This is a genomic window from Alsobacter sp. P4_H11 (genome assembly GCF_056400925.1).
In genome coordinates, this window is sequence record NZ_JBFUKI010000005.1 from 113,814 (window position 1) to 167,067 (window position 53,254).

The 53,254-nt window shown below is 67.4% G+C and carries 55 protein-coding genes and 2 tRNA genes (2 of these 57 only partly in view); 22 read left to right on the forward strand and 35 right to left on the reverse strand.

Translation table 11 applies throughout. The annotated features are described in order from the left end of the window. Together AC1DSZ_RS10205 and AC1DSZ_RS10210 are read left to right on the forward strand one after the other, a co-directional pair. A protein-coding gene (locus AC1DSZ_RS10205) for a bifunctional 2-C-methyl-D-erythritol 4-phosphate cytidylyltransferase/2-C-methyl-D-erythritol 2,4-cyclodiphosphate synthase (protein ID WP_476838259.1) crosses the window boundary here: on the forward strand, positions 1-970 show its 3' portion. The gene continues 233 nt to the left of window position 1, outside the view; only the last 970 of its 1,203 coding nucleotides appear in the window; the start codon falls outside the window, past its left edge; it ends in the stop codon at positions 968-970. Continuing rightward, a complete protein-coding gene (locus tag AC1DSZ_RS10210; protein ID WP_476838260.1) occupies positions 967-1,458 on the forward strand; it encodes a CinA family protein in 492 nt (163 codons plus the stop codon). The genes AC1DSZ_RS10205 and AC1DSZ_RS10210 overlap by 4 nt, the downstream gene beginning before the upstream one ends. On the opposite strand, the gene AC1DSZ_RS10215 is transcribed toward AC1DSZ_RS10210, so the two are convergent. The 10 genes from AC1DSZ_RS10215 to eno form a co-directional block, all read right to left on the reverse strand. Continuing rightward, positions 1,455-1,940, reverse strand: a complete 486-nt coding sequence (locus AC1DSZ_RS10215) for a type II toxin-antitoxin system RatA family toxin (protein ID WP_476838261.1) — start codon at positions 1,938-1,940, stop codon at positions 1,455-1,457. The two genes, AC1DSZ_RS10210 and AC1DSZ_RS10215, sit on opposite strands and share 4 nt — an antisense overlap. Positions 1,941-1,946: 6 nt before the next feature. After that, a complete protein-coding gene (gene lipA / locus AC1DSZ_RS10220; RefSeq protein ID WP_476838262.1) occupies positions 1,947-2,906 on the reverse strand; it encodes a lipoyl synthase in 960 nt (319 codons plus the stop codon). Between the two features lie 106 nt (positions 2,907-3,012). Continuing rightward, positions 3,013-3,300, reverse strand: a complete 288-nt coding sequence (locus tag AC1DSZ_RS10225; protein ID WP_188517470.1) for a GlsB/YeaQ/YmgE family stress response membrane protein — start codon at positions 3,298-3,300, stop codon at positions 3,013-3,015. Between the two features lie 19 nt (positions 3,301-3,319). After that, entirely contained in the window at positions 3,320-4,759 is a 1,440-nt protein-coding gene (lpdA, locus tag AC1DSZ_RS10230) for a dihydrolipoyl dehydrogenase (RefSeq protein ID WP_476838263.1), read from the reverse strand. A gap of 147 nt (positions 4,760-4,906) precedes the next feature. Next, on the reverse strand, positions 4,907-5,161 hold the full coding sequence (locus AC1DSZ_RS10235) for a hypothetical protein (protein ID WP_476838264.1): 255 nt from the start codon (positions 5,159-5,161) through the stop codon (positions 4,907-4,909). A gap of 79 nt (positions 5,162-5,240) precedes the next feature. Then, complete coding sequence (locus AC1DSZ_RS10240) at positions 5,241-6,686, reverse strand: pyruvate dehydrogenase complex dihydrolipoamide acetyltransferase (protein WP_476838265.1); 1,446 nt, start codon at positions 6,684-6,686, stop codon at positions 5,241-5,243. Between the two features lie 13 nt (positions 6,687-6,699). Next, positions 6,700-8,139, reverse strand: coding sequence for a pyruvate dehydrogenase complex E1 component subunit beta (locus AC1DSZ_RS10245; protein ID WP_188517467.1), 1,440 nt, complete (start codon positions 8,137-8,139; stop codon positions 6,700-6,702). A 78-nt stretch (positions 8,140-8,217) separates the two neighbouring features. After that, entirely contained in the window at positions 8,218-9,204 is a 987-nt protein-coding gene (pdhA, locus tag AC1DSZ_RS10250; protein WP_476838492.1) for a pyruvate dehydrogenase (acetyl-transferring) E1 component subunit alpha, read from the reverse strand. Positions 9,205-9,476: 272 nt separating this feature from the next. Beyond that, a complete protein-coding gene (locus AC1DSZ_RS10255; RefSeq protein ID WP_476838266.1) occupies positions 9,477-9,809 on the reverse strand; it encodes an FtsB family cell division protein in 333 nt (110 codons plus the stop codon). Between the two features lie 107 nt (positions 9,810-9,916). Then, positions 9,917-11,200: a phosphopyruvate hydratase gene (gene eno, locus AC1DSZ_RS10260; protein ID WP_476838267.1), complete on the reverse strand. Its 1,284-nt coding sequence runs from the start codon at positions 11,198-11,200 to the stop codon at positions 9,917-9,919. 182 nt (positions 11,201-11,382) lie between these two features. Between eno and queF the strand changes: the two genes are divergently transcribed. After that, a complete protein-coding gene (gene queF, locus AC1DSZ_RS10265; RefSeq protein WP_476838268.1) occupies positions 11,383-11,832 on the forward strand; it encodes a preQ(1) synthase in 450 nt (149 codons plus the stop codon). Between the two features lie 4 nt (positions 11,833-11,836). Here the strand turns inward: queF and kdsA are convergent, their stop codons facing one another. The 11 genes from kdsA to AC1DSZ_RS10320 all read right to left on the reverse strand — a co-directional run bounded on the left by kdsA (position 11,837) and on the right by AC1DSZ_RS10320 (position 22,733). After that, positions 11,837-12,676: a 3-deoxy-8-phosphooctulonate synthase gene (gene kdsA / locus AC1DSZ_RS10270; protein WP_476838269.1), complete on the reverse strand. Its 840-nt coding sequence runs from the start codon at positions 12,674-12,676 to the stop codon at positions 11,837-11,839. A gap of 55 nt (positions 12,677-12,731) precedes the next feature. Beyond that, on the reverse strand, positions 12,732-13,034 hold the full coding sequence (locus AC1DSZ_RS10275) for a c-type cytochrome (protein ID WP_476838270.1): 303 nt from the start codon (positions 13,032-13,034) through the stop codon (positions 12,732-12,734). A gap of 5 nt (positions 13,035-13,039) precedes the next feature. Next, positions 13,040-14,416, reverse strand: a complete 1,377-nt coding sequence (gene der, locus AC1DSZ_RS10280) for a ribosome biogenesis GTPase Der (RefSeq protein ID WP_476838271.1) — start codon at positions 14,414-14,416, stop codon at positions 13,040-13,042. Between the two features lie 61 nt (positions 14,417-14,477). Next, positions 14,478-15,140 (reverse strand): tetratricopeptide repeat protein, encoded by a 663-nt coding sequence (locus tag AC1DSZ_RS10285; RefSeq protein ID WP_476838272.1) that lies wholly within the window; start codon positions 15,138-15,140, stop codon positions 14,478-14,480. Positions 15,141-15,260: 120 nt separating this feature from the next. Then, positions 15,261-15,836 carry an NnrU family protein gene (locus AC1DSZ_RS10290; RefSeq protein WP_476838273.1) on the reverse strand — a complete coding sequence of 192 codons (576 nt, stop codon included), beginning with the start codon at positions 15,834-15,836 and terminating at the stop codon, positions 15,261-15,263. A 154-nt stretch (positions 15,837-15,990) separates the two neighbouring features. Next, positions 15,991-16,218 (reverse strand): hypothetical protein, encoded by a 228-nt coding sequence (locus AC1DSZ_RS10295; protein ID WP_476838274.1) that lies wholly within the window; start codon positions 16,216-16,218, stop codon positions 15,991-15,993. A 28-nt stretch (positions 16,219-16,246) separates the two neighbouring features. Then, positions 16,247-17,806 carry a glutamine-hydrolyzing GMP synthase gene (guaA, locus tag AC1DSZ_RS10300; protein ID WP_476838275.1) on the reverse strand — a complete coding sequence of 520 codons (1,560 nt, stop codon included), beginning with the start codon at positions 17,804-17,806 and terminating at the stop codon, positions 16,247-16,249. A gap of 50 nt (positions 17,807-17,856) precedes the next feature. Next, entirely contained in the window at positions 17,857-19,155 is a 1,299-nt protein-coding gene (locus AC1DSZ_RS10305; RefSeq protein ID WP_476838276.1) for an RsmB/NOP family class I SAM-dependent RNA methyltransferase, read from the reverse strand. Continuing rightward, positions 19,152-19,562 (reverse strand): MAPEG family protein, encoded by a 411-nt coding sequence (locus AC1DSZ_RS10310; RefSeq protein WP_476838277.1) that lies wholly within the window; start codon positions 19,560-19,562, stop codon positions 19,152-19,154. Before AC1DSZ_RS10310 ends, AC1DSZ_RS10305 begins: the two co-directional genes overlap by 4 nt. An 83-nt stretch (positions 19,563-19,645) precedes the next feature. Continuing rightward, on the reverse strand, positions 19,646-21,124 hold the full coding sequence (gene guaB, locus AC1DSZ_RS10315) for an IMP dehydrogenase (protein WP_476838278.1): 1,479 nt from the start codon (positions 21,122-21,124) through the stop codon (positions 19,646-19,648). A gap of 229 nt (positions 21,125-21,353) precedes the next feature. After that, positions 21,354-22,733 carry an OmpP1/FadL family transporter gene (locus AC1DSZ_RS10320; protein ID WP_476838279.1) on the reverse strand — a complete coding sequence of 460 codons (1,380 nt, stop codon included), beginning with the start codon at positions 22,731-22,733 and terminating at the stop codon, positions 21,354-21,356. A 442-nt stretch (positions 22,734-23,175) separates the two neighbouring features. Here AC1DSZ_RS10320 and AC1DSZ_RS10325 point away from each other — a divergent pair, with 442 nt between their 5' ends. Then, the gene (locus AC1DSZ_RS10325) at positions 23,176-24,024 is read left to right on the forward strand and encodes a fumarylacetoacetate hydrolase family protein (protein WP_476838280.1); all 849 of its coding nucleotides are present in this window, start codon (positions 23,176-23,178) and stop codon (positions 24,022-24,024) included. A gap of 68 nt (positions 24,025-24,092) precedes the next feature. On the opposite strand, the gene argC is transcribed toward AC1DSZ_RS10325, so the two are convergent. Then, positions 24,093-25,034: an N-acetyl-gamma-glutamyl-phosphate reductase gene (gene argC, locus AC1DSZ_RS10330; protein WP_476838281.1), complete on the reverse strand. Its 942-nt coding sequence runs from the start codon at positions 25,032-25,034 to the stop codon at positions 24,093-24,095. Positions 25,035-25,258: 224 nt separating this feature from the next. Next, complete coding sequence (locus AC1DSZ_RS10335) at positions 25,259-26,587, reverse strand: dihydroorotase (RefSeq protein WP_476838282.1); 1,329 nt, start codon at positions 26,585-26,587, stop codon at positions 25,259-25,261. Between the two features lie 116 nt (positions 26,588-26,703). Between AC1DSZ_RS10335 and ygfZ the strand changes: the two genes are divergently transcribed. Genes ygfZ through AC1DSZ_RS10360 form a run of 5 tightly spaced genes read left to right on the forward strand, consistent with a single transcriptional unit; the run spans position 26,704 to position 30,402 of the window. Next, entirely contained in the window at positions 26,704-27,576 is an 873-nt protein-coding gene (gene ygfZ, locus AC1DSZ_RS10340) for a CAF17-like 4Fe-4S cluster assembly/insertion protein YgfZ (protein ID WP_476838283.1), read from the forward strand. Positions 27,577-27,634: 58 nt separating this feature from the next. Continuing rightward, entirely contained in the window at positions 27,635-28,243 is a 609-nt protein-coding gene (locus AC1DSZ_RS10345) for a DNA-3-methyladenine glycosylase I (RefSeq protein WP_476838284.1), read from the forward strand. Positions 28,244-28,275: 32 nt separating this feature from the next. Next, positions 28,276-28,866: an HD domain-containing protein gene (locus AC1DSZ_RS10350; protein WP_476838493.1), complete on the forward strand. Its 591-nt coding sequence runs from the start codon at positions 28,276-28,278 to the stop codon at positions 28,864-28,866. A gap of 24 nt (positions 28,867-28,890) precedes the next feature. Beyond that, positions 28,891-29,403 (forward strand): tyrosine phosphatase family protein, encoded by a 513-nt coding sequence (locus AC1DSZ_RS10355; RefSeq protein WP_476838285.1) that lies wholly within the window; start codon positions 28,891-28,893, stop codon positions 29,401-29,403. Between the two features lie 3 nt (positions 29,404-29,406). Continuing rightward, entirely contained in the window at positions 29,407-30,402 is a 996-nt protein-coding gene (locus AC1DSZ_RS10360; RefSeq protein WP_476838286.1) for an NUDIX hydrolase, read from the forward strand. Positions 30,403-30,633: 231 nt separating this feature from the next. Here the strand turns inward: AC1DSZ_RS10360 and AC1DSZ_RS10365 are convergent, their stop codons facing one another. Next, a complete protein-coding gene (locus AC1DSZ_RS10365) occupies positions 30,634-31,059 on the reverse strand; it encodes a hypothetical protein (protein WP_476838287.1) in 426 nt (141 codons plus the stop codon). A 202-nt stretch (positions 31,060-31,261) separates the two neighbouring features. On the opposite strand from AC1DSZ_RS10365, the gene AC1DSZ_RS10370 reads away from it, so the two are divergent. The 4 genes from AC1DSZ_RS10370 to AC1DSZ_RS10385 all read left to right on the forward strand — a co-directional run bounded on the left by AC1DSZ_RS10370 (position 31,262) and on the right by AC1DSZ_RS10385 (position 35,683). Beyond that, positions 31,262-31,423, forward strand: a complete 162-nt coding sequence (locus tag AC1DSZ_RS10370; RefSeq protein ID WP_476838288.1) for a hypothetical protein — start codon at positions 31,262-31,264, stop codon at positions 31,421-31,423. 78 nt (positions 31,424-31,501) lie between these two features. Beyond that, positions 31,502-32,434: a pirin family protein gene (locus AC1DSZ_RS10375; RefSeq protein ID WP_476838289.1), complete on the forward strand. Its 933-nt coding sequence runs from the start codon at positions 31,502-31,504 to the stop codon at positions 32,432-32,434. A 53-nt stretch (positions 32,435-32,487) separates the two neighbouring features. Continuing rightward, positions 32,488-34,368, forward strand: coding sequence for an ABC-F family ATP-binding cassette domain-containing protein (locus AC1DSZ_RS10380; RefSeq protein WP_476838290.1), 1,881 nt, complete (start codon positions 32,488-32,490; stop codon positions 34,366-34,368). A 373-nt stretch (positions 34,369-34,741) separates the two neighbouring features. Further along, positions 34,742-35,683 carry a right-handed parallel beta-helix repeat-containing protein gene (locus AC1DSZ_RS10385; RefSeq protein WP_476838291.1) on the forward strand — a complete coding sequence of 314 codons (942 nt, stop codon included), beginning with the start codon at positions 34,742-34,744 and terminating at the stop codon, positions 35,681-35,683. 39 nt (positions 35,684-35,722) lie between these two features. Here the strand turns inward: AC1DSZ_RS10385 and AC1DSZ_RS10390 are convergent, their stop codons facing one another. Further along, entirely contained in the window at positions 35,723-36,121 is a 399-nt protein-coding gene (locus AC1DSZ_RS10390; RefSeq protein ID WP_476838292.1) for a flagellar biosynthesis repressor FlbT, read from the reverse strand. Between the two features lie 288 nt (positions 36,122-36,409). On the opposite strand from AC1DSZ_RS10390, the gene AC1DSZ_RS10395 reads away from it, so the two are divergent. Then, positions 36,410-37,405, forward strand: a complete 996-nt coding sequence (locus AC1DSZ_RS10395) for a polysaccharide deacetylase family protein (protein ID WP_476838293.1) — start codon at positions 36,410-36,412, stop codon at positions 37,403-37,405. Positions 37,406-37,450: 45 nt separating this feature from the next. On the opposite strand, the gene AC1DSZ_RS10400 is transcribed toward AC1DSZ_RS10395, so the two are convergent. From AC1DSZ_RS10400 to AC1DSZ_RS10420, 5 genes are all read right to left on the reverse strand, one after another. Beyond that, the gene (locus AC1DSZ_RS10400) at positions 37,451-38,566 is read right to left on the reverse strand and encodes an alpha/beta hydrolase (RefSeq protein WP_476838294.1); all 1,116 of its coding nucleotides are present in this window, start codon (positions 38,564-38,566) and stop codon (positions 37,451-37,453) included. 47 nt (positions 38,567-38,613) lie between these two features. Next, a complete protein-coding gene (locus tag AC1DSZ_RS10405) occupies positions 38,614-39,102 on the reverse strand; it encodes a DUF4142 domain-containing protein (RefSeq protein ID WP_476838295.1) in 489 nt (162 codons plus the stop codon). A 322-nt stretch (positions 39,103-39,424) separates the two neighbouring features. Then, positions 39,425-39,501, reverse strand: a tRNA-Arg gene (locus AC1DSZ_RS10410). Between the two features lie 23 nt (positions 39,502-39,524). Continuing rightward, positions 39,525-39,827, reverse strand: coding sequence for an ETC complex I subunit (locus AC1DSZ_RS10415; RefSeq protein WP_476838296.1), 303 nt, complete (start codon positions 39,825-39,827; stop codon positions 39,525-39,527). A 48-nt stretch (positions 39,828-39,875) separates the two neighbouring features. Continuing rightward, a tRNA-Pro gene (locus AC1DSZ_RS10420) sits at positions 39,876-39,952 on the reverse strand. 334 nt (positions 39,953-40,286) lie between these two features. Here AC1DSZ_RS10420 and AC1DSZ_RS10425 point away from each other — a divergent pair. The 3 genes from AC1DSZ_RS10425 to AC1DSZ_RS10435 all read left to right on the forward strand — a co-directional run bounded on the left by AC1DSZ_RS10425 (position 40,287) and on the right by AC1DSZ_RS10435 (position 42,587). After that, positions 40,287-40,448, forward strand: coding sequence for a hypothetical protein (locus tag AC1DSZ_RS10425; protein ID WP_476838297.1), 162 nt, complete (start codon positions 40,287-40,289; stop codon positions 40,446-40,448). A gap of 43 nt (positions 40,449-40,491) precedes the next feature. Then, on the forward strand, positions 40,492-42,189 hold the full coding sequence (locus AC1DSZ_RS10430; RefSeq protein ID WP_476838298.1) for a sialidase family protein: 1,698 nt from the start codon (positions 40,492-40,494) through the stop codon (positions 42,187-42,189). Positions 42,190-42,317: 128 nt separating this feature from the next. Next, positions 42,318-42,587: a hypothetical protein gene (locus tag AC1DSZ_RS10435; RefSeq protein WP_476838299.1), complete on the forward strand. Its 270-nt coding sequence runs from the start codon at positions 42,318-42,320 to the stop codon at positions 42,585-42,587. Between the two features lie 6 nt (positions 42,588-42,593). Here the strand turns inward: AC1DSZ_RS10435 and AC1DSZ_RS10440 are convergent, their stop codons facing one another. The 3 genes from AC1DSZ_RS10440 to AC1DSZ_RS10450 form a co-directional block, all read right to left on the reverse strand. Beyond that, on the reverse strand, positions 42,594-43,871 hold the full coding sequence (locus AC1DSZ_RS10440) for a pilus assembly protein TadG-related protein (protein WP_476838300.1): 1,278 nt from the start codon (positions 43,869-43,871) through the stop codon (positions 42,594-42,596). Positions 43,872-44,200: 329 nt separating this feature from the next. Continuing rightward, entirely contained in the window at positions 44,201-44,668 is a 468-nt protein-coding gene (locus AC1DSZ_RS10445; RefSeq protein WP_476838301.1) for a DUF192 domain-containing protein, read from the reverse strand. Between the two features lie 384 nt (positions 44,669-45,052). Continuing rightward, the gene (locus AC1DSZ_RS10450) at positions 45,053-45,616 is read right to left on the reverse strand and encodes a cold-shock protein (protein WP_476838494.1); all 564 of its coding nucleotides are present in this window, start codon (positions 45,614-45,616) and stop codon (positions 45,053-45,055) included. Positions 45,617-46,000: 384 nt separating this feature from the next. Here AC1DSZ_RS10450 and AC1DSZ_RS10455 point away from each other — a divergent pair, with 384 nt between their 5' ends. From AC1DSZ_RS10455 to AC1DSZ_RS10465, 3 genes are read left to right on the forward strand one after another with little or no spacing between them, the layout of a single operon-like run. Then, positions 46,001-46,492 (forward strand): MarR family winged helix-turn-helix transcriptional regulator, encoded by a 492-nt coding sequence (locus tag AC1DSZ_RS10455; RefSeq protein ID WP_476838302.1) that lies wholly within the window; start codon positions 46,001-46,003, stop codon positions 46,490-46,492. Beyond that, positions 46,489-47,688, forward strand: coding sequence for an HlyD family secretion protein (locus AC1DSZ_RS10460; RefSeq protein ID WP_476838303.1), 1,200 nt, complete (start codon positions 46,489-46,491; stop codon positions 47,686-47,688). The genes AC1DSZ_RS10455 and AC1DSZ_RS10460 overlap by 4 nt, the downstream gene beginning before the upstream one ends. Beyond that, complete coding sequence (locus AC1DSZ_RS10465; protein ID WP_476838304.1) at positions 47,688-49,250, forward strand: DHA2 family efflux MFS transporter permease subunit; 1,563 nt, start codon at positions 47,688-47,690, stop codon at positions 49,248-49,250. Before AC1DSZ_RS10460 ends, AC1DSZ_RS10465 begins: the two co-directional genes overlap by 1 nt. 15 nt (positions 49,251-49,265) lie before the next feature. Here AC1DSZ_RS10465 and AC1DSZ_RS10470 read toward each other — a convergent pair whose 3' ends face one another. Then, entirely contained in the window at positions 49,266-49,961 is a 696-nt protein-coding gene (locus AC1DSZ_RS10470; RefSeq protein ID WP_476838305.1) for a 4'-phosphopantetheinyl transferase family protein, read from the reverse strand. Positions 49,962-50,328: 367 nt separating this feature from the next. Further along, entirely contained in the window at positions 50,329-50,796 is a 468-nt protein-coding gene (gene greA, locus AC1DSZ_RS10475; RefSeq protein WP_476838306.1) for a transcription elongation factor GreA, read from the reverse strand. Positions 50,797-50,946: 150 nt separating this feature from the next. Here greA and AC1DSZ_RS10480 point away from each other — a divergent pair, with 150 nt between their 5' ends. Both AC1DSZ_RS10480 and ppdK read left to right on the forward strand, forming a co-directional pair. Beyond that, entirely contained in the window at positions 50,947-51,525 is a 579-nt protein-coding gene (locus AC1DSZ_RS10480; protein WP_476838307.1) for an HdeD family acid-resistance protein, read from the forward strand. A gap of 213 nt (positions 51,526-51,738) precedes the next feature. Continuing rightward, positions 51,739-53,254 carry the 5' portion of a pyruvate, phosphate dikinase gene (ppdK, locus tag AC1DSZ_RS10485; RefSeq protein ID WP_476838308.1) on the forward strand. The gene runs 1,163 nt beyond the window's last position, so 1,516 of the gene's 2,679 nt are visible here — the first part of the coding sequence; its start codon is at positions 51,739-51,741; its stop codon lies beyond the right edge, outside the window.

The window sequence follows — 53,254 nt, forward strand, 5'->3', positions numbered from 1 at the left end:
GCTACCGCCCGTCATTGGCGGCGCCACACGGCAATCCTCCGTGCTGCAAGGTCTTCGGACGCTTGCAGAAGGGCGCACCCGCCCGACCCATGTTCTCGTCCATGACGCCGCCCGGCCTTTCGCCTCGTCGGAGCTCATCGCCCGCGTGATGGAGGCGACGCTACGGACCGGCGCTGCAATCCCGGGGGCGCCCGTCACGGACACGGTGAAGCGGGTGGGTGCGGACGGTCTCGTTCGCGAAACGCCGCCCCGCTCCGAGCTGCGCGCCATCCAGACGCCGCAGGGATTTGCGTTCGAGGCCTTGCTGGCCGCGCACGAGAAGGCCTTCGCGGCGGGCCGCACGGACCTCACCGATGACGCCGCAGTCTTCGAAACCGCCGGACTGCCTGTCGAGATCGTGGATGGCGCGATGGAGAACGTAAAGTTGACCCGCCTCGAGGACTTCAGCGCCGCCGGAGCGCGGCTGTCGCACGCGCTCGAGACGCGCGTCGGCTTCGGCTACGACGTCCATGCGTTCGGCCCCGGCGACCACGTGATGCTGGGCGGCGTCGCGATCCCGCATGGGCGCGGCCTGGCGGCCCATTCGGATGGCGACGTGGCGCTGCACGCCATCACGGACGCGATCTTCGGCGCGCTGGGAGACGGCGACATCGGCTCGCATTTCTCGCCGACCGACATGCGCTGGAAAGGAGCCTCGTCGGACCTCTTCCTGCGCTACGCCGTTGAGCGCGCACGAAGCCGCGGCGGGCGGATCGACCATCTGGACGTCACGCTGATCTGCGAGGCTCCCAAGATCGGCCCGCACCGCGAGGCCATGCGCGCCCGCATCGCGGAAATCTGCTCCGTGCCGCTGGGCCGGGTCGGCGTGAAAGCGACGACGTCCGAGGAATTGGGCTTCACCGGTCGCCGCGAGGGGATCGTCGCCCACGCGGTCGCAACCATGCGCCTCCCGGCGGAGCCGGACGCATGATCCCGCACGACATCGAGAACCGCGCCGCCGCCGTGCTGGCGCATCTGCGCACCCGCGGGTTGAGGGCCGCGACCGTGGAATCCTGCACGGGCGGCCTCGTCGCTGGCGCGCTAACGGCCGTGCCCGGGTCGTCCGACGTGGTGGAGCGGGGCTTCGTCACCTACTCCAACGAGGCCAAGAACGAACTCGTCGGCGTGCCTGCGGCCTTGATCACCGCCCATGGCGCGGTCAGCGAGCCGGTGGCCCGCGCCATGGCGGAAGGTGGGCTGGAGCACTCGCGCGCGGATGTCACGGTGGCGATCACGGGCGTGGCGGGGCCGGGCGGCGGCTCGGACCTGAAGCCGGTCGGCCTCGTTCATTTCGCGGCCGCAAGGCGCGGCGGCGAAACGCTGCATCTGGAACGCCGCTATGGCGACCTGGGGCGCGCGGGGATCCGCGAAGCGGCGGTCAGGGATGCGCTGGATATGCTGGAGCGCGCAAGCGCCTAGGCGGGCCGCTCCGCCGTCGTTCCGAGCCGACGACCGACGCCATAGACCAGGTTGGCGCGTTCCTCGAAGGCCTCGGCGAATTTGCGGAAGGCGCGCTCGAACATGGCGCCCATCAACAGTCCCAGCGTGCGGCTGCGGAACTCGTAAGTGATGTAGAACTCCACCACGCAGCCGTCGGCGTTCGGCTGGAAGGACCAGCGGTTCTCCAATTGGCGAAATGGTCCATCGACATATTCGACGAGGATCTTCAGCCGCGGGCGATCGAGCGTGACGCGGCTCGTGAAGGTTTCGTGGATGGCCTTGTAGCCGACCGTCATGTCGGCCACGAGCACCTCGACGCCCTCCCCGCTCTGCGCCTTGCGGCGGACCTTCAGGCCCTCGCACAGCGGCAGGAACAGCGGGTATTTCTCAACGTCGGCGACGAGATCGAACATCTCGGCGGGGGTGTGCTTCACCCGCCGTGTGGTGCGGAACGACGGCATCGCCCCTCAGGCGCCCTGGCGGGCGACCCGCGCCGCCTTCAGCTTGGCGAAGTCGTCGCCGGCGTGGTGGGACGAGCGCGTGAGCGGCGACGACGACACCAGCAGGAAGCCCTTGGTCTGCGCGATGGTCTCGAAGCCCTTGAACTCGTCCGGGGTGACGAAGCGGATAACGGGGTGATGCTTCTTGGTCGGCTGCAGGTACTGGCCGATGGTGAGGAAGTCCACGTCGGCCGAGCGCAGGTCGTCCATGAGCTGCAGGATCTCGTTCCGCTCCTCGCCGAGGCCGACCATGATGCCGGACTTCGTGAAGATGGTGGGATCGAGCTCCTTCACGCGCTGCAGCAGCCGGATGGAGTGGAAGTAGCGCGCGCCGGGGCGCACCTTCAGGTACTTCGACGGAACGGTCTCGAGATTGTGGTTGAATACGTCCGGCCGCGCCGCGACCACGATCTCCAGCGCGCCCTCCTTGCGCAGGAAGTCGGGCGTCAGCACCTCGATGGTGGTGCGCGGGCTGCGGGCCCGGATGGCGCGGATGACCTGGGCGAAATGCTCAGCGCCGCCGTCGGCGAGGTCGTCGCGGTCCACCGAGGTGATGACCACGTGCTCAAGGCCGAGCTTGGCGACCGCGTCGGCGATCTTGGCGGGCTCCTCGGCGTCCAGCGCGCCCGGCATGCCGGTCTTCACGTTGCAGAAGGCGCAGGCCCGCGTGCAGGTGTCGCCCATGATCATGAAGGTGGCGTGCTTCTTCTCCCAGCACTCGCCGACATTGGGGCAGCCCGCCTCCTCGCACACGGTGACGAGCCCGTGTTCGCGCACGATGCGGTTGGTCTCGGCCCATTTGGGCGAGCCCGGCGCCTTCACGCGGATCCAGTCAGGCTTTCGCTGCACCGGCTGGTCCGGGCGGTGGGCCTTCTCCGGATGGCGGGGACGCGTGTCCTTGTTCAACAGGTCCAGGAGAACGGCCATCTTGCATGCTCCTCGCGGGCAGCGCCCGCGCATGGTCGGGAGGTAGTCACTTTCGACCGGCGCGGCAAGGCGCAGCGGAATGGCGCCATCGTCGCATGGGGCCTTCCTACCCGGTCGGCTGGCCCCGCACCTTGCGCCAGATCCACAACACCAGCACCGCGCCAATCACGGCCGCCACCAGCGTCCGGAAGAAGCCGAACACCGGCACGTTCATGAGTTCGGCGAGCTTGCCGCCGACGAAGCTGCCCGCAATGCCGACCAGCAGGTTGGTGAACAGCCCGTGGTTGGACTCGGTGATCCGCTCCGCAATCCAGCCGGCGAGCACGCCGACCAGCAGCATGGTGAAGAACCCCATATTGGGGTTGCCGAGCGCCGAATAGGTGGTGGAGTCCATGGCCGTTCCCCTCGATGGGCTAGACGTGGATGACGCGCCCATACGCATCCAGCACGCTCTCGTGCATCGTTTCGGAGAGGGTCGGATGCGGGAAGACCGTGTGCATCAGGTCTTCCTCGGTGGTCTCCAGCCCCATCGCGACCACGAAGCCCTGGATCAGCTCGGTCACCTCCGCGCCCACCATGTGAGCGCCGAGCAGCTTGCCGGTCTTGGCGTCGAAGATGGTCTTCACCAGCCCGTCCGGCTCGCCCAGCGCGATCGCCTTGCCGTTGCCGATGAACGGAAAGCGGCCGACCTTGATCTCGAGCCCCTGCTCCTTGGCCTTCGCCTCGGTGAGGCCGACGCTGGCGATCTGCGGGTTGCAGTAGGTGCAGCCAGGGATCTGCAGCTTGTCCATGGCGTGCGTGTGCATGCCCTTGATGGTCTCGACGCAGATGACGCCCTCGTGCTCGGCCTTGTGGGCCAGCATCGGCGGGCCGGCGACATCGCCGATGGCGTAGACGCCCGGCACATTGGTGCGGCCCATGCCGTCCGTCACGATGCTGCCGCGGTCGAGCTTGACGCCGAGCGCCTCAAGGCCGAGCCCCTCGGTGTTGCACACCACGCCGACCGCCGAGATGAGCCGGTCGGCCGTGATGGTCTGCGAGCCGCCTTTCTCGTCCTGGATGGTCGCCGTGACGTTGTCGGCGCCCTTCTCGACCTTGGTCACCTTCGCGCCAGTGAGGATCTTGATGCCTTGCTTCTCGAAGCGCTTGCGGGCGAGCGCCGCGATCTCGGCGTCCTCCACGGGCAGCACCTGCGGCAGCACCTCGACCACCGTCACTTCGGCGCCCATGGTGCGGTAGAACGAGGCGAACTCGATGCCGATCGCGCCCGAGCCCATCACGATCAGCGACTTGGGGAAGCTCGCCGGGTTCATGGCCTCGAAATAGGTCCAGATCAGCTTTCCGTCCGGCTCGATCCCAGGCAAGGCCCGCGGCCGCGCCCCGGTCGCCACGATGATGTGCTTGGCCTTGTAGGTCCCGTGGCCAAGCGTGCCCTTGGGCACCGGGTTCTGCGGCTGCACGACGGGCTTGGAGGACGGGCCGACCACGACCTCGCCCTTGCCGAGCTTGGCCTCGCCCCAAATCACGTCGACCTTGTTCTTCTTCAAGAGGAAGCCGACGCCCTGGTTGAGCTGCGCCGAGATCCCGCGCGAGCGCTTCACCACGCCCGCGAGGTCGAATCCGGGCTTGCCCTCGATGGTGAGCCCATAGGCTCCCGGATGCTGCATGTAATGGTAGATCTCGGCCGACCGCAGCAGCGCCTTGGTGGGGATGCAGCCCCAGTTCAGGCAGATGCCTCCCAGGTGCTCGCGCTCCACAACCGCGGTCTTGAACCCAAGCTGCGCCGCCCGGATGGCAGCGACGTATCCGCCCGGCCCGCCGCCGATGATGATCACGTCGTAGGTGTCGGCCATGTCAGGGAACTCCGCTCTGTCCCTCTCCCCTTCGTGGGGAGGCGCTTGGGTGGGCGTCGCGCCCCACCAGCTGAGATTGTGCTTCGTGGTAAGGCCGTTCCGCCGATGGCCGCCAGCCTGGCGACCACGTTAGACTGGCCACGATGATCAGGGTCGAGGTGGCGCGACGGCGTCCAGGCGCTGCTCCAGCGCTGCCAGGCGCTCTTCGAAGTCGCCCAGCAAGAACTTGGACATGAGCGTATCTGTCGTCAGGGCGTGACGTACGCTTTTTTGCGCGGCCTCGATCTTGTTCAGCCTGTCCTCCACGCGGTCGAACCTGCCTTCGACGGCCTGAAAGCCCACCCTGACCTCTTCGCGCATCTCTCTGAGAAGCCGCACAACCATGTCCTTGGGCTCCGACATCTTGATCTCCGATGGTGATGAAATGGCTTGATCAACAAACCCATCACATCGGAGATCACACGCCAAAGTCAACGCTGGCTCACACCAGCATCGCCATCGGGTTTTCGATCAAATCCTTCAACGCCGCGATGAGCTGCGCGCCAAGAGCGCCGTCCACCGCGCGGTGGTCGCAGGAGAGCGTAATGCTCATCACGGTGGCGACCGCCAACTCGCCCTTGCGGACCACAGGGCGCTGCTCGCCCGCGCCCACCGCCAGGATCGTGGAGTGCGGCGGGTTGATCACGGCCGTGAAGTCCTTGATGCCGAACATGCCGAGGTTGGACACCGCCGTGGTGCCGCCCTGGTACTCCTCCGGCTTCAGCTTGCGGTCCTTGGCGCGGGCCGCAAAGTCCTTCATGGCCTTGGCGATGGCCGAGAGCGTCTTCTCGTCCGCCTTGCGGATGATGGGCGTGATAAGGCCATTGCCGGGCAGCGCCACTGCGACGCCGACATCGGCGTTCTTGTGCTTCAGCATCGCGCCTTCAGTCCAGGTGACGTTGGCGTCCGGCACGCGCATCAGCGCCATAGCGAGCGCCTTGATGACCATGTCGTTCACCGACACCTTCCAGGCCGGCGCGCCGTCCTTGCCCTTGGGCGCGGAAGAGTTGACCTGCTCGCGCAGCTTCAGGAGCGCGTCGATCTCGCAGTCCATCGTCAAGTAGAACTGCGGCACCGTCTGGCGGGCTTCGGTCAGGCGCCGCGCGATGGTGCGGCGCATGCCGTCATGCGGGATTTCCTCGAAGCTGCCGGGCTGGAACAGCTTCTTGATCGCCTCGTCGGACGATCCGGCCGGAGCCGGAGCCTTTGCGGCGGGCGCAGCCGCGGCCTGAGCCGGGGCGGAGGCTGCCTGCGCCGGAGCAGCCGCCTTGGCGGTTCCGCCTTCCATGGCGGCGCGCACGTCGCGCTCAACGATACGGCCGTGCGGGCCGCTGCCCTGGATGCGACCGAGATCGAGGCCGCCTTCCTTGGCGATGCGCTTGGCGAGCGGCGACGCGAAGACGCGCTTGCCGTCCGCCGGCTGCTGGGTAGGCGCAGCGGGAGCGCCGGCCGCAGGCGCGCCTGCATTGAACGTCTCGGAGGCGCGAGCCTCGGTCGCGGCGGCAGCCGAAGCAACCTGCGGGGCGGCCGCGGCCTCGGCGGATGCAGCGGGAGCCGCCGCCGTCACCATGTCGGCCGCGTTCTGGGGTGACTTGGCGCCCGGCGCGGACGCTCCGCCGCCGGCGGCCACGGCCTTGGGATCTTCACCCTCGGCGGCGATCAACGCGATGAGTTCATTGACGGGCACGTCGGCGGTGCCTTCCGGCACGACGATCTTGGCCAAGATGCCCTCATCGACCGCCTCCACCTCCATGGTGGCCTTGTCGGTCTCGATCTCGGCGATCACGTCGCCGGACTTGATGGCGTCACCTTCCTTCTTGAGCCACTTGGCGAGGTTGCCCTTCTCCATCGTGGGAGAGAGGGCCGGCATCAGGATGTTGATGGGCATGGGCGCTCTCCGCTCAGCGATAGGTCACGGCGCGGCACGCCTCGATGACGTCGGCCACCGTGGGCAGCGCGAGCTTCTCGAGGTTGGCCGCGTAGGGCATCGGCACGTCCTTGCCGGTGACGCGCTTCACGGGGGCGTCGAGGTAGTCGAACGCGCGCTCCATGATCTGCGCCGCGATCTCGGCGCCAACGCCCGACTGCGGCCAGCCCTCCTCCACGGTGACGCAACGGCCGGTCTTCATCACCGAGGCCACGACGGTGTCGATGTCCATCGGCCGGATGGTGCGCAGGTCGATGACCTCGGCGTAGATGTGCTTCTTGGCGAGCTCCTCGGCCGCCTTCAGGGCGTAGGTCATGCCGATCGAGAAGGACACGATGGTGACGTCCTTGCCCGGGCGCGCGATGCGGGCCTTGCCGATGGGCAGCACGAAATCGTCCATCTTCGGCACGGGCGAGGACTGGCCGTAGAGGATCTCGTTCTCGAGGAAGATCACCGGGTTGGCGTCGCGGATCGCGGCCTTGAGCAGGCCCTTGGCGTCCGCGGCGTTGGACGGCGCGATGACCTTGAGGCCGGGCACCTGCGAGTACCAGGCCGTGTAGTCCTGGCTGTGCTGCGCGCCCACGCGGGCGGCGGCGCCGTTGGGTCCGCGGAACACGATGGGACAGCCCATCTGGCCGCCCGACATGTAGAGCGTCTTGGCGGCCGAGTTGATGATCTGGTCGATCGCCTGCATGGCGAAGTTGAAGGTCATGAACTCCAAGACCGGCCGCAGGCCCGTCATCGCGGCGCCGACCGCGACGCCCGCGAAGCCGTGCTCGGTGATCGGCGTGTCGATGACGCGGCGGGCCGAGAACTCCTGCAGCAGGCCCTGCGTGATCTTGTAGGCGCCCTGGTATTCGGCGACCTCCTCGCCCATGACGAAGACGTTCTCGTCGCGGCGCATCTCTTCCGCCATGGCGTCGCGAAGCGCCTCGCGCATGGTGGTGGCGACCATCTCGGTCCCGGCCGGGATCTCGGCCGAGCTGTCATAGGCGCCCTGGGTCGGCGATGCCGGAGCGGCCGGCACGGTGGCGGGCGCGCTCGGCTCGGGCGCGCGCTCTTCCTTGGGAGCGGCGGGCGCCGCTTCGGTTGCGGCGTTGGCGGCGGCGACTTCCGATTTGGCGGCGGCCTGGCCACCTCCCCCGCCGGCCGCCGCGGCCGCGACATCCTCGCCGTCCACGGCCAGGATGGCGATCTTCTCATTCACCGCGACGTCATTGGCGCCGGCCGGCACCAGGATCTTGGCGATTACGCCCTCGTCGACCGCCTCGACCTCCATGGTGGCCTTGTCGGTCTCGATCTCGGCGATGATGTCGCCGGGCTTCACCGTGTCGCCCTCGTTTTTGAGCCACTTGGCGAGGTTGCCCTTCTCCATGGTGGGAGACAGGGCAGGCATCAGGATGTCGATCGGCATGGGCGGGAAACCCCAACGAGAGAGAAGGTCGGCGGGACGCGGCGGCCGCCCGGATGGCGGCCGTCGTCGCGGGCGCGTTCAGTTCAGGATGTCGGTCCAGAGCTCGGAAGGATCCGGCTCGGGATCGTTGGTGGCGAACTCGGCCGCCTCGTTGACGATCTCGCGAACCTTGCCGTCCACGGCCTTGAGCTCGTCCTCGGACACCTTCCAGTGCTCCAGCAGCCGCTTGCGGACTTGCTCGATGGGATCCCGCTCTTCGCGCATCTTCTGCACTTCGTCCTTGGACCGGTACTTGGCCGGGTCGGACATGGAGTGGCCGCGATAGCGGTAGGTCTGCATCTCGAGGATGTAGGGGCCCTTGCCGTCACGGCACCACTGCACGGCGCGCTGGCCGGCGGCGTAAACCGCCCGGACGTCCATGCCGTCGACCTGCTCGCCCGGGATGTTGAACGAGATGCCGCGCTTGGAGAAGTCCGTCTGCGCGGAGGCGCGCGACACGGAGGTGCCCATGGCGTAGCGGTTGTTCTCGATGATGTAGATCACCGGGAGCTTCCAGAGCTCCGCCATGTTGAAGCTCTCGTAGACCTGGCCCTGGTTGGCCGCGCCGTCGCCGAAATAGGTGAGCGAGACGTTGTCGTTCTTACGGTAGATGTTGGCGAAGGCCAGCCCGGTGCCGAGAGACACCTGCGCGCCCACGATGCCGTGGCCGCCGTAGAAGTGCTTCTCCTTGCTGAACATGTGCATGGAGCCGCCCTTGCCCTTCGAGAGGCCGCCGCGGCGTCCCGTGAGCTCGGCCATCACGCCCTTTGCTTCCATGCCGCAGGCCAGCATGTGGCCGTGGTCGCGGTAGCCGGTGATGACCTGGTCGCCTTCCTTGGTGGCCATCTGCATGCCGACCACGACGGCTTCCTGGCCGATATAGAGGTGGCAGAAGCCGCCGATGAGGCCCATGCCATACATCTGGCCTGCCTTCTCCTCGAAGCGGCGGATCAGCAACATCTCGCGGTAGGCGGTGAGGTCCTGCTCGCGGGAGAGGTCGGCGATGTCGGGCGTCTTGCCGCGCATGGAACGAGAGGGGGCTTGGCTCTTGGGCGCGCCGATCTTCGACGCGGCCGGGCTCTTGCGGGCGACGATCGCCATGGGCTCCTCCTTGTCACCCCGTTCGGGGTTGAACTGTCGGCAAGACATTAGCCGAAGCGAAAAGGAGAAGCGAGAGGCGCAAAAGCAGGATGTTTCGTCTTGTCGACAAGACAAGCCGTTGCTTTCACTTGCAAATCAGCGATGAACCGAAACCAGGTTCATCGAGATTTTTGCTGCGCGGCGCATGCTGCACTGCATCATTGAACGGTGGCGGCGACCGGTCCCGTCATGATCACGACGTCGTTGCGATGCAGGCGATTCAGCGTCAGCCGCGCCCGTTCGTCGAGGAGGTCGCGGTCCATCGTGGCGGGCCGAAGCATCGCGACGCGGCGCTCCCAATCGACGCGTTCTTCCTTGATGGTGTCGAGGTCCGCCTGCAGACCGCGGATCTGCATCTTCAGCGCCATCTTGGTCTCGATGCCGCGGCTACCGTGCTGCGCATGGTAGACGAAGTAGGACACGACCAGCGCCGACGCCGTGTAGAGCGCGAGCGGAATCAGGAACTTGCGGAGGCGATAACGGACGACCATGCGGGCAGGATGGCGCGCGATGGTTGAGCGATCGTTAACGCCGACGCCTGGAATTAAGAGAGAGCCCGAGCTTCACAGCCGGGCTCTCTCGCCACTCTCAGTTGGGCTTAACGCATCGCCTTCATGGCGCTGCGGCCGGCGTAGCGCGCCTGGGCGCCGAGCTCTTCCTCAATGCGGATGAGCTGGTTGTACTTCGCCAACCGGTCGGAGCGGGCCAGCGAGCCGGTCTTGATCTGCCCGCAGTTCGTCGCGACCGCGAGGTCCGCGATGGTGGCGTCCTCGGTCTCGCCCGAGCGATGTGACATCACGGCCGTGTAGCCGGCGCGCTGCGCCATCTCGACGGCCGCCAGCGTCTCGGTGAGCGAGCCGATCTGGTTCACCTTGACGAGGATGGAGTTCGCCACGCCCTTGCGGATGCCGTCCGACAGGCGCGTCACGTTGGTGACGAACAGGTCGTCGCCGACGAGCTGGCACTTGGAGCCGACGAGATCGGTGACGATCTTCCAGCCCTCCCAGTCGTCCTCGGACATGCCGTCCTCGATGGAAGCGATCGGGTAGGCGCCGACGAGCTTGGCCAGGTATTCGGCCTGCTCCTGGATCGAGCGGGTCTTGCCCTCGCCCTCGTAATGGTAGGCGCCGTCCTTGAAGAACTCGGTTGCGGCGCAATCCAGCGCGATCATCATGTCTTCGCCGGCCTTGAAGCCGGCCTTGCCGATCGACTCCATCACGAAGTCGAGCGCCGCCTCGGCGGACGGCAGGTTGGGGGCGAAGCCGCCCTCGTCACCGACGTTGGTGTTGTGCCCGGCCTGCTTCAGCGCGCTCTTGAGGGTGTGGAACACCTCCGCGCCCATGCGCACCGCCTCGGACAGCGAGGACGCGCCGACCGGCATCACCATGAATTCCTGGAAGTCGATCGGGTTGTCGGCGTGGGCGCCGCCATTGACGATGTTCATCATCGGCACGGGCAGGATGCGGGCCGAGGTTCCGCCGACATAGCGGTACAGCGGCAGCGCGCTGGCGTCGGCCGCCGCCTTGGCGACCGCGAGCGACACGCCCAGGATGGCGTTGGCGCCGAGGCGGCTCTTGTTGGGCGTGCCGTCGAGATCGATCATGGTCTCGTCGATCTTGACCTGATCCTCGGCGTCCATGCCGCCGATCGCGTCGTAGATCTCGCGGTTGACGCTGTCCACGGCCTTTAGGACGCCCTTGCCCATATAGCGGGCCTTGTCGCCGTCACGGAGCTCCACCGCCTCATGCGCGCCCGTGGAGGCGCCTGACGGCACCGCGGCGCGGCCCATGGAGCCGTCCTCGAGGATGACGTCCACCTCGACGGTTGGGTTGCCGCGGCTGTCCAGGATTTCGCGGGCGATGACGTCGACGATGGCGGTCATGAGGTCCTCCTGAGGTCCGTCCCGGAGCCTGGCGGCGCGGGTTTCCTCGCGGCTTTTAAGCCAAGCTGGCCGTGACGCAAGGCGCCGAGGCGGCTATGTCCGGGCGAGACCCTCGACCCTTTGGGTGAAACGCGCTAAGCCGCCGCCAAAACGCGGGCGCAGCGCCCGCCACAGGTGAGCCCATGATCATCGAGACCACGCAGCTCGGCAAGCCGAGCGCCATCCCGGCCTCGCCCGACGAGGCCGTGCTGGACCGGGTGCCCAACCCGCATCCGGGAACCCTCTACCTCGCGCGCTTCACCGCGCCGGAATTCACGTCGATCTGCCCGGTCACCGGGCAGCCGGACTTCGGCATCCTGGTGATCGACTACGCGCCCGGCGAGTGGCTGGTGGAATCCAAGTCGCTGAAGTTGTTCCTCACCAGCTTCCGCAACCACGGCGCCTTCCACGAGGACTGCACGGTCGGGATCGGCATGCGGCTTGTCGACCTGCTGGCCCCGCGATGGCTGCGCATCGGCGGGTACTGGTTCCCGCGCGGCGGCATCCCGATCGACGTGTTCTGGCAGACCGCCGAGCCGCCAAAGGGGCTCTGGCTGCCGGACCAGGGCGTGCCGCCCTACCGGGCGCGGTGAGCCGTCAGCTCTTCGCCAGCCGGTCAAACGCCATCAGGCGCTCCAGCAGCGCCGGCATCTCCTTCAGCGGCACCATGTTGGGGCCGTCCGAGAACGCCTTCTCGGGCTGCTCATGCGTCTCGATGAAGACGCCGGCAACGCCGACGGCGACGGCCGCGCGCGACATCACGGGCACGAACTCACGCTGGCCGCCCGAGGAGGTCCCCTGCCCGCCTGGCTGCTGCACCGAATGCGTGGCGTCGAAGATCACCGGCGCGCCGATGGCCGCCATGATGGGCAGCGAGCGCATGTCGGTGACCAGCGTGTTGTAGCCGAAGGATACGCCGCGCTCCGTCACCATGACGTTCGCGTTGCCCGCGCCCGTCACCTTGGCGACCACGTTCCCCATGTCCCAGGGCGCCAGGAACTGGCCCTTCTTGACGTTCACGACCGCGCCCGTCTGCGCGGCCGCGATCAGGAGGTCCGTCTGGCGGCACAGGAAGGCCGGGATCTGCAGCACGTCGACCACCTTGGCGACCGGCGCACACTGCGAGGCGTCATGGACATCGGTGAGCACCGGCAGGCCCAGCGTCGCCTTGATTTCGGCGAACACGTCCAACGCCGCATCGAGGCCGACGCCGCGGGGCCCGGACGCCGAGGTCCGGTTCGCCTTGTCGAACGAGGTCTTGAACACGAACGGCAGGCCTAGCTTGCCGGTGATCTCCTTCAGCGCCGCCGCCATCTCGAGCGCGTGGCTGCGGCTCTCCATCGCGCAGGGCCCGGCGATCAACGCGAGCGGCAGGGCGTTGCCGAAGCGGACGGAGCCGATCGACACGACAGGATTGGGGCGAATGGCGTCAGACATGGCGAGCTTTCTCGATCTTCAGGCGCGTGGACGCGACGTCGGCTTGCGCGACGGCTCAGGACCTCGGCAGCGAGGCGTAGTATTCGGCCAGCGCCTCGAAATCCTGCTCGGTCATGTGGCGGGACATGTAGCGCATTTCCTTGTGCGGCCGCTTGCCGGTCCGGAAGGCCTTGAGCTGATTCAGGAGATAGACGACGTTCTGCCCCGCCAGATGCGGCACCTCGACGTCCTTGGCGATGCCGTCGAGACCGTGACACGGCGCGCAGGCGTCGACTTGCACGGGCGCCCGCGCGGTTTGCGCCGCCGCGGGGCCGGCCAGGAGCACGAAGCCGCAGAGGATCGTCGCCGCGCGCAGCATGGCCCTCACTTCTTGTCGTATGGGTTCTCGGGCGTGCGCAGGCTCATCCGGATCGGCGTGCCGGGCAAGTCGAACGCCTCGCGCAGACCGTTGATGAGATAGCGCACGTAGCTGTCCGGCAGCCCGTCCATCTGGTTGCCGAACAGCGCGAAATGCGGCGGGCGCGCCTTCACCTGCGTCATGTAGCGGATCTTGATGCGCCGGCCCGACACGGCGGGTGGCGGGTGATGCTCCAGGATGCGGGTCAGCCACTTGTTGAGCTGCGCCGTGGAAACCCGCTTGGACCAGATCTCCGAGGCTTTGAAACAAGCCTCCAGCATCTTGTCCAGACCTTCGCCGGTGAGCGCCGAAACGGGCACGACGAGCGCGCCCTTGACGTTGGACATCAGGCGCTCGGCATCCGCGACCATCTGCTTGAACTTGCCGGGTTCGCCCGCCACCAGGTCCCACTTGTTGACCGCGATCACGAGGGCGCGGCCCTCCTTCTCGACGAGCCCCAAAATGGCGAGATCCTGCTTCTCGAACGGGATGGTGGCGTCGAGCAGCAGCACGACGACCTCGGCGAAGCGCACGGCGCGCAGGCCGTCCGCGATCGAGAGCTTCTCGAGCTTGTCCTCGACCTTGGCGCGCTTGCGCATGCCGGCGGTGTCGAACAGCTTCACGGGCCGGCCGCGCCATTCCCAATTGATGCCGATGGAGTCGCGGGTGATGCCGGCCTCTGGCCCCACCAGCAGGCGCTCCTCGCCGAGCAGGCGGTTGATCAGCGTGGACTTGCCGGCGTTGGGCCGGCCGACGATCGCGATCCGCAGGGGGCGAACGACGTCGTCGCCCTCCTCCTCGCCATCGCGCTCCTCGTCCTCGAAGGGCTCCTCGGGCAGCGCCGTATGCTCCGGCAGCGCCTGAAGCAGCGCGTCGTAGAAGTCGGACAGGCCTTCGCCGTGCTCGGCCGAAATCGGCACCGGATCGCCGAGGCCGAGCCCGAAGGCCTCGTAGGTCTGCAAGCCGACGGCGCGGCTCTCGGCCTTGTTGGCGAGCAGCACGACGGGCTTGCCGGCGCGCCGCACCAGCCCGGCGAAGTGCCGGTCGATGGGCGTCACGCCCGCGCGGGCGTCGATCACGAAGATGATCGCGTCGGCGTCCTGGATGGCGGCTTCAGTCTGCTGGCGCATGCGCCCGGCCAGCGATGCGCCGTCCGCGTCTTCCAGGCCGGCGGTGTCGATGGCCGTGAAGGTGAGGTCGCCGAGATGGGCCTCGCCCTCCCGGCGGTCGCGTGTAACGCCGGGCTGGTCGTCGACCAGCGCGAGCTTCTTGCCGACGAGGCGGTTGAACAATGTCGACTTGCCGACATTCGGCCGACCGATGATGGCGACCGTGAAGGTCATGACGGGCCTCTTTTCAGGCGCGACGTCCGGCTTAGGCCGGGCGCGCGAGGAATCCACCGGCTCAGGAGGCCGGCTTGATGGGTCCGGAACGCACGATGCCGAGCAGCAGGTCCGCGCGCTGCTTCAGGGACGGCGGCGCGGTGCGGTCTGTGACGATCTCGTCGAAGGCCTTGCCGGCGGCGGCGTAGTCGCCGGCCTTCAGGGCGGCGAGCCCCAGGAGCTCGCGCGCATTGGCGCCCCAGGCGTTGCCGGCCGTGAGCAGCGGCTGCAGCCGCGTCCGCAGTTCGTCGAGGCTCGCCGTGTCGGCGAGCAGCATGGCGGCGCGCAGGCGCGCGAGATCGCGCAGGATCGGGGCGACGCTCGTGTCGGCCGCCAGCGCGTCATAGGTCTTGGCGCCCTCGGCGGGCGACTGCTTGGCCTGCTCGGCCGCCTGCCGGAACCGCGCCAGGCGCTGGTAGCCGGCGGTCGAATCCTTGGCGACCGCGGCGAATTCCTGCTCGGCCTCGTCGGTTTCGCCGGCGCGCGACTTCTCGATCGCGGTTTCGAAGCGGGCGCCCGCGGCTTCGGCGCGCTGCGTCTCGTAAGACTGGTAAGCGCGCCAGCCGCCGGTCGCCGCGACGGCCACGAAGGCGACGGCAATCAGCTTGGAGCCGTGCTTCTTCCAGAAATCAAGCGCCTTGTCGCGCCGGACGTCCTCGTCAATCTCGCGAAAAATGTCGGCCATGGCCGGCTTCGATCCTCTCGGGGGCCGTTCGGCCCGTTCGCCCGCCATGCGGGACACTGTCGCGCAGGCGATTAACACGGGGGCGCGGCTTTGTCATGCCGGGCCGGCCTCGCCGGCGCTTCAGAAGTTGACCACCGGCACGCCGATCAACAGCGGATGCAGGAAGATGAAGGCGCCGTAGAGCACCGTGCCGAGCACAACAGCGACGACGTCGTTCAACCGCCCGCCATACTGGATCTTGATCTCGCCCGCCCGCTCGCGGCGCTTCACCGAGATCCGGTCATAGACCGCCCAGGCCAGAAAGGACCCGAACAGGATCATCGAGCCGAGATCCCCGTTCACCAGCAGGTGCGCCAGCGCCCAGAGCTTCACGGCGACCAGCATGGGGTGCTTCAGAACACGCTTGATGCCGCCCGGCACATAGGCGGCCACCAGGCAGATCATCGCCGGCCACATCAGCAGCATGTTGGCGTGGTGCATGCCGGCGGGCGGATCCCAGACCTGGATGTAGCCCGCGTCGCGATAGCTCTTGAAGCCGTACGCGATGAGGACGAGGCCGAGCAGCGAAACGAGGCTGTAGAGCCCCTTGTAGGGCCCCTCCCCGATCCGCGCGATCATGCCGCCGCGGGCTTCGCGGAGCGTCGTCAGGGTGTGGACGCCGAGAAAGACGATGATGCCGAGAATGAGCGTGGTCATGGGGCGTCCTGTTTCGAAGCTCAACCTTCGCGGCTTGCGCCACGGCCCGCAAGGGGCTGCCGAGCCGAACGCCTCCGGCGCGCGCATTGGCCGCCGCCCGCCACCGGCCGGCGCGGGCCTCGGCCGGCTCTCGCCCACGCCGCCGCAGCGCGCCTCAGGTCAGGCTGTCCAGATAGGCTTCGATTTCGTCGAGGTCGGCCGAGAACAGGTAGTCCTTGTCGCCGAACACGAACTTCATGGTCTGCGCATCCCGCAGCATGTAGCCGCCATGCGCGAGCACATGCTTGTCCGGCTTCTGCGCCGTCATGAGATGCAGGTTGTGGCGCACGCACAGCCGCTTGATGCGGCGCTCGCGCGACGGCGTTGCGGCTTTGCGGCTCATGGCAGGGCCGCGCCTGCGCGATGCGGCCTCACTCCCACTCGATCGTGCCGGGAGGCTTCGACGTGACGTCGTACACGACGCGGTTGATGCCGCGCACCTCGTTGATGATGCGGGTCGCGACATGGCCGACGAAGCGCATGTCGAAGGGGTAGAAATCGGCCGTCATGCCGTCGACCGACGTCACGGCGCGCAGGCCGCAGACGAAGTCGTAGGTGCGGCCGTCGCCCATGACGCCGACGGTGCGCACCGGCAGCAGCACCGCGAAGGCCTGCCAGATATCGTCGTAGAGGCCGGCGCGGCGGATCTCTTCCAGGTAGATCTCGTCGGCGAGGCGCAGGATGTCGCACTTCTCCTTGGTGACCTCGCCCGGGATGCGGATGGCGAGGCCAGGTCCGGGGAACGGGTGGCGGCCGACGAAGGCCTCCGGAAGGCCGAGCTCGCGGCCGAGCACGCGGACCTCGTCCTTGAAGAGCTCGCGCAACGGCTCGACGAGCTTCATGTTCATACGCTCGGGCAGGCCGCCGACATTGTGGTGCGACTTGATGGTGACGGATGGGCCGCCCGTGAACGAGACGCTCTCGATCACGTCCGGATAGAGGGTGCCCTGCGCCAGGAAGTCGGCGCCGCCGACCTTCTTGGCCTCAGCCTCGAACACCTCGATGAACAGCCGGCCGATGGTCTTGCGCTTGGTTTCCGGGTCCGAGACGCCGGCGAGCGCGCCCAGGAAGGTTTCCTCGGCGTCCACATGCACGAGCGGGATGTTGTAGCTGTCGCGAAACAGGGCCACCACCTTCTTGCCTTCCGCGAGGCGCAGCAGGCCGTGGTCGACGAAGACGCAGGTGAGCTGGTCGCCGATCGCCTCGTGGATCAGTACGGCCGCAACCGCGGAATCAACGCCGCCCGACAGGCCGCAGATCACCCTGCCCTGCCCGACCTGGGCGCGAATGCGCGCAATGGCCTCCTCGCGGAAGGCCTTCATCGACCAGTCGCCCGCGCAGCCCGCGATCTTGCGCACGAAGTTGCGGATCAGCGCCGCGCCGCTTGGCGTGTGCACCACCTCCGGGTGGAACATCAGCCCGTAATAGTTGCGCGCGGCGTCGCCGATCACCGCATAGGGGGCGTTGGGCGAAACGCCGAAGCGGGTGAAGCCGGGCGGCAGCTGGGTAATGCGGTCGCCGTGGCTCATCCAGACGGGATAGTTCTCGCCCTTGGTCCAGACGCCCTCGAAGAGCGGCGCTTCCTCGAGCACCTCGACCTCGGCGCGGCCGAACTCGCGGTGATGGCCGCCCTCGACCTGGCCGCCGAGCTGCGCCGCCATGCACATCTGGCCGTAGCAGATGCCGAGCACCGGCACGCCGCTGTCGAAGATGGCCTGCGGGGCGCGGGGGCTGCCCTCCTCGTGGACGGACTCAGGCCCGCCCGAGAGGATGACGGCCTTGGGCTTCATCTCCGCGAAGGCCTTCTCGGCGGACTGGAAGGGCACGATCTCGGAGTAGACGCCCTCCTCGCGCACGCGGCGCGCGATCAGCTGGGTCACCTGGCTGCCGAAGTCGACGATGAGGATCTTGTCGTGATGATGCTCGGTCATGGCGGTCAGATAGTCCCCTGTCTCGCGCGGCGCAATTTCGATTGGCGTGGTCAGCTCTTGCGGCGCAGCAGGGCGACGTAGAAGCCGTCGGTCCCGGTGCGCTTCGGGCTCATCTGGAGGCCGTGGCCGGCCGGGCTTTTGAAAGCCGCGAGCTCGGCCAGCCCCGCATCGGCAGCCGCCTTGGCGGGCGCAATCACCGAATAGCCGGCGTTGCGATCGAGGAAGCCCGCGACGGCCTCGTCGTTCTCGGCAGGCAGCACCGAGCAGGTCACATAGGCGATGCGGCCGCCAGGCTTCACGAAGGTAGCGGCGCGGTCGAGCACGGCCGCCTGCTCGGCGATGCGGCTGTCGAGGCTGTTGGGTCGCACGCGCCACTTGGCGTCCGGGTTGCGCCGCCAGGTGCCCGTGCCCGTGCAGGGCGCGTCCACGAGAACGAGGTCGGCATGGCCGCGCATGTCGCGCAGCGGTTCGTCGTCCTTGCCCTTGGGGCCCTTCACCTGGACGTTGCGGGCGCCGGCGCGCGTCAGGCGGTCGAAGATCGGCGCGAGGCGGCGCTTGTCGCTGTCGGTCGCAAAGATCTGGCCGCGATTGTCCATCTGGGCCGCCAGCGCGAGCGCCTTGCCGCCGCCGCCGGCGCAAAGATCCACGACCTGCATGCCGGGGTCGGCCGCAGCCAGGAAAGCGGCGAGCTGCGAGCCTTCGTCCTGGATTTCGACGAGGCCCTTCTGGAAGGCGGCTTCGGACTGGACGTTGGGGGCGCGCGCGTTCTCGGGAACGTTGATGCGCAGGCCGAGCGGCGAATGCGGCGTCGGCTCGACGCCAAGATGGGCGAGCTCGGCCATGGCCTTCTCGCGCGTCGCCTTGAGGGCGTTCACGCGCATGTCGACCGGGGCGCGGGCTGCGAGCGCCGAGAGTTCCTCGGCCCGGCTCTCGCCGAACACGGCCGAGAATTGCCCATCGAGCCATTCAGGATAGTCGCCCGCCACCCAGGCCGGCGCATCATCCAGCGTGCGGGTCGTGAGCGCCTTGCGCTCCTCGTCGGTCAGCGGCTCGGGCGCGAAGCGCTCGCCTGTGAACAGCGCCGCGAGACGGTCGACGTCCCAACCATGGGCCAGGATGAGCGAACCCATCAAAACGGCGCGCGGCGTGTCCGCGCCCGCGATCCAGGCGCTGGAGGCTTTCCGGCGCAGCGCGTCGAACACCAGGCTGCCGATGGCGGAGCGGTCGCCAGATCCGGCGAAGCGGTGCGCGAGGCCCCAATCCTTCAAGGCGTCCGAGGCCGGGCGGCGGCGGGCTTCGATGTCGGCCAAAACCTCGATGGCGGCGGAGAGGCGTGCGGCAGGTGTCATGGAATGAGCAGCCTCAGGACGATCAACGCCCACATGATGATGAGAACGGCCACTCCGGCCAGAAACACGCGAAAGCGGGTCTGGACGTCGTTCGAGCCGGTATGAATGAAGGCGTGGACGAGCCGGGTGACTACGAACAGCCAGGCTAGGACGACCATCAGGATGTCGGTCGCCCGGATAAAGATGGCGATGCCGCACAGGACGTAGAAGAGGACCGGCGTCTCGAACTGGTTGGCGTAGTTGTTGGAAAACTTGCGGACGTCCTCCGGCCAGCCCTCGTTGGCGACCGCGATGGCGCCGATCTTCACCCGCCGCTCGCGCAGGGCCTTGAACCGCGCCGAGCCGGTGGCGAACAGGACCACGAAGGTCAACAGCACCTGGACAAGCACGGGGTAGAGAAGCGGCATGGATCGATCTGCCTTTCGGGCGCCGGCCGATCATGAGCGATGGCCGGCCGTGTGGGTATCGCCTGTGCGGCGTGCGCCGTTTGCTACACGCGCGTGGGGTAATTCGGGCTCTCGCGCGTGATCGTCACGTCGTGCACGTGGCTTTCGCGCAGGCCCGCCGAAGTGATGCGGACGAACTCGGCCTTGTCGCGGAACTCCTGCAGGGTCGCCGCGCCGACATAGCCCATGGCGGCGCGCAGGCCGCCCGCGAGCTGGTGCAGCACGCCGCCGACCGGGCCCTTGTAGGCCACCTGGCCCTCGATGCCTTCCGGCACAAGCTTGAGCGCGTCCTTGATGTCCTGCTGGAAGTAGCGATCGGCCGAGCCGCGCGCCATGGCGCCGACGGAGCCCATGCCGCGATATGCCTTGTAGGAGCGGCCCTGGTAGAGGAACACCTCGCCGGGGCTCTCGTCCGTGCCGGCCAGGAGCGAACCCACCATGGCGCATTCGGCGCCGGCGGCCAGCGCCTTGGCGAGGTCGCCCGAGAACTTGATGCCGCCGTCGGCGATCACGGGCGTGTCGGCCTTATGGGCCGCCTCGACGGCGTCCATGATGGCGGTGAGCTGCGGCACGCCGACGCCCGCCACGATGCGGGTGGTGCAGATGGAGCCCGGGCCGATGCCGATCTTCACGGCGTCCGCGCCGGCGTCGATCAGGGCCTGCGTGCCCGCCCGGGTGGCGACGTTGCCGGCCACGACCTGAACGGAGTTCGAGAGCTTCTTGATGCGCGTCACCGATTCCAGCACGCGCTGGGAGTGGCCGTGCGCGGTGTCGACCACCAGCACGTCGCAGCCGGCGTCGATCAGCAGTTCGGCCCGCAGGAAGCCCTGCTCGCCCACCGTGGTGGCGGCGGCGACGCGCAGGCGCCCGGCCTCGTCCTTGGAGGCGTTCGGGTGCGTGACCTGCTTCTCCATGTCCTTCACGGTGATCAGGCCGATGCAGCGGTAGTGGTCGTCCACCACCAGCAGCTTCTCGATGCGGAACTGGTGAAGGAGGCGCTTGGCCTCATCCTGGCTGACGCCTTCGCGGACCGTGATCAGGCGGTCCTTGGTCATCAGCTCGGCGACGGGCTGCTGCGGGTGGGTGGCGAAGCGGACGTCACGGTTTGTGAGAATGCCGACCAGCATGCCGGGCTTGCCGGCGGGGCCGCGCTCCACCACCGGGATGCCCGAGATGCCATGGCGGCGCATGAGCTCGAGCGCGTCCGCGAGCGTCTCGTCGGGGTGGATGGTGACGGGGTTCAACACCATGCCGCTCTCGAACTTCTTGACCTTGCGGATCTCGGCCGCCTGGGCCTCCGGATCGAAATTGCGATGAATGACGCCGAGGCCGCCGGCCTGCGCCATCGCGATGGCCATCGGGGCCTCGCTGACGGTGTCCATCGCGGAGGATATGATCGGCAGGTTGAGCTTGATCGTGCGGGTGAGCCGCGTGGCGACGTTGACGTCGCCGGGCATCACTTCGGAATGGCCGGGCTGCAGCAGCACGTCATCGAATGTGAGCGCTTCGCGGATCGTCGCCATGGCCAACTCCTCTGTCCCGACCGGATAAACGAAAAGAGCGCCTCGGGGCGGGGCCCGGCGCTTCACAACGAGTTGGCGCGTGCTGTTAGCACGACAAGGCGCGAGTCGAAAGTTGTTTGCAGCGCAGCATGAACATGGCTGGGCTGCATGGCGAACCGACGACGGTTTGAGAGCCCGCAACGAAAAAGGCCGGCGCGAGGCCGGCCTTTCCACAATCAGTGTTCGCCGCTCAGTACTTGCGGACCACGGCCTTCTCGACCGGGATGGTCTGCGCGACGTCGTCCCAGCGGTAGCGCAGGCCCACGGAGACGATGTCGACGTGCGCGCTGACCTTGCCGACCAGCGGGCCGCTCGCGGCCGAGTAGCTCGGGTTTCCGGGGACCATGGCGACGCGGGTGCTCTTGGGGAAGAGGTGCGCGTAGGACACGTCGAACGTGATCTTGTCGTTGAAGTTGTAGCTCGCGCCGATCGACGTCCAGATGCGGTCGTTATCGGGCAGCCGCAGCGTGCGGGTGCGATCCTCGATGGGCGAGATCTCGTAGCCGAGGCCGGCGCGAACCGTCCAGAGCGGGTTGATCTTGTACTCGCCGCCAACCGAGAAGAACCAGCCGTCCTTGTAGTCGAGCGTCAGGGCCGGGAGGCCACGATAGAGACCGCCAGTTGTCTGGTCCACCACGCGCGGGTAGCCGACACGGCTCCAGTTGGTCCACTCGGCGCCGACCGAGAGCGTCAGGCGCTCGTTGATCTGCTGGCGGACGCCAACCGTCAGGGTCTCGGGCAACGTAATGTTGAGCTTCACCGGACGGGTCGGGAAAGTCGCGGCGGCGCCGGCCAGGGCCGGGTTCAGGATGAACGGGAACGGGATGTTCAGGCCGTTGAAGTCGCCGTCGAGCTTGGCGTTCACAGCGGAACGGAAGCCGATGCCGATGTCCGTGCCCTGCATCGGCGTGATGGTGGCGCCCAGCGTGTAGCCGACACCCCAGCCATCGCCCTCGAGCCCGAAAGCCTGGTTAAGTGCAGGCGCGCCAGCCGGCGCGAAGTACGACTTGTACTTGGCCTTGAAGTACATCGCCTGGATCCCGGCGCCGACCGAAAGCCAGTCGTTCACCCGGTAAGCGACGTTCGGGTTGATGTCGAAGGAGGTCACCTTGGTGGAATAGCCGTAACCGCGCGCCGGGAAGGTGGCGTCAGGCTTGGTCGCAAGGCCGTAAGGCGCGCCCGTGGACAGTCCGATCCAGAGCCGGTCGTTGATCTGGTAGCTGCCGTAGCTCGACGGCAGGATCGCATCTTCGCCGAGGTCGCCCGTGCTCGAGCCGAGATACGCCGGAGCCGAGCCCGCTCCCGCCCGGAACTTGGCGTAGGGCGAGATGCCGGCCAGGTTCCACTCGCTCTGCCAGCCCGGCATCTTGGTCATGGTGGCCGGGTTCCAGAACATGGAGCCGAGATTGGCCGAGCCAGCCGCGACGCCCGCGAAGGCCATGCCCAGGCCGACGGTGCTCTGCTCGCGGAGCGCAAAGGCTCCGGCCTGGGCCGAGCCCTGGGCCGCGATGGTGAGGATCATGCCCGACACGGCGGAGGTCAGGATGGTCTTCAACGCTGAATGGGACATGGTCCGCGTTTCCCCAAAAGGTCTTCTTGCTTCAACTCTGCGCCGGAATCGGTTTCGAAAGCGCTTCTTCGGCCATTGATGGCAATATTTGGAAATCAGGGCAATTGCGCCGCAATCTGCCCTGAGTGCGCATGCGATAGCCCCGGGATTACCCAAAACCGCCAAAAACAGCGCTGTTTCGGGCCAGAAAACGGAAAACCCATATCGTTCATATCGAAACAGTCACATTTCGGACCTTTTTGCGCTTTGCCGGCCCGGTCATCACATCCGCTTCCCCCATCGGCGTAGGCTGATTGGGCCAAGTCGTTGCAACCGCGCCACACTGGCCGAAGCCGGGACGCAGGTCCGATCATCCTCGGCTTGCCCTTCCGGAATGGCTCCGGCAAGGTCGCCCCGATGGCGTTCAGCCGACAATCAAAACGGTTCAAGTGAGGAAAGCCCGATGAAGCTCGTGAGATTTGGCCAGCCCGGCGCGGAGAAGCCCGGCATCGTGGACGCTGACGGCGTGATCCGCGACGTTTCCGGCCACGTCGCCGACTGGCGCAGCGGCACGTTGGACAAGCAGACCCTCGCGCGCATCGCCGCAGTGGATCCGAAGTCCCTGCCCGCCGCTCCGTCCGGCGTGCGCATCGGCTCCTGCGTCGCCCGGCCGGGCAACTTCGTCGCGGTGGGCCTCAACTTCGCGGATCATGCGGCCGAGACCGGCGCGGCCATTCCGGAAGAGCCGATCCTGTTCAACAAGGCGCCGAACTGCGTTGTCGGCCCCAACGACGATGTGATGATCCCCAAGGGCTCCACCAAGCTCGATTGGGAAGTCGAGCTCGCGATCGTGATCGGCCAGACGGCGCTCTACGTGTCGGAAGAAGACGCGATGAACTATGTCGCGGGCTTTTGCATCTGCAACGACGTGTCCGAGCGCGCCTTCCAGATCGAGCGCTCCGGCCAGTGGATGAAGGGCAAGGGCTCGCCCACCTTCGGGCCGCTCGGCCCCTGGCTGGTGACGCCGGACGAGATCGCCGACATCCAGAACGTCGCGATGTGGCTCGAGATCGACGGCCAGAAGGTGCAGAACGGTTCGTCGAAGACCATGATCTTCGGCGTGAAGCACCTCGTCTCCTATATTTCGCAGTTCATGCAGCTCGACGCGGGCGACGTGATCACCACCGGCACCCCGCCCGGCGTGGGCCTCGGCATGAAGCCGCCGCGCTTCCTGAAGGCCGGCGAGACCATGACGGTCGGCATCGAGGGCCTCGGCGTGCAGAAGCAGAAGGTCGTGCCGTTCAGCGGCTGATCGCGCGCGTTCCTGGATAAGGAGAAGGCCGGGATCGCTCCCGGCCTTTTTCATTGGGCCCGGCCGTTTCAGGCCAGTCCGAGCATCAGCTTCAGGTTCTGCACCGCCGCGCCGCTCGCGCCCTTGCCGAGATTGTCGAGCCGGGCAACCAGCACGGCCTGCCCGCGCGCGGCGTTGCCAAAGACGCGCAGCTCCATCAGGTCCGTGTCGTTGAGCGCCTGCGGCTCCAGCTTGCCGCCGCTCACCGATGCATCGGCGGCCGGGACGACCCGCACGAGTTCGGACCCGGCATAGCGCTCCGCCAGGATGGCTTCGAGGTCCTGCGGCTTCGGCGCGCCGTTCAGGGTGTCGAGATGCAGCGGCACGCTGACCAGCATGCCCTGCCGGAAATTCCCCACCGAGGGCACGAAGATCGGCCGCCGCGTCAGCGCGCCGAAACGCTGCAGCTCCGCCAGGTGCTTGTGCTCCAGGCCAAGGCCATAGAGCTCGAAAGCCGGCGCGCTGCCGGCCTCGTAGGCCTCGATCATCGATTTGCCGCCACCCGAGTAGCCGCTGACGGCGTTCACGGTGACGGGGTAGTCGGCCGGCATCACGCCCGCGTCCACCAAAGGCCGGATCAGCGCAATGCCGCCGGTCGGGTAGCAGCCGGGGTTGGAGACGCGCGCGGCGCCCCGGATGGCGTCCGCCTGGCCGGGGACGAGCTCGGCGAAGCCATAGACCCAGCCCTCGGCGACACGATGCGCCGTGGAGGCGTCGAGCACGCGCGGCGCCGCCGTTCCGAGCGCGGCCGCGAGCGCGGCGGATTCCTTGGCGGCGTCGTCCGGCAGGCAGAGCACCACGGCGTCCACCTGCGCCATCAGGTCCTGGCGGGCCGCCGGGTCCTTGCGCCGGGCCGGATCGATGCTGCGCACCTCCACGCCCGCGACATTCGCCAGCCGCTCGCGGATGCCCAGGCCCGTGGTGCCGGCCTCGCCGTCGATGAACACCGTTTTCGTGATCGTGGAAGCCATGTCGATTCCCGTTTCCCGGCCCATATGGCCAGCCCAACCGCCAAACAAAAAAGCCGCGCTCGATGGCGCGGCCGTGACGTCAGAAGCCGATACGGCTCATCGTCGCGCGCGCCGGAGTTCGGCCGCACGTCGCAGGGCGGAGAGATTGAGCGCCGTCGACATGGGTTTGAGATGCCGCAGGTTGCGGGTTCTGTCAATCTTAGCCTTGGCGGGATAGCGCGCCCTCACAGCGTCTCGACGAACCTCGCGGCCTCGCCGTTGCTGGGCCCCACCAAATCGCCTTCCCACATCACGCGGCGGCCGCGCACCACCGTGCCGACCGGCCAGCCGGTCACGGTCTTGCCGTCATAGGGCGTCCAGCCGCATTTCGACGCGATCCAGCCATTGGTGATCGTCTCGCGGCGCTTGAGGTCCGCCACCGTGAGATCGGCGTCGTAGCCAGCCGCGATGCGGCCCTTGTTGGCGAGGCCGAAGATGCGGCACGGCCCCTCGCTGGTGAGGTCCACGAAGCGCTGCAGCGAAAGCCGGCCGGCGGCCACGTGGTCGAGCATAGTCGGCACCAACGTCTGCACGCCGGTCATGCCGGAGGGCGATGCCGGATAGGGCTTCGCCTTCTCTTCCAGTGTATGCGGCGCGTGGTCGGAGCCCAGCACGTCGACGACACCCTGCTCCACGCCCCACCACAGGCCGTCCCGCACGTCGGCGCCGCGCACGGGCGGGTTCATCTGCACCAGCGTTCCAAGGCGCGCATAGGCCTCGTCGCCGTCGATGGTGAGGTGGTGCGGCGTCGCCTCCACGGTCGCCACGTCCTTGTGGCCGGCCAGGAAGCGCATCTCCTCGGCGGTCGAGATATGGAGCACGTGGATGCGCGCGCCCGTCTCATGCGCGATGCGCACGAGGCGCTCGGTGCAGCGCATCGCCACCTCGGGCGAGCGCCAGACGGGGTGCGAGCGCGGATCGCCCTCGACGCGCAGGTCCTTGCGGGCGCGCAGCATCTCCTCGTCTTCGGAATGGAAGGCGGCGCGGCGGCGCGTAGCCTTCAGCACGGCCGCGACGCCGGCGTCATCCTCCACCAGCAGCGAGCCCGTGGACGAGCCCATGAAGACCTTGATGCCGGCCGCGCCGGGCAGGCGCTCCAGCTCGGGGATGTCGCGCACATTCTCGTGCGTGCCGCCCACCCAGAAGGCGAAGTCGCAATGCATGCGGTGCGTGCCGCGGCGGATCTTGTCGGCCAGCGTCTCGGCCGTGGTGGTCTGCGGATTGGTGTTCGGCATCTCGAACACGCAGGTCACGCCGCCCATCACGGCGGCGCGGGAGCCGGATTCGAGGTCTTCCTTGTGGTCGAGCCCGGGTTCGCGGAAATGCACCTGGCTGTCGATGACGCCCGGCAGCACGTGCAATCCCGTGCAGTCCACCCGCTCGCCCGCCGAGGCCCGGGAAAGATCGCCGAGCTCGGCGATGCGGCCGTTGCGCACCCCGATGTCCCGCAACCCTGCCCCGTCCTGGTTCACCACCGTGCCGCCCGCGTAGATGACATCGAAAGACTGAGTCATGGTGGAGCTCCCGCCTGCCGCTTGATCGGCTCGCCGCATCGCATACGTAAGGGCGGCGGCCGCCGCAACCACCACGTCGGGTTTCGGCGGCGCCAGCGCCCAATGAGGAGTTCCCCATGCCGTCGGCCCATCTCACAGATCGCGGCGTCATTCGGGTCACCGGCGAGGACGCGCGCTCGTTCCTGGACGGGCTCGTGACCAGCGACATGGACAAGGTGCGGGTGGACGGCGCGCGCTATGCGGCGCTGCTCTCGCCGCAGGGCAAGATCCTGTTCGATTTCATCGTCGCCGAAGCCGACGGCGAGCAGATGGGCGGCGGCTTCGTGCTCGACTGCCCGCGCGCGCTGGCGCCGGATCTCGCCAAGCGGCTCGGCATGTACAAGCTGCGCGCCAAGGTGGCGGTGGAGAACCTCACCGACACCCTCGCGGTCGTGGCCTATTGGGGCGGCGATCGCGGCGGCGACGGCGCGGGCGTGCTCTATCCCGATCCGCGCCATCCGGCGCTGGGCGATCGACTCGTCACCGACGCCGCGCTGGCGGCCGATCTCGCCACCGCGACGGCCGAGGAGTGGCGCGCCCACCGCGTCGCGCTCGGCATCCCGCAGGGCGGGCAGGATTTTACCTACGGGGACGCCTTTCCGCACGAGGCGGACATGGACCAGCTCGGCGGCGTCGACTTCGACAAGGGCTGCTATGTCGGCCAGGAAGTGGTGTCGCGCATGCAGCATCGCGGCACGGCGCGCACCCGCATCGTGCCGGTGCGGTTCGACGGCGGATTTTCGGCCGACGAAGGCGCGGAGGTGCTGGCGGGCGACAAGGTCGCGGGGCGCATCGGCTCCACCGCGCCGGGCGGGATCGGGCTGGCGCTCGTGCGCCTCGACCGGATCGAGGATGCGCTGGCGGCGGGGCAGCCCGTATCGGCCGGCGGGCTCCCCCTGCGGCTGGTGAAGCCGGACTTCGCGACATTCAAGGTGCCGGGAGCCGGCTAAGCCGGGGCGGGCCGCGAGCCCCCTGCCCTCGCGGCGAATCCTGCGCTAAGAACAGGGCATGAACGCCCATTTGATCGCCCACCCCGATGGAAGGACGCGCTGCTCCTGGCCGGGCGTCGATCCGCTCTACGTCGCCTATCACGACACCGATTGGGGCGTGCCCGAGTTCGACGATCGGGCTTTGTTCGAGAAGCTCATCCTGGACGGTTTCCAGGCCGGGCTGAGCTGGATCACGATCCTGCGCAAGCGCGAGAACTTCCGCGCCGCGTTCGACGGGTTCCGGCCCGAGATCATCGTCCATTACGGCCCCGAGAAGATCGAGGCGCTGATGGCGGATGGCGGCATCATTCGCAACCGCTCCAAGATCGTCTCCACGGTGCGCAGCGCGCGGTCCTACCTCGACATCATCGAAAAGGGCTCCTTCTCTCAATTCCTGTGGAAGCACCTCGATGGGCGCCCGCAGCAGAACAGCCCGCGCGAGCGCGGCGACGTGCCCACCGAAACCGACACGGCCCGGCGCATGTCCAAGGAGCTGAAGCAGGCCGGGTTCAACTTCGTCGGCCCGACCATCGTGTATGCCTTCATGCAGGCGGTCGGGATGGTCAACGACCATTACGTCGACTGCTTCCGCCATGAGGAAGTGCGGGCGCTGGGGGCGAAGCTTTGAGCGGCAAGGGTTCGCCGCGCGCCTGGCAGCGCATGCTGTCGGGGCGGCGGCTCGATCTGCTCGACCCCTCGCCGCTCGACGTCGAGATCGAGGACATCGCGCATGGGCTCGCCCGCGTGGCGCGGTGGAACGGACAGACGCACGGGCCGCACGTGTTCTCGGTGGCGCAGCATTCGCTGCTCGTGGAGGCGCTGGCCGGTGCGATGACGCCGGACCTGCCGGCCGAGGCGCGCGTCGTGGTGCTGCTGCACGACGCGCCCGAATACGTCATCGGCGACATCATCTCGCCGTTCAAGGCGGTGCTGGGCGACGGCTACAAGGGCATCGAGAACCGGCTGCTGGCCGCCATCCACCTGCGCTTCGGGCTGCCGGCCGCGACGCCGCAGCCTCTCGCCGCGCTGGCCAAGACGGCCGACAAGGCGGCGGCCTATCTGGAGGCGACGCACCTCGCCGGTTTCGCGGACGCCGAGGCGACGCGCTTCTTTGGCCGGCCCACCGTGATGTCGCCCGCCATCGCGGCGCTGCTGGAGCCCTGGACCGCCGGCGAGGCGCAGCAGCGTTTCCTCGATCGCTTCCGCGCCCTGGACGCCGCGCGAGATGGCGCCGACGCGCCGGCGCCGTAAGCTGCGCCGAACATTGGAATCCGCATGCCCGCCATTCACGTCACGCCTCTCTCCCGCCTCCATGAAACCGTGGACAGCAGCGCCGCCCAGCACGTGGTGACGCTGATCAACGCCGCCACGCCGGTGCAGCGCCCGCCGTCGATCCTGCCGGAGCGTCATCTCTTCATTGGCGTCAGCGACATCGTCGACCCGCTGGACGGCCACATCCTCCCGGCGGACGCGCATGTGGAACAGTTGCTCGCCTTCGCGCGGGCTTGGGACCAGCAAACCCCCATGGTGATCCATTGCTGGGCCGGCGTGAGCCGCTCCACGGCCGCGGCCTTCATTACCGTGTGTGCGCTGCGGCCGGAGCGCGACGAAGCCGCGACGGCGCGGCTCCTGCGCGAGCTGTCCCCTTCGGCGACGCCCAACCACAAGCTGGTCGGCATCGCGGACGACATTCTCGGCCGGCGAGGACGCATGGCGGACGCGATCGCGGCCATCGGACGCGGCGCGGATTGCTTCGAGAACACGCCGTTCCGTCTGCCTCTGGATTGACCGATGGCCCGCCCGCACCCCGAAACCGCGATCGAGATCGGCCTTGCGGCCGCGGTCGTGGCGATGGACGGGTTAACGCCTCAATTGCTCGTGGCCGGCGCGGAGCGCGGCGAATTGGCGGGCCTGCCGTCCGGCAGCTTCGACCCGCTCACGCACCGCACGCTGGAGATCGGCCTGCGCGCTTTCGTGACGGATCAATCCGGCTTGCGGCTGGGCTATGTGGAGCAGCTCTACACCTTTGCGGACCGCGGCCGCATCGTCGAGCCCGAGATCGAGGCGCATGTGGTGTCGATCGGCTACCTCGCCTTGACGCGCCTCGCCGAGGGGCGGCCTGCCCTGCCCAAGGGTGCGCGTTTCCGGCCCTGGTACGCGTTCTTTCCGTGGGAGGACTGGCGCGAGGGGCGGCCCGCCATTCTCGACATGCAGGTCCTGCCCGCTCTGTTCGGCTGGGCGACGGACGCGGCCGGCGAAAAGGCCGAGGGCGACAAGCGCCCGCTGTCGCGCATCGAGCGGCTGCGCTTCGCCTTCGCGGCGACCCCGGACGCGCCCAAGCCCGTCGCCTGGGACGAGGAGAAAGTCCTCGACCGCTACGAGCTCCTTTACGAGGCGGGACTGCTGGAGGAAGCCAAGCGCGACGGCCGTGCCGCCGCGCTGGCGCGGACAAGGCTGCCGAGCCTGGGCGAACCGATGCGCTTCGACCACCGGCGCATCCTCGCCACCGCGATGGGGCGGCTGCGCGGCAAGCTGAAATACCGGCCCGTGGTGTTCGAGCTTCTCGCGCCCACCTTCACGCTCACGGCGCTGCAGAAGACGGTGGAGGCCATTTCGGGCCGCCACCTGCACACGCAGAACTTTCGGCGCGTGGTGGAGAACGCCGCGCTGGTCGAGCCTACGGGCGAGACGGCCACCACCGGCGGTCGTCCCGCGGCCTTGTTCCGGTTCCGGCGCGAGGTGGTGCAGGAGCGCCCTGCGCCCGGCCTCAAGGTCGGCGCGCGCTAGGCTGGTGTTCGAGGCATCATCTTTTCCACCAACCGGTGTCCGCTTGGTGGGATGATGCTTCAGAAGGGCAGCGCGGACGCGAAACCCATCGAGAGCACGACAGCGACAACGAAGATCCAATCGGCCGCCTTGTCGATCATGGCAGTCCTCCCGGTTCGGCGCTTACGGGTCTCAGTATAACCCCGAACCGGGTGCGATCGGCCTCACGGCCGTTCAGGACTGCGTGAGCGGTCAGTCCTTGTCCGGCAGCGTCCCCGAATGTCCGGCCTCGGTGGGCTGCTCCTCAGGATCCTCGTCCGGCATGCCCTTGCCGGGCCGCTCGATGTTGCCGCCCTGGCCGAGAGCGCCATAGCCCGAGCCGCCCTTTACTTCGTAGCCCGGCCGATACGCGTCGCCCGCATCATGAGAGGGCGGCCCGCCGCCGCCGAACTCTTCGCGAGCCCGCACATAGTCGCCGCCATAGCCGCCATAGCTGTGGCTCTCGCCCCCGCCGATCACCGTGTTCCCGCTGTCGCCCGGGCGCACCCGGCCGTATTCCGCGCCGCCGACGGGCGGCGTTTCCGGGCCCCGCTTCTCGTAGCGGGAACGATCCTTGTCGCCGGCGTTCGCTTCCCGGCCTTTCGGTCCACCGTTCTTCGGGTTGTCGTGGCCGGCCATATCACGCCTCCTGCATCCTGCATCCGGTGCCTTGTGGTCCGCGCCGGGCCGTGAGCCCGCGCGGCTAAGGACAGCCAACGTGACGCGCACCGCCTCGTTCCCCTCGTTGCGCCCAGGAACAACTCTCGAAACCAGCCGTTGACTCCACGATCGGGCGGCCACGCCGTCCCAAAGAGGAGCGCTCCATGTGAGCGACAACGCCATGCAACCTCTCGTCCCACAGCCCACACAGTCGGGCGAATTCGATCTCGCCTTGCCGCTCTTCGCCATGAAGGTGGCGTTCGGCTTCACGCTGTTCAGCCTCGAGATCACGCAGGCGATCGTGCAGGCCGCCGCGGGCGACAAGAAGCCCGCGCGGGAATAGCTGTCGCACGGGGGTGACTGGCGAGCGGGCGTGATCTGGGTAAGCTAGGGGAGCGCCACACCCCCCGAGGCTCCCCCCATGACTCAATTCAACGTCCGGGTCGACGCGTCCGCCAGCGAAGCGGCCGACGCGCATGACAGCCCCAATCCGGCGATCGAGACCATCATCGTTCCGCGCTCGCGCGATCTCGGCGGCTTCTCGGTCCGCCGCGCCCTGCCCTCCGCGCAGCGCCAGATGGTTGGCCCCTTCATCTTCTGGGACCAGATGGGCCCGGCGGTGTTCAAGGCTGGAACCGGCATCGACGTTCGCCCCCATCCGCATATCGGTCTCGCCACCCTCACCTATCTGTTCGAGGGCCAGATCCTTCACCGTGACAGCCTCGGCTCGATCCAGGCGATCGATCCCGGCGAGGTGAACTGGATGACGGCCGGCCGCGGGATCGTGCATTCCGAGCGCACCGCGCCGGAGGTCCGGCTGTCCGAAGCGCCGCTGTTCGGCATCCAAAGCTGGATCGCGCTGCCCGAGAAACACGAGGAGACCGATCCCGGCTTCGCGCATCACCGCGCCGAGGCGCTCCCCACCATTGAGGCGGAAGGCAAGCGCGTGCGACTGGTGGCCGGATCCATGTACGGCATGACGGCGCCCACCCGGACCTATTCGGACATGGTCTACGCCGACGCCGCGCTCGCGCCCGGGGCCAAGCTGCCCATCCCGGGCGAACACGTGGAGCGCGCCATCTATGTGGCGCAGGGCGTCATCGACATCGCGGGCGACCGCTTCGAAGCCGGTCGGCTCCTGATCCTGCGCACCGGCGATGAGATAACCATCACGGCCGAAACGGCCGCGCGGTTGCTGGTGTTCGGCGGCGAGCCGATGGATGGCCCGCGGCACCTGTGGTGGAACTTCGTGTCCCGGTCCAAGGACCGTATCGAACAGGCCAAGGCCGACTGGCGCGCCGGCAAGTTCGACGGCGTTCCGGGCGAGACCGAATTCATCCCGCTGCCCGGCTGAGCGACAGCGGCTGGACCCTTGCGCGGCCGGGCGGGCTTTGCGACAAGCCCGCCATGCTGCACATCAACGATGTCACCTTCCGGCTCGGCGCCCGCACGCTCTTCGACAAGGCCACGGTCGCGATCCCGACCGGCGCGCGCGTCGGCTTTGTTGGGCGCAACGGCACCGGCAAGACCACGCTGTTCCGGATCATCCGCGGCGAGGTCGGGACGGAAGGCGGCTCCATCATGATCGGGCGCGGGCTGAAGATCGGCTCGGTCGCGCAGGAAGCCCCCGGCGGGCCCGAGACCTTGTCCGAAGTGGTGCTCGCGGCCGACGTTGAGCGCACGGCGCTTCTGGCCGAAGCCGAGACCGCCACGGACCCGCACCGCATCGCCGAGATCCAGACGCGGCTCGTCGACATCGGCGCGCATGCGGCCCCGGCGCGCGCCGCCACCATCCTGTACGGCCTCGGCTTCGACGCCGAAGCGCAAGAGCGGCCCTGCTCGTCCTTCTCGGGCGGCTGGCGCATGCGCGTGGCGCTCGCGGCCGTGCTGTTCGCCGAACCCGACCTGCTGCTCCTGGACGAGCCGACCAACTACCTCGACCTGGAGGGCACGCTCTGGCTGATGGACTACCTGGCCCGCTACCCGCACACCGTGCTGGTGATCAGCCATGATCGCGACCTGCTGAACCAGTCGGTCGACCAGATCCTCCACCTCGACCAGGCCAAGCTCACGCTTTACCGCGGCGGTTACGACCAGTTCGAGCGCCAGCGCCGCGAGAAGCAGGCGCTGCAGATGAAGCTGGTGAAAAAGCAGGAGGAGGAGCGCAAGCACCTGCAGGCCTTCGTGGACCGATTCAAGGCCAAGGCCTCCAAGGCCCGCCAGGCGCAGTCGCGCGTGAAGCGGCTCGAAAAGATGGAGCCCATCGCGGCGCTGATCGACACGGACGTGCTGCCGTTCAATTTCCCGTCGCCCGAGCGGCCCCTGTCGCCGCCGATCATCGCCATGGAGGGCGCGGCCGTTGGCTATGGCGAGAAGCCCGTGTTGTCGCGCCTGTCGGTCAGCATCGCCGAGGACGACCGCATCGGCCTGCTCGGCTCCAACGGCAACGGCAAGTCCACCTTCGCCAAGCTGGTCGGCGGGCGGCTGGACCCCATGTCGGGCGTGGTGCGGCGGTCCTCGAAGTTGAAGGTGGCGTATTTCGCCCAGCACCAGCTCGACGAGCTCAATCTTGCGGCGACGCCCTTCACCAGCGTGCTCGAGCTGATGCCGGACGGCACGGAAGCCAAGGTGCGCGCGCGGTGCGCGCAGATGGGCTTCCCGGGCTCCAAGGCCGACACCCCGGTCGCGAATCTCTCGGGCGGCGAGAAGGCCCGCCTCTTGATGGGGCTCGCGACCTTCGGCGGGCCGCATCTGCTCATTCTCGACGAACCGACCAACCATCTCGACATCGACAGCCGCGCCGCCCTCATGGAGGCGATCAACGACTACCAGGGCGCGGTGATCCTGATCTCGCATGACCGCTTCCTGCTGGAGGCCTGCGCAGACCGGCTGTGGATCGTCGGCGGCGGCACCGTGAAGCCGTTCGACGACGACCTCGACGCCTATCGCAAGCTCGTGCTGGAGGGCCCGGGCGGCGACCGCTCGAACAAGCCCAGCGAGCCGGACAGGAGCTCGCAGGCGGACCAGCGGCGCGAGGCCGCGGGCCGGCGCGCTTCGCTGACGCCGCTGCGCAAGAAGATCGAGGCGGCCGAGCAGCGCATGGCGAAGCTCGCCGACCTGATCGCCCGGGTCGACTCGGTGCTGGGTGATTCCAGCGCCTTCCAGCGCGACGCCGCCAAGGCTTCGCAGCTGTCGGCGCAGCGGGCCGAGCTGGAACGCAACCTGACTGCGGCGGAGGAGGAATGGCTGGCGCTATCGTCCGAGTATGAAGAGGCCGTCGCGGGCTGATTCCCGACCGGCCGCTTCGCCGGCGGGGGCGGATCGGATGCCCCCTTTTCCGCAACCGAGCAAAACGAGGCAATTTCATCTAATCTTTGACGACTCGAAGATCGACAAACAACGTTTTGAGGCAAAAAAGCGCGATCTATTTGCTGACAAGTGTTCAGAGTTCTACGTACTGTTGAAGTTGTTGAGCTTCGTGGTACAACTTGGCATTCGGTCATGTTGAGATGATTCGATGCTCCGTAGAGTTCCTTTCAAGCGTCTGGCGCTTTTTGCGACTCCGGTTCTAGCCGGCGTAGCGGGTCTGGTCGCGGCGGCATCCGACGCCGTGCCGGCGCCGGATGGTAGCGCTTGCCGGCCGATCAGGCACACGCCTGCGGTGATCAGGTCCCCGGGCGCCTATTGCCTCGAATCCGACCTGAATGCGGACGCCGACGCAATCGTGATCCGCAGCGATCACGTGTCGCTGGACCTCAAGGGCTATCGGCTGAACGGTCCGACGACGCCCGGCACGCAAACCTTCGGCATCCGCGTCAAGGACGCGTCCAACATCGAGATCCGGAACGGCACCATCGCGGGCTTCGGGATCGGCGTCGCGATCACGGCGCCCAAGGCCCAGCCCCAGAAGGGCTCGAACACGATCGAGAACGTGGCGATCGTGGGTAGCCGCCTGCGGGGCGCGAGCCTCGGCGGCGACCTGAACCGCATCGAGAACTCGCAGTTCCGCGACATTGGCGGCGACAGCATGCCGGACGTGGTTCACACCCATGGCCTGTTCATCGCGGGGGCTGGAGCCCTCGTCCGCGGCAATACCTTCTCGGAGATCCGCGGATCGCAGGACGCGCCGCACGCGGAAGGCATCGCGCTGGCGTTTTCGGGCGATCTCAACGGATCCGTGGCCGAGAACAACGTGTTCGAGAACACGCCGCTCGTTCAATCCGTGGACGGGCCGAAGCACCGCTCCCCAAGCACCTACGCGATCTGGTTCGGCGGCAGCGGCGCCGGCACCGTGGTGGCCAAAGGCAACCGGATCAGCAATTTCGTGAATGGCGTCATCGCGGACGTGCATGCGACCGCGTTCATCTTCGACAACACGATGACCAACACGGTGGCGCCGTTCTCGACGCGCAAGAAGCTGCGGCAGCAACCCGCGGCGGCGGGCGACCGGCCGATCGGCGCGGTGTCGACCTCGGGCAACCGCTGTGTCACCACAGACCCGATCGTGCAGTCATTGTCCGGCCGGCAGCCCCTGCTGGCCTGCGAAACGCCGGACGACGTCAGCTTCGCGGCGCTGGAAACCGGGCTGGCGAACCAGAACTAACCGTTACGGCCGGCCGATTGCGTTCTCAGGCGCTCTTGCTCAGGCGCTCTTGCCTTCGAGATGGATGAGCGTGCGCGCAACCTTCAGCGCCTTGCTCATCTCCTGCGTCAACACGAGGTTCGTGAGCTGCGAGACCGGCTCCTGGGCGTGCGGCAGACTGCTCAGCAGCTTGCGCGACGCGGAGAAGAAGTCGCCAGCGGCGTCGTCCGAGCCGGACAGATACATTTCCTGGATCGCCACATAGAGGTTCTCGGCCGGCGACTTGGCCGTCAGGGGATCCATGAACTCCTTCTCACGAAGGATCGGCACATGGCCTTCCACGGTGATCCGTGCGCGGTCGCCCTCGTTGCGGAGAACGGCCCGGCCCACATAGGCAACTTCATGATGCTTCAGTTCGAGCACGAAACTCACGGGGACCTCGCCTGCGTCGACGCGCATCCCCGTTTAACTCGCGACCTCTTAAAGCCGAATTTATTCAACTAATCGGCAGTTGTATCCGCGTTGAACATCCTTCACGTGGTGAACGATGTCTGACCGGATCGCGGTGATCGGCGATCGACCCGCCTTTCAGGCCACCGACGATCGGGTCGAACCTTCCCCGCTCCAGACGCGAGACCATTATATCCGCCGGCGATCATTCATCTCGCAGAGAGCCATCGACCCGCGCGCCGCCACGACCGTGCGCGCCTGCTGGCGCTTGCGGCCCGCCTGACACAAGATGCCGCCATGACAATGCTTCCTGCCGCCGACACCGCTCCGGCCGTCGCGCGCGTTCTCGCGCATGATCGGGATTTCGCCGGCTATCGCGCCGGCGCGCCGTCGGTACGCTGGCCCGGCGACGCGCGGCTGGCCGTTTCTGTGGTGGTGAACATCGAGGAAGGCGCGGAGCTCTCGCTCGGCATGGGCGATGAGCGCAACGAGTTCATCTATGAGGCTGTCGAGAAGGTCGAAGGCGCGCGCGACCTTTGCATGGAGAGCCACTTCGAATATGGCGTCCGGGCGGGCTGGCCGCGCATCCGCGCCCTGCTGAAGCGCTACGGCGTCGCCGCCACGCTGAACGCCAACGGTCGGGCGTTGGAGATCTCGCCCTGGATCGCCCGCGAGGCGGTCCTGGACGGCCATGAGGTGTCCTCGCACGGCTACCGCTGGGAGCGGCAGGTCCACATGGACGAGGCCGCCGAGCGACGCGTCATCGAGCGCGCCGCCAAGGCGATCGAGGCCGCCGCGGGCGCGCCGCCGGTGGGCTGGCACACGCGCTCGGCCACCTCGGTGAACACCCGCCGCCTGCTGATCGAGCATGGCGGCTTCCTGTATGATTCCAACGCCTATAACGACGACGTTCCGTATCTGGTGGAACAGGACGGCAGGCGCCACGTGGTGCTGCCCTACGCCTTCGACACCAACGACATGCGGTTCTACAACGGCGGCGGCTTCGTGTTCGGGGATGACTTCGCCCGCTACTGCATCGACGCCTTCGAGCGGCTCTATGCCGAGGGCGCCGACGCTCCCCGCATGCTGTCGATCGGGCTGCACCTGCGCATCATCGGCCGGCCGGCGCGCATCGGCGGGCTCGAGCGCCTGCTCGAGCACATCGCCGCCCGGCCTGGCGTCTGGTTCGCGCGCCGCGACGAGATTGCGCAGGCGTGGCTCGCTGGTCTCGGCCAGCCACCCTGGTCGCCTCGGCCCACGCCGGCCGATTTCGCCGGCGAGCAGCAGGATTGATGCGTTGCAGCCGGCGAGCGCAGGCTAGCCGGCTGCTGGATCGCTTTACTTGGCCAGCGCAGCCTTCAGGTTCTTGATCGCAAGATCCTCGGCCTCCTTGGCCTTGGCGACCACGAGACCCATGCCGAAGAATTCGTGGGTCACGCCCTCGTAATCCTTCGCCTCCACCTGCACGCCCGCAGCCTTGAGCTTCTCGGCCAGCGCCTGCCCCTCGGAGCGCAGCGGATCGATCTCGTCCGTGATCACGGTCGCGGGCGGCAGCGCCTTCAGGTCCGCCTTTCCGACGATGTCGAGACGGGGGTCCTGCAGATCAGCCGGCGCGCTGGTGGCGTTGTCGTAGAACCACTGCATCATCGCCTTGTTGAGCGGCTTGGCGCTCTCGTTGGCCTTGTAGGATTCCGTGTCGAGGTTCGTGCCGGCCATCGGATACACGATCAGCAGATGCGCGGGCTTCGGCAGGTTCTGGTCGCGCGCCGCGATCGCCACGTTGACGGCGAGGTTGCCGCCGGCGCTCTCGCCCGCGATGGCGATCTTTTGAGGATCCGCGCCGATGCTGGACGCGTTCTGGGCGACCCATTTATAGGCTGCGATGGCATCCTCATGCGAGGCGGGGAACTTGTGTTCGGGAGCCTTCGAATACTCCACCGCGACCACTACGGCGTTCACGCCCTTGGCGAGGAGACGCGCGCTGGCGTCGTAAGTGGCGTTGTTGGCAATCACGAAGCCGCCGCCATGATAGTAGACGATCACCGGCAGCGCGCTCGAGGCGCCCGCGGGCGTGTAGACGGTGGCGACGATCTTCTCCTTGCCGCCGTCCACCAGGATGTTCTTGGCCATCACGGACGGATCAGGAAGGCTGCTCTTGCCCTGCTGGCGCAGCACCTCCCCGGCCGCGTCCGCGGCGCTCGGCTGCTGCCGCGCCTCGGTGGCCGACAGCTTCGGCAACGGCTTGGGGCCCAGCTTGTCGAGAGCGTCGACGACGTGCCGCATGTCGGTGTCGAGCTCTGCCATCGGGCTGCCGGTGAGGGACTGAACGGCCCCCTTCACCTTGTCCATGACCTTTGGCTGCGCGTTGTTTTGCTGCGCGGTCTGCGCCAGGGCGGAGCCTGACAGCATCATGACCGCAAGGGCCGCGAGGGCGGCGTTCGGATTCGTTTTCATTGAAAAGACCTTTAAAACAGTGGGATGGGCGGCCGCGCGGGGCTCGCTCACATCGAGTCAATCGCGGCGCGGTGACCCTTCACCACGGGCAGGGCCTGCTTGGCCCACGACTTCAAATCAGAGTTCTGGCCGCTCTGGTTGTAGTCCGAGAGCAGCGCGACCGTTTCGGCATGGGCCATGATCTGGTCGGCCTTGTAGATCTTGTCGAACTCGGCGCCGTTGAACGTCTTGAGGTTGTCGAGCATCGCCTGGTGCGGCGGATCCAGCATCATCTCGGATTTTTGGCCGGCCTTGCCTGCCGCATCCATGAGCTTCTTCATGGCGTCGCCGTGGTCGTCCAGCATCTTCTGGGCGAACTGCTTCACCTTGGGATCCGTGGCCCGTTCTACGGCGAGCTTGGCTTCTTCCACTTCGAAGGCGTTGCCGACCGAGGCTTTGGTGACGAACTCGCCGTCCGGCGCCGATGGCGCCTGCGCCAGCGCTGCGGTGGAAACAACGGCCGCAATCGCCGCCAACCCTAAAATTCTCGATCTCATCGCTATGCTCCAGAAGTAGATGGAGGTAGCAATGGCAAAAGCCCGGACATGTTCCGTCTATTAAGAGATGTGCGTCAATACGCTCCGGGGCTGGACTTTGATGATCCAGTGGCAAGGTCTAAACGTAGCGGACCTTAACCTTCGCGTTCTGAGAGCGCGACGAAAACGTGCCGGCCAGATCCGAAGACCTTCAGATCAATCTTTGCTGGTACCGCAAGCCAATCCGGAGACGGCGCTGAAAATCTTCTGAAATACTGAGTGCCGCGAACTGCGGCCTGCGGGCGGCTCACCCACCAGGACCTCTCGGGCCTTTTGAAGAGAGTGGCGACCCCGGCAGGATTCGAACCTGCGACCTCGGACTTAGAAGGTCCTTGCTCTATCCATCTGAGCTACGGGGCCGGAACGTCCGGGGTGGGCCGGCGTCAGTGGGTCCACTGACCGACGCGGTTGAACTTGAAATTGTCCGCGTAGGCGATCTGGCGGCGCTTGGGCTCGTGCGGCTCTTCCACCGAGGCCGCGATACCGTTGCGCTGCGCGTAGGCGAGCGCATCTTCCTTGGTGTCGAACCAGAGCTTCACCTGTTGGCGGGTGTCGCCCGAGCTGGTCCAGCCCATCAGCGGATCGATGTCCTTCGCCTCGCGCTCGAACTCGAGCAGCCAGCGCGTGTACTTGGCCGTGCCGGACTGCATGGCGGTCTTGGCGGGGCGATAAATCCTGGCGGACATGGCTGCTCGCTGCTCGTGAACAGGGATTCGGAACCGGGGCTCGCCGCGTGGTCGGGGCAGCAGGATTCGAACCTGCGACCTGAAGTACCCAAAACTTCCGCGCTACCAGGCTGCGCTATACCCCGGCGTGGCGAGCCACGTTGGATCGTCTACGTTTTTTAGGCCCTCGCCGCAAGGGCGGAGTGGGCCGAGACCACTGAGCATGGTCGCCTGCACGACCACCTGGAAAGTCCGTGGCGCAACGAAGTGCGGCACGAGGGGAACGTGTTCCGTTTCACATTCAGGATCACTGGCCCGGGTTAGCCTCTCGATGCAGCCAAGCTTCAGCGACGGCCGGGCTTCCATCCGCGACAGCGCGCCGAATATCTGGCGCGCTCCGGATCATCGACGCCGTCGAGAGCCGCTAGAGACTTATCCCCCGCCGGGCTGCCGGGCGAAGGTCTCCGATGAGGTGTTGCGATGGACTGGATCGAACAGTTATTCGGCGTGTCTCCGGACGGGGGCTCCGGCGCAACCGAGGCGCTTTATACGGCGCTCGCAGCCGCGCTGGTCGTCGCCATTGTCGCCAGACGTCGCCTTACCGGTTTGATGCGAAAGTTGCTCGGCCGCGGTCGCCGCTAGCTTCCCGCCCTCTCGGCACAGGAGCCGTAAGATGCATTTCACCTTGCCGGACTTCGCCAATCCAAAGGGGCCGGGTCTCTATGTGGGGCTGGAGGTCCAGGTCAGCTACAGCACCGTCAGCCAATCACGGAGCGAGTCGGATCTCGCGGTGAATCCCCGCAATCCGCAAAACCTGGTCGGCGCATCCAAGCGGTTCGACGAACCGCAGAAATACCACTTCCACCTCAGCCCGTTTTATAGCTTCGACGGAGGCGAGACCTGGGGCGAAAGTACGCTGCCGATGCTCCCGGGCTGGCAGGGCATGACGGACCCGGCCGTCACCTTCGACGCGAACGGCGCGGCCTATCTGCTTGGTGAGCCCCTGTCTTATGGCCAGGACCTGACTGGGCTCGGAATGGTGGTCTATCGCTCGGGCGATGGCGGCCGCACGTGGGGCAATCCCGTTCAACTGACCACCAGCGACCGCGACGACAAGCAGTGGATGGCGGCGGACGATAGGCCCGAGAGCCCGTTTCACGGCAATGTCTATGCGGTGTGGGGGGCCAACCAGAACTGCGGATTTGCTCGGTCCACGGACGGCGGGCTCACTTGGCGCGGGCCAGGCGCTCAGAAATCCGCCGGGCATCTCGACTTTTCGGTTTACGCGCCCGCGATCGTCACCGACTCGAATGGCTGGATCCACATCTTCGACATCAGTCCAGCCAGCAAATCCAACGTCCGACACCTGCGCTCGAAAGACGGCGGCGCGACCTTCGAAGCGCCGGTGGTCGTCGCCGACGTGCAGGGCCTAGAGGGTCTATCCACATCGGCGGGAGGTTTCCCGATCTTGCCCAACGGGCATTTCCGGGTGCGCACCATGGTGACGGCCGCGGTCGGCTCCGGCGGAACGCTCGTGATCGCCTGGCCCGAACTCCGGGACGGATTCAGCCGAATCTTCTACCGGGTGTCGCGCGACGGCGGCCAGAACTGGGAAGGTCCGAGGAGCGGGTCGCCCCTCGTCCCGGCTGGAGTTCTGCCCAGCCAGCACTGCTTCATGCCCCAGCTCGCCGCGACGCCGAGCGGCACGGTCGGATGCGCGTTCTATGCCTTCGGGCAGGAGTTCGGCGCCGGGCCCTATTTGCTCAACCTCTATCTGTCCGCCTCCTACGACGACGCCGGAAGCTTTCCTCACCGGCGGCGGGTGACGAAGCACGGCTGGAACCCGGACGTGAACGCGCCATGGTCGCATGGCGACCGAAACCTGCTGTTCATCGGCGACTATTTCGGGCTGGCGGCGACCGACGAAGTCTTCATTCCGTTCTGGACCGATACGCGGACCGGCGTTCAGGAAATTTTCTGCGCCCAGGTGTTGACGACCGAGCCGAGCTACATCGATGTCTGGGTGCCGGACGAGTGGCCCCTGGTCTTCCGCGGTGTGGCCGAGGATGGCGGCGGCCTCGTGATCGTCGGCGGGAAAATCGTGCGCGTTCCGCCACGTTCGCCTGTGTTGGGCGTGCTGGAGGCGGTCTCGGTGATCGAGGGCGCGAGCGCATTCTCGAGCGGCAATGCGGATCTGGTTCGGCAGGCGGGCGCGGCCGAGTTGCTCACGCGGGCGCAGGCGCTGCACCAAAACAGCCTGATCGGAACGGCATCGCTCCAGGTTAGCGCTCCGCCGGCGAGCCCCACGCAGCACGTTTCAATCAAACGTAGGACGGCTAAGGGCGGCGAACCGCGCCCACGGAACGGCGCACCTTCCTCGTGAGCCTTTCTCTCTGACGCGACCTCGACAATGGTGATTGTTGTGTCGCCTAAGTCAGGAAAACAACTTATACGAGTAACTTGATTGAAATCTCTTCGCATCATGCTCCCTCCCGTCAACGGAGGTGTGGCGTGCCGGCGGTCGAGAGAACACAACAGTGCTTCAGCTGCGGCCGCATGGTTCCGCACGGCAAGGCCGTTCGCTACACCGTGCAGGTCGAGGCCGAGGACGACAACAAGCCCAAGCGCATGATGCTGGTGTTCAAGCGGGTCAAGAAATTGACGCGCTACGCCTGCGGCGACTGCTACGTGTCGCGCACGATCCGGGATCTTCTCGCCAAGCTGCCGGACGTCGCGCTGGTGGTCGCGGTGCTGTCCGGCATCCTGTACGTCGTCCGGTAGCGGCTCCTAGTTGGTCAGCCGCACCGAGTAGACCGCCTGCTTGAACAGCGCCGTCATCGCGTCCGAGATGCCCTGCGAGGGGCTGACCTCGAAATAGAGGCCCGGCGAGGCGCAGTCGGCCATCTTGCTGCTGATCGTCCCGACGAAGGGCTTGATCCAGGTGTTGTACCAACTGTTGGTCGGCAACGGCAGGTAGGTGGTGTAGAGCACCGCCACCTTGACGCCGCGGTTCTTCAAGGCCGAGCACAGGGCCAGGTTGATCGGCTGCTGGCAGCGCGAGCCCGAGAGCGGCTGCGAGCAGGTGGTCTTGTTGTTTTCGTCCGCGACGCCGTCCGACACGAAGAACACCACCTTCTGCCGCGAAGTCTCGGATTGGCCATCGCCCGGCGACGGCACGGCGGCGTTCAGGGCCGTCAGCACCTTGGTGAAGTCGGTGTCCTGGTCGTTGTTGTAGGACGAATCCGGCACCGTCATCAGGTCGATCGCGCCGGCGGCGGCCTTCACGCTGGAGAGCGAGCCGCTGAGCGGCGCGACCGTGGTGAGGCCCGCCGTGGTGGCGGACGCGCCGAACGAATACACGCCGGCGCGGAACTGGTTTGAAACGGTGGCGGTGGACGCCATGGTGTCCATGAGCTGCTGGGTCGCCATGCGCAGCACGTCGATGCGCATCGTGACGCCGAGCTTCTTGGCGAGGTTGTAGTAGTTGTTGGCGTTGGACAGGTCGTGGCACGCGAAGGCGCACTTGTCGGAGGTATTGTTGACCATCTTGGTCACGTCCGCGGGCGTCGCGCCGACGCCCATGGAGGGCGTGTTGTCCAGCAGGAGGTAGAAGTCCATGTAGGGCGAACGGCCCAGCGTCGCGCTGGCCGTGCCGGAGACGCCGAGGCTCGTCACCCCGACGATCTGCGGCAGCGAGGTCGCGGTCTGCCCGTCATAGGTGACCACCGCCGACCGGCTCAGGCCGCTGTCGGTGACCTTGATGGAGGCGCTCGAGATGGTGACGCGCTTCAGCTCGGCGACGCCGGCGTTGAATGACCGCAGGCCGTAGAGCTCCGCCTCCGCGGCTGTTCCGGTGGAGTGCCCGGCCGCCGCGAGCGCGGCAGCGTCGGCGACGGCTCCAAGCTTCGTGCGCGAGATCGCGGCGGTCTGAAGATCGACGACCGCCCCGACGGACACCAGCAATGGAAGCAGCGTCACGGCGAACATCGGCCCGATCGCGCCGTCCGCATTACGGATATACTCGCGTGTTTTACGGATCGAGTTCGATAAAACTGTCGAATACATCTGCACCACCTGCCGTATCAGCATGTCGTGCAGGAATGTGCCTTGAGATCGCGGCTAAGAAAACCTTAAGCTGCCGGCGTCCTGATTGTCCCGCTAACGGTTGGGTAACAGATTGCGCGAAAATAACGCGCTAAAATTGCATAGCTACCATTCTGCAGCCGGCCTGCGTCGTGCAGGAAATCGAAAGGCGGACGGGAACAAGCTGCGAGGCGGCGCGTTGAGCCCTCGCAAATCGGAATTGCCCCCCTCCGATGGCAGCCTAAGAGCCCTGCGGTGTCAGCTCCCGCGGGGCTCTTTGCATTTTCAGGCCCGCGGACCTTCGCGGCCGCTCAGGGCTTTCCGCCAAACAGCGCGTGCTGGACCTTGTCGCCTGGCTTCACGCCCAGCTTGGCGGCCACGCCCGCATTGATCTCCAGGACGCCGAACACGGGTTCGCCCGAAGAGATCGTGCGGGTCGAATGCGGCTCGGTGTTCTCGGCGATGCGCGCGATCGAGCCGTCGCGGCGGATGAACACCATGTCGAGCGGAATGAAGGTGTCCTTCATCCACATCATCACGGGCTGCTGCTCCTTGAAGTCGAACAGCATGCCACGGTTCTCGGGCATGTAGCGGCGAAACATGAGCCCCTTGGCGCGCTCCTCGTCGGTGCGCATCACCTCCACCTCGAAGGTGCGGGGGCCGCCGGCCGTGTTGATCACCAGCTTCTCGAGCGCCGAGTCGGCCGAAGCGGCTGTGGGGTGCATGGCCGCTGCGGCCAGCAAAAGCAGAAAGGCGACGACGGAAGACTTGAACGACATGAGCACCTCGCGAGCGCCGGATGCTGCCTGCGCGAATCCCGCCGGTCAATGGATGGGATCGGGGGCGTTGCAGAAAGTCGGGACCCGATCGCCACACCCCATCCTGAGAGGCTGGCGGCGAGGTTTCTCGATAACCCTCGATACCCTCATCCTGAGGAGCAGGCCGTTTCTAGGCCTGCGTCTCGAAGGACGAGGGAGGGGAATGTGAACGGCCGTTTCAGCTTGCTGGAATCCCTCGTCCTTCGAGACGCATCGCCAGGAGGCGACGCTCCTCAGGATGAGGGGCATTGTGAGGTTGCCGTGGGAGAGAAGGATACGCGCCACAATGGGCGGCGCACCCACCCGTGAAGCCACAAGGGCACCGCGATTCCCGCGCCCAGCGCCTCAGTGCGAGGACGGCGCCTGCCCGCTGGTGGCCAGCAGCCGCACTTCGGCCGCCATGAGGCCCTTCGGGCCGTCGCCGAAGCGCACCATCACGGTTTCGCCGGGGCGCAGCTCGGTGATGCCGTAGCGGCGCAGGGTTTCCATGTGGACGAAGATGTCGGGCGTGCCGTCGCCGCGCGACACGAAGCCGAAGCCGCGCAGCCGGTTGAACCACTTCACGATCACGGGCTCGAGCCCGCTTGTGGGCGTCACCGACACATGCGTGCGGGCCGGCGGCAACTGCGAGGGGTGCGGGGCCGTGGAGGTGTCCATCGAGAGAATGCGGAAGGCCTGGTAGCCCCGCGCCCGCCGCTGCGCCTCGCAGACGATGCGGGCCCCCTCATAGGCCACCTGGAACCCGTCCCGACGGAGGCAGGTCGCGTGGAGCAGAACGTCCGGCATGCCGCTGTCCGGCACGATGAAGCCATAGCCCTTGGCGACATCGAACCATTTGATCACGCCCGACACCTCGATCAGGTCGACGGGCGCGTCCTCGGATCCATGCTCACGGACGTTGCGGTCCATGTGGTCGGACCCGTCCAGCTGGTACTTGGGTACAAATTCGTCCGACATCGGGAAACACCAATCCGAGCGGTTGATAACGAGCCGAACACACAGGGCGACAAAGTTTCGGCCGCCTGATTCTCTTTCTTCAGCATAGCACCGGGAGGCCCGCGCAAAACATCCAAATCAGGACAGCGCAAGGCCCTCGCGTGCTCTTCACAGTCTTTTTCAGAGCGGATTCTACCTCGCTCAACTTCAAGTTGTCGTGCCCAGAATTCAGCCGCGAACAACCTGCGACAACGACGCACGGAGAGCGTGCAGAAAACCTCCGACGCCCTCTGGACTCTCCGCCGTGCCTCCTTATGTTAAGCTCACTTATTATGAGCCTGGAGCGCCTGAGCGCCGATGCCGAACACACCCTCGCCCCGCCGTGAACTGGGCTTCCTGATCTCGGACGCCGCCCGGCTGCTGCGCACCTACACGGACCAGCGGGCGCGCGAGTTCGGGGCCACCCGGGCTCAGTGGGCGGTGCTGAACCGCCTCCAGCGCCATCAGGGCCTCAGCCAGAACGAACTGGCCTGCATTCTGGACGTTCAGCCCATCACGCTCACTCGCCTGGTCGACCGCCTCTGCGACGATGGGCTGGTGGAGCGCCGACCGGACGACGCCGACCGGCGCTTGAAGCGCCTGTTCCTCACCGAAAAGGCCTACCCGGTGCTCGACTCGCTCGGCCATGTCGGGGCCGAGATCATGAACGTGGCCCTCGAAGGGCTCGACGACGCCACCGTTGCGGCGCTCGTCGGCCATCTCGGCCGCGTCAAGGACAACCTCAAGGAGCGCCTCCAGAACGGCGCTCCGGACCAGACGAACCTCGCGGACCTGAAAACCGGATCATGACCCAACAAGCCCCCTCCCCCTCCGCCACAGACGCCGCCCAGGATTCAGCCCCAGAGGCCGAAGCATCCAAGGCGTCCGAACCGTCCCCGGCCGCCACGCCGGCGCAAGATGCGGCCCCGCCGCGCAAGCGCCGCGGGCTTCGTTTCGCGCTGTTCTTCATCGTCCCGGCCATCGCGGCGGTGGGCGGCGGCTACGCCTACCTGCATGGCGGCCGCTTTATCACCACCGACAATGCCTATGTGGGCGCACAGAAGGTGCTGGTGACGCCGGAGGTTTCCGGCAAGGTCGCCAAGATCCTCGTCGAGGAAGGCCAGCGCCTTTCGCCCGGCGACGAGTTGTTCGAGATCGACCAGACCTCCTACCGCATCGCCGTTCAGGAAGCGCAGGCGCATCTCGGCAAGGTTTCAACCGACTTCGACACGCTGAAGGCCTCGGCCAAGAGCCTGGAATCGCAGCTGCAGCTCGCCCGCCAGACCCTCCAGCTGCGCCAGGCCGACTACGGCCGCAAGCAGGACCTGCTGGCCAGCCGCGCCGGCTCCCGGGCGGAGCTCGAGAATTCCGAGATCACGGTCGCGGCGGCGCGTTCGCAGGTCGAGATGCTGCAACAGCAGCAGGCCACCGCCCTGTCGCAGCTGAACGGCGATCCTAACCTGCCGATCGAGGGCTTCGCACCCTGGATGGAGGCCAAGGCAGCGCTCGACCGGGCGCAGCGCAACCTCTCGCTCACGGTGCTGCGCGCGCCTATCGCGGGCGTCGCCACGCAGGTGACGAGCATCCAGATGGGCCGCTACCTCGACTCGGGCGCGCCCGTGTTCAGCATCGTGGCGGACGACAAGCCCTGGGTGGACGCCAACCCCAAGGAGACCGACCTCACCTACGTGCAGGCCGGCCAGGCGGCCGAGATCACGGTCGACGCCTATCCGGACCGCGTGTGGCGCGGTCATGTAGGCTCCATCAGCCCCGGCACCGGCGCTCAGTTCGCGATCCTGCCGCCGCAGAACGCCAGCGGCAACTGGGTGAAGGTGGTCCAGCGCGTGCCGGTCCGGATCGAGTTCGACGCCGGGCAGGACGTCGCGGCGCTGCGCGCCGGCATGAGCACGAACGTGTCGATCGACACGAAGCGCCAGCGCAGCCTCGCCGGCCTGCTGGGCCTTTCGGGCGCGGTCGCGAGCCCGAAGAGCGCGAGCGCGAACTGATGTCGGCCGCCGCCCTGTCGATGCCGGCCGCGCCGGCGCAACGCAGCGCCGGCGCCAAGCGGGTGCTGCTCACCGTCTGCGTGATGATGGCCACCATCATGCAGGCGCTGGACACCACCATCGCCAATGTCGCCCTGCCCTACATGCAGGGCGGGCTCGGCACCACGCAGGACCAGGTCAACTGGGTCCTGACCTCCTACATCGTGGCCGCCGCCATCATGACGTCGCCGCTGGGCTGGATGTCGGCGCGCTTCGGCCGCAAGCGGCTCTTCATCGTCTGCACGGCCGGCTTTACGCTGGCGTCCATGCTGTGCGGCGCGGCGCAGACCATCGAGCAGATGGTGCTGTTCCGGCTGCTGCAAGGCGTGTTCGGCGCCGCGCTGGTGCCGCTCTCGCAGTCCGTCATGCTGGACGCCTATCCGGTCGAGCAGCGCGGCTCCGCCATGGCGATCTGGGGCATGGGGGTGATGCTGGGCCCCATCATGGGCCCGACGCTGGGCGGCTGGCTCACCGAGACCTATAGCTGGCGCTGGGTGTTTTTCGTCAACCTGCCCTTCGGCGTCGTCACAGTGCTCGGCCTTTCGACCATCATGGACGAGACGCCGTCCAAGAAAGGCCTGTCCTTCGACTGGCTCGGCTTCATCGCGCTGTCGGTCGGCATTGGTTCGCTGCAGCTGATGCTGGACCGCGGCGAGCAGGTCGGCTGGTTCGACTCGAGCGAGATCGTCGCCGAACTCGTGATCGCGCTGGCGGGGTTCTATTTCTTCCTGTCGCACGCCTTCACGTCCGAGCGGTCCTTTATTCCGCTGCACATCTTCAAGGATCGCAACTTCGCGGTCGGCGTCGTCTTCATGTTCATCGTCGGCATCATCCTGCTCGCCACCATGGCGCTGGTGACGCCGTACATCCAGAACGTGCTCGGCTACCCGGTGCTGACGTCCGGGCTGCTGCTCGGCACGCGCGGCATCGGCACCCTGGTCGCCATGATGGTGGTGGGGCGGCTGCTGCGCTTCGTGGATCCGCGCATCCTGGTGTTCTTCGGGCTCTCGGCCTCCACCTGGGCGCTGTACGCGATGATCAGCTTCTCGCCCAACACCTCGGCGGCGCACATCAACTTCGTCAACATCATCCAGGGCCTGGGGCTCGGCTTCGTGTTCGTGCCGCTGAACACCGTCGCGTTCGCGACGCTGCCGGCGGAACTGCGCACCGACGGCACGGCGCTCTGGACGTTGATCCGCAACATCGGCAGCTCGATCGGCATCTCGATCGTGATCGCAGAGCTCACCAGCAAGACCACGCAGTTCCGCAGCCAGCTCGTGGAGCACATCACCCCGTTCAACGACGCGCTGAAAATGCCGGACGTGAAAAGCGTGATGGATTGGACCACGGAGGGCGGCCGCGCCATGCTGGACCAGCTCGTGACCCAGCAGGCGGCCGTGATCGCCTACTCGAACGACTTCAAGCTGATGATGTTCATCAGCCTGTCGGCCTTTCCGCTGCTGCTGCTGATCAAGAAGACCGCTAAGCCGCAGGGCCAGGCCGAGGCGCATGTGATGGACTGAGCGGCGACGCGCCGTTCAGACCTCCAGCAGCGTGATGTTCCCCACCGCGCTGTTCCAGAACGCGACCGCCATGGGCGGCCAACCCGGGCGCTCGACGGCCCGCACGGCGAACCAGCCCTCGTAGCCCGGCAGGGCTGCGCGGCCAGCCTCTGCCCCGAAGCCGACCGAAAGGGCGCGCGGCTCCACCGAAAAGCCCGAGCCGGCGGCTTTCAGGATGGCCTCCTTGCGGGTCCAGAGACTCAGGAAGGCTTTGTCGCGCTCCGCCTCGGGGAACGCCCGGAAGGCCGTCAGCTCTTCGTGCGTCATCACCACCTCGGCCACCGCCTCGCGCTCCGGCGGCGCGGTCGGCTCGATGTCGAGGCCGATCTCGGCGCCCCGGGTCAGCGCCAGGGCGACGTGTTCGTCCGCGTGGGTCATGTTGAAGAACAGGTCGGTCCGGTCCGCCAACGCCGGCTTGTCGTGCTTGCTCAGCGTCAGCGCGATCGCGTCCGGCGCCGCGCCGGTGACGTGCGCGAGCACGGCGCGCAGCAATGAGCGCCCGGCCACGAAGGTCTCGGCCGTGCGCGGATGCGTGAGATGGCGCAGCCGCCCCTGCTCGGCCTCGCTGAGCCGCGCATGGCCGTCGCGCCAGTCGTCGATGCGGGCGAGCACAATCAGCGCGTCGCCGGCCTGCGGGACCGTGCCGGGGAAATCTGGCGGGAGATGTCGCATGCCGGCGTGGTCCAGCCTGGGTCTCCTATCCGTAGAGCCAGGCTTTATAAGGCTCAACTCTCGCCGTCATTCCCGGCGGCGCGCAGCGCCGGGAAGGGAATCCAGGGCAGCCGCGCCCATGGCCCCTGGATCCCCTTCCCGACCTGCTGCGCAGGTCGCCGGGGATGACGGCGGAAGCAGTCAGCAACATTCCGGGCCGTTCGCCGAAATAGCCGTACCACCCTCCCGTCATTGCGATCAAAGCGATCCAGCTGATGCCGGAGCGCGGCGCCTTTCGCCCGGCGTCTGGATTGCTTGGTCGCTGCGCTCCTCGCAATGACGGCGAGGCGAAACACGCGCTCAGGGGGATCGCCCCGCCCCAAGCGCCTCACCCGATCGCGATGATCTCGGCTTCGCCGTGCCCGGCTTCCACGGTGTCGCCGACGCTCTTGCCCAGGAGCGCCTGGGCGAGCGGAGCGACGTGCGGAAGCGTGCCGTGGGCGGGGTCGGCCTCGTCCTCGCCGACGATGCGCCAGGTCTGCTTGCGGCCGTCGTCGCGCTCGATCGTGACCGTGGCGCCGAAATGCACCGTGTTGGCGTCGGCGGAGGGCTGGACGACCTCGGCGTTGGAAAGCCGATGCTGCCAGTAGCGCAGGTCGCGCGCCGTGCGGGCAACCGTCGCCTTATCGCCGGCCGTCTGGGCCTCGCCGTGCTCGCGGCGCAGGCGCTCCACCGTCTCCTCGATGGCGCGCAGCCCCTCGGGCGTGACGAGGTTGGGGTGCGGGCTGACGGGCCGGTCCGGCAGGTCCTCGAAGGCTTCGCCCCCGTCCTGCTCCTTCACGAAGGCGCGGCTCATGAGCTTGCGTCCCTTTCTGCGTGCGAGCCGGAACGGTTCCGGCGCAAATGCGCCGCCGCCGGCCGCCCAAGACAATGGACCTTAGGCGCACTGCGTTCCACCGCTTTAGGTTGTATCATCGCGTTGCACCCACCAACCCGGGAGTGAGCCATGACCACAGCAACCGACCACCCGCCGCCCGCAGGCTCCAGCCTCGGCGGCGGTCTCAGAGCGCTTCGCGGACGCTGGGGCTGGATCGTCGCCATGGGGGTGCTGCTGAGCCTCTGCGGCCTCGTCGCGCTCGGCAGCGTCGTGCTCGCGACGGCGGTGAGCGTCACCATCGTGGGCTTCATGATGGTGCTCAGCGGCGCGATCGAGATGGCGCACGGATTCGCGTCCAAGAGCTGGGGACGCGCCACGCTCTGGGTGCTGCTCGGCGCGCTCTACGCGCTCGCGGGGATCTTCGCGATCATGAACCCGCTGCTCGCCGCCACCGTGCTGACGCTGATGCTCGGCGCCGGCCTCGTGGCCTCCGGGGCGGTGCGCATCGTGCTCGCGTTCCAGATGCGCGAGGGCTCGCCCTGGGTCTGGGTGGCGCTCTCGGGCCTCGTCACGCTGCTGCTGGGCGCGATGATCCTGATGCAGTGGCCGGCCTCCAGCCTGTTCGTGCTGGGCATCTTCCTCGGCGTCGACCTCATCTTCGCGGGGACGAGCTGGATCGCGATGGGGCTCGCGCTGCGACGGTTTTGACGGACCGCTGGCATACAAGATACACAGGCGTGGAACGAAGTTGGGCGCCCGGCGTTGCGGTGCGGGCGTTTTCCCGCCCCGCTTCCGCCACGGCGCCGCTGCGAGCCTAGCCTTAAGGGTGAGCAGGCCGCGATTGCCTTTTGGCCGGCGCTGCGCAAATGAAAGTCGTGCCTCTCCCGCCGTCGCGGGAGATCGCAACAAAGGACGGGGCCAATGACGAAGTGGGTGTACACCTTCGGTGACGGCAAGGCCGAGGGCCAGGCCGGCATGCGCGAGCTTCTGGGCGGCAAGGGCGCCAATCTCGCCGAGATGAGCAATCTCGGCCTGCCGGTGCCTCCGGGCTTCACCATCTCGACCGAGGTCTGCACCTACTACTACGCGCACGGCCAGTCCTACCCGGACGACCTCGCCGGGCAGATCGAGGCGGCGCTGGCGGATGTCGGCGCCATCGCGGGCAAGACCTTCGGCGACCCCGCCAACCCGCTGCTCGTCTCGGTGCGCTCCGGCGCCCGCGCGTCCATGCCGGGCATGATGGACACGGTGCTGAACCTCGGCCTCAACGACGTCACCGTGGAGGCCATCGCGCAGAGCTCGGGCGACGCCCGCTTCGCGTATGACAGCTACCGCCGCTTCATTCAGATGTATTCCGACGTGGTGCTCGAGGTCGGCCACCACCACTTCGAGGACATCCTCGAGGAGTACAAGGACCTGCGCGCCTACACGCTCGACACGGACCTCTCGGCCGACGACTGGAAGACCATCGTGGCCCGCTACAAGGAAACCGTGCAGGCCGAGCTCGGCCGGCCCTTTCCGCAGGATCCCAAGGACCAGCTCTGGGGCGCGATCGGCGCCGTGTTCGGCTCCTGGATGAACCCGCGCGCCAACAAGTACCGTGAGCTCAACAGCATCCCGGCGAGCTGGGGCACGGCCGTGAACGTGCAGGCCATGGTGTTCGGCAATCTCGGCGAGACCTCGGCCACCGGCGTCGCCTTCACGCGCAACCCGTCGACGGGCGAAAAGGAGCTCTACGGCGAGTTCCTGATCAACGCCCAGGGCGAGGACGTCGTCGCCGGCATCCGCACCCCGCAGGACATCACAGAGCAGGCCCGCAAGGCCGCCGGCTCCGACCGCCCGTCGCTCGAAGTCGCGATGCCGGAGGCTTACGCCGAGTTCATCCGCATCTGCGGCCTGCTCGAGAAGCATTACCGCGACGTCCAGGACGTCGAGTTCACCATCGAGCGCGGCAAGCTCTGGATGCTGCAGACCCGCAACGGCAAGCGCACCGCCAAGGCGGCGCTGAAGATCGCGGTCGAGCTCGCGGCCGAGGGCCTGATCACCCAGGAAGAGGCCGTCGCCCGCATCGAGTCGCAATCGCTCGACCAGCTCCTCCACCCCACCATCGACCCCAAGGCCGAGCGCAAGGTGCTGGCAACCGGCCTTCCGGCTTCGCCCGGCGCGGCGGGCGGCGAGATCGTGTTCGATTCGGACGAGGCCGAGGCCGCCAAGGCGGCGGGCCGCAAGGTCATCCTGGTGCGCATCGAAACGAGCCCCGAGGACATCCACGGCATGCACGCGGCCGAAGGCATCCTGACGACGCGCGGCGGCATGACCTCGCACGCCGCCGTGGTGGCGCGCGGCATGGGCAAGCCCTGCGTCTCGGGCGCCGGCGGCCTGCGGGTCGACTACGCCGCCCAGACCATGACGGCCTCGGGCGTCACCCTGAAAAAGG

What these genes read in the sequence shown, in the direction of transcription:
- pdhA (WP_476838492.1), bottom strand. Translation starts at nt 9,204, where the DNA reads ATGCGCGGCAAGACGCCCGACATCGCCGACCTCTCCCGCGAGCAGGAC.
- kdsA (WP_476838269.1), bottom strand. Translation starts at nt 12,676, where the DNA reads ATGTCTGACGCCATTCGCCCCAATCCTGTCGTGTCGATCGGCTCCGTC.
- argC (WP_476838281.1), bottom strand. Translation starts at nt 25,034, where the DNA reads ATGGCTTCCACGATCACGAAAACGGTGTTCATCGACGGCGAGGCCGGC.
- lipA (WP_476838262.1), bottom strand. Translation starts at nt 2,906, where the DNA reads ATGGCCGTTCTCCTGGACCTGTTGAACAAGGACACGCGTCCCCGCCAT.
- AC1DSZ_RS10295 (WP_476838274.1), bottom strand. Translation starts at nt 16,218, where the DNA reads ATGAGCCGCAAAGCCGCAACGCCGTCGCGCGAGCGCCGCATCAAGCGG.
- AC1DSZ_RS10255 (WP_476838266.1), bottom strand. Translation starts at nt 9,809, where the DNA reads ATGGTCGTCCGTTATCGCCTCCGCAAGTTCCTGATTCCGCTCGCGCTC.
- AC1DSZ_RS10365 (WP_476838287.1), bottom strand. Translation starts at nt 31,059, where the DNA reads ATGGCCGGCCACGACAACCCGAAGAACGGTGGACCGAAAGGCCGGGAA.
- AC1DSZ_RS10325 (WP_476838280.1), top strand. Translation starts at nt 23,176, where the DNA reads ATGAAGCTCGTGAGATTTGGCCAGCCCGGCGCGGAGAAGCCCGGCATC.
- queF (WP_476838268.1), top strand. Translation starts at nt 11,383, where the DNA reads ATGATCATCGAGACCACGCAGCTCGGCAAGCCGAGCGCCATCCCGGCC.
- ygfZ (WP_476838283.1), top strand. Translation starts at nt 26,704, where the DNA reads ATGCCGTCGGCCCATCTCACAGATCGCGGCGTCATTCGGGTCACCGGC.
- AC1DSZ_RS10225 (WP_188517470.1), bottom strand. Translation starts at nt 3,300, where the DNA reads ATGGACTCCACCACCTATTCGGCGCTCGGCAACCCCAATATGGGGTTC.
- AC1DSZ_RS10450 (WP_476838494.1), bottom strand. Translation starts at nt 45,616, where the DNA reads ATGGACCGCAACGTCCGTGAGCATGGATCCGAGGACGCGCCCGTCGAC.
- AC1DSZ_RS10400 (WP_476838294.1), bottom strand. Translation starts at nt 38,566, where the DNA reads ATGAAAACGAATCCGAACGCCGCCCTCGCGGCCCTTGCGGTCATGATG.
- AC1DSZ_RS10380 (WP_476838290.1), top strand. Translation starts at nt 32,488, where the DNA reads ATGCTGCACATCAACGATGTCACCTTCCGGCTCGGCGCCCGCACGCTC.
- AC1DSZ_RS10440 (WP_476838300.1), bottom strand. Translation starts at nt 43,871, where the DNA reads ATGTATTCGACAGTTTTATCGAACTCGATCCGTAAAACACGCGAGTAT.
- AC1DSZ_RS10335 (WP_476838282.1), bottom strand. Translation starts at nt 26,587, where the DNA reads ATGACTCAGTCTTTCGATGTCATCTACGCGGGCGGCACGGTGGTGAAC.
- AC1DSZ_RS10355 (WP_476838285.1), top strand. Translation starts at nt 28,891, where the DNA reads ATGCCCGCCATTCACGTCACGCCTCTCTCCCGCCTCCATGAAACCGTG.
- guaB (WP_476838278.1), bottom strand. Translation starts at nt 21,124, where the DNA reads ATGGCGACGATCCGCGAAGCGCTCACATTCGATGACGTGCTGCTGCAG.
- AC1DSZ_RS10320 (WP_476838279.1), bottom strand. Translation starts at nt 22,733, where the DNA reads ATGTCCCATTCAGCGTTGAAGACCATCCTGACCTCCGCCGTGTCGGGC.
- lpdA (WP_476838263.1), bottom strand. Translation starts at nt 4,759, where the DNA reads ATGGCCGACACCTACGACGTGATCATCATCGGCGGCGGGCCGGGCGGA.
- AC1DSZ_RS10470 (WP_476838305.1), bottom strand. Translation starts at nt 49,961, where the DNA reads ATGCGACATCTCCCGCCAGATTTCCCCGGCACGGTCCCGCAGGCCGGC.
- AC1DSZ_RS10240 (WP_476838265.1), bottom strand. Translation starts at nt 6,686, where the DNA reads ATGCCCATCAACATCCTGATGCCGGCCCTCTCTCCCACGATGGAGAAG.
- AC1DSZ_RS10210 (WP_476838260.1), top strand. Translation starts at nt 967, where the DNA reads ATGATCCCGCACGACATCGAGAACCGCGCCGCCGCCGTGCTGGCGCAT.
- AC1DSZ_RS10395 (WP_476838293.1), top strand. Translation starts at nt 36,410, where the DNA reads ATGACAATGCTTCCTGCCGCCGACACCGCTCCGGCCGTCGCGCGCGTT.
- AC1DSZ_RS10345 (WP_476838284.1), top strand. Translation starts at nt 27,635, where the DNA reads ATGAACGCCCATTTGATCGCCCACCCCGATGGAAGGACGCGCTGCTCC.
- greA (WP_476838306.1), bottom strand. Translation starts at nt 50,796, where the DNA reads ATGAGCCGCGCCTTCGTGAAGGAGCAGGACGGGGGCGAAGCCTTCGAG.
- AC1DSZ_RS10310 (WP_476838277.1), bottom strand. Translation starts at nt 19,562, where the DNA reads ATGCCGCTTCTCTACCCCGTGCTTGTCCAGGTGCTGTTGACCTTCGTG.
- AC1DSZ_RS10360 (WP_476838286.1), top strand. Translation starts at nt 29,407, where the DNA reads ATGGCCCGCCCGCACCCCGAAACCGCGATCGAGATCGGCCTTGCGGCC.
- AC1DSZ_RS10350 (WP_476838493.1), top strand. Translation starts at nt 28,276, where the DNA reads ATGCTGTCGGGGCGGCGGCTCGATCTGCTCGACCCCTCGCCGCTCGAC.
- AC1DSZ_RS10425 (WP_476838297.1), top strand. Translation starts at nt 40,287, where the DNA reads ATGGACTGGATCGAACAGTTATTCGGCGTGTCTCCGGACGGGGGCTCC.
- AC1DSZ_RS10415 (WP_476838296.1), bottom strand. Translation starts at nt 39,827, where the DNA reads ATGTCCGCCAGGATTTATCGCCCCGCCAAGACCGCCATGCAGTCCGGC.
- AC1DSZ_RS10390 (WP_476838292.1), bottom strand. Translation starts at nt 36,121, where the DNA reads ATGCGCGTCGACGCAGGCGAGGTCCCCGTGAGTTTCGTGCTCGAACTG.
- AC1DSZ_RS10465 (WP_476838304.1), top strand. Translation starts at nt 47,688, where the DNA reads ATGTCGGCCGCCGCCCTGTCGATGCCGGCCGCGCCGGCGCAACGCAGC.
- AC1DSZ_RS10455 (WP_476838302.1), top strand. Translation starts at nt 46,001, where the DNA reads ATGCCGAACACACCCTCGCCCCGCCGTGAACTGGGCTTCCTGATCTCG.
- AC1DSZ_RS10275 (WP_476838270.1), bottom strand. Translation starts at nt 13,034, where the DNA reads ATGCTGCGCGCGGCGACGATCCTCTGCGGCTTCGTGCTCCTGGCCGGC.
- AC1DSZ_RS10215 (WP_476838261.1), bottom strand. Translation starts at nt 1,940, where the DNA reads ATGCCGTCGTTCCGCACCACACGGCGGGTGAAGCACACCCCCGCCGAG.
- AC1DSZ_RS10370 (WP_476838288.1), top strand. Translation starts at nt 31,262, where the DNA reads ATGCAACCTCTCGTCCCACAGCCCACACAGTCGGGCGAATTCGATCTC.
- AC1DSZ_RS10235 (WP_476838264.1), bottom strand. Translation starts at nt 5,161, where the DNA reads ATGTCGGAGCCCAAGGACATGGTTGTGCGGCTTCTCAGAGAGATGCGC.
- guaA (WP_476838275.1), bottom strand. Translation starts at nt 17,806, where the DNA reads ATGACCGAGCATCATCACGACAAGATCCTCATCGTCGACTTCGGCAGC.
- eno (WP_476838267.1), bottom strand. Translation starts at nt 11,200, where the DNA reads ATGACCGCCATCGTCGACGTCATCGCCCGCGAAATCCTGGACAGCCGC.
- AC1DSZ_RS10460 (WP_476838303.1), top strand. Translation starts at nt 46,489, where the DNA reads ATGACCCAACAAGCCCCCTCCCCCTCCGCCACAGACGCCGCCCAGGAT.
- AC1DSZ_RS10290 (WP_476838273.1), bottom strand. Translation starts at nt 15,836, where the DNA reads ATGACCACGCTCATTCTCGGCATCATCGTCTTTCTCGGCGTCCACACC.
- AC1DSZ_RS10245 (WP_188517467.1), bottom strand. Translation starts at nt 8,139, where the DNA reads ATGCCGATCGACATCCTGATGCCTGCCCTGTCTCCCACCATGGAGAAG.
- AC1DSZ_RS10375 (WP_476838289.1), top strand. Translation starts at nt 31,502, where the DNA reads ATGACTCAATTCAACGTCCGGGTCGACGCGTCCGCCAGCGAAGCGGCC.
- AC1DSZ_RS10480 (WP_476838307.1), top strand. Translation starts at nt 50,947, where the DNA reads ATGACCACAGCAACCGACCACCCGCCGCCCGCAGGCTCCAGCCTCGGC.
- der (WP_476838271.1), bottom strand. Translation starts at nt 14,416, where the DNA reads ATGACCTTCACGGTCGCCATCATCGGTCGGCCGAATGTCGGCAAGTCG.
- AC1DSZ_RS10285 (WP_476838272.1), bottom strand. Translation starts at nt 15,140, where the DNA reads ATGGCCGACATTTTTCGCGAGATTGACGAGGACGTCCGGCGCGACAAG.
- AC1DSZ_RS10405 (WP_476838295.1), bottom strand. Translation starts at nt 39,102, where the DNA reads ATGAGATCGAGAATTTTAGGGTTGGCGGCGATTGCGGCCGTTGTTTCC.
- AC1DSZ_RS10305 (WP_476838276.1), bottom strand. Translation starts at nt 19,155, where the DNA reads ATGACACCTGCCGCACGCCTCTCCGCCGCCATCGAGGTTTTGGCCGAC.
- AC1DSZ_RS10445 (WP_476838301.1), bottom strand. Translation starts at nt 44,668, where the DNA reads ATGTCGTTCAAGTCTTCCGTCGTCGCCTTTCTGCTTTTGCTGGCCGCA.